At 65.6% G+C, this 56,745-nt stretch carries 54 protein-coding genes, 3 tRNA genes and 1 pseudogene; 34 read left to right on the top strand and 24 right to left on the bottom strand.

Translation table 11 applies throughout. The features are described from left to right. Window positions 1–117 precede the first annotated feature (117 nt). On the top strand, window positions 118–405 hold the full coding sequence (locus tag A9975_RS31015; RefSeq protein WP_183036083.1) for a hypothetical protein: 288 nt from the start codon (window positions 118–120) through the stop codon (window positions 403–405). Window positions 406–528: 123 nt separating this feature from the next. Next, window positions 529–957, top strand: coding sequence for a hypothetical protein (locus A9975_RS31010; protein ID WP_183036082.1), 429 nt, complete (start codon window positions 529–531; stop codon window positions 955–957). A gap of 129 nt (window positions 958–1,086) precedes the next feature. On the opposite strand, the gene A9975_RS31005 is transcribed toward A9975_RS31010, so the two are convergent. From A9975_RS31005 to A9975_RS30985, 5 genes are all read right to left on the bottom strand, one after another. Further along, window positions 1,087–1,162: transfer RNA gene (locus tag A9975_RS31005), tRNA-Met, on the bottom strand. Window positions 1,163–1,249: 87 nt separating this feature from the next. Then, entirely contained in the window at window positions 1,250–1,489 is a 240-nt protein-coding gene (locus A9975_RS31000) for a hypothetical protein (RefSeq protein WP_183036081.1), read from the bottom strand. A 246-nt stretch (window positions 1,490–1,735) separates the two neighbouring features. After that, on the bottom strand, window positions 1,736–2,017 hold the full coding sequence (locus A9975_RS30995) for a hypothetical protein (RefSeq protein ID WP_174427993.1): 282 nt from the start codon (window positions 2,015–2,017) through the stop codon (window positions 1,736–1,738). Between the two features lie 113 nt (window positions 2,018–2,130). Beyond that, window positions 2,131–2,880 (bottom strand): DUF1266 domain-containing protein, encoded by a 750-nt coding sequence (locus A9975_RS30990; RefSeq protein WP_370565866.1) that lies wholly within the window; start codon window positions 2,878–2,880, stop codon window positions 2,131–2,133. Window positions 2,881–3,262: 382 nt separating this feature from the next. Further along, a tRNA-Arg gene (locus tag A9975_RS30985) sits at window positions 3,263–3,339 on the bottom strand. Window positions 3,340–3,462: 123 nt separating this feature from the next. Between A9975_RS30985 and greB the strand changes: the two genes are divergently transcribed. Beyond that, complete coding sequence (greB, locus tag A9975_RS30980; RefSeq protein ID WP_183036079.1) at window positions 3,463–4,059, top strand: transcription elongation factor GreB; 597 nt, start codon at window positions 3,463–3,465, stop codon at window positions 4,057–4,059. Between the two features lie 44 nt (window positions 4,060–4,103). Here greB and A9975_RS30975 read toward each other — a convergent pair whose 3' ends face one another. The 4 genes from A9975_RS30975 to A9975_RS30960 form a co-directional block, all read right to left on the bottom strand. Then, a complete protein-coding gene (locus A9975_RS30975) occupies window positions 4,104–6,521 on the bottom strand; it encodes a bifunctional (p)ppGpp synthetase/guanosine-3',5'-bis(diphosphate) 3'-pyrophosphohydrolase (protein WP_183036132.1) in 2,418 nt (805 codons plus the stop codon). A 257-nt stretch (window positions 6,522–6,778) separates the two neighbouring features. Then, the gene (rpoZ, locus tag A9975_RS30970) at window positions 6,779–6,982 is read right to left on the bottom strand and encodes a DNA-directed RNA polymerase subunit omega (protein ID WP_006162413.1); all 204 of its coding nucleotides are present in this window, start codon (window positions 6,980–6,982) and stop codon (window positions 6,779–6,781) included. An 84-nt stretch (window positions 6,983–7,066) separates the two neighbouring features. Next, a complete protein-coding gene (gmk, locus tag A9975_RS30965; RefSeq protein ID WP_043344606.1) occupies window positions 7,067–7,720 on the bottom strand; it encodes a guanylate kinase in 654 nt (217 codons plus the stop codon). A 5-nt stretch (window positions 7,721–7,725) separates the two neighbouring features. After that, the gene (locus tag A9975_RS30960) at window positions 7,726–8,667 is read right to left on the bottom strand and encodes a YicC/YloC family endoribonuclease (protein WP_150986275.1); all 942 of its coding nucleotides are present in this window, start codon (window positions 8,665–8,667) and stop codon (window positions 7,726–7,728) included. A gap of 179 nt (window positions 8,668–8,846) precedes the next feature. Here A9975_RS30960 and A9975_RS30955 point away from each other — a divergent pair, with 179 nt between their 5' ends. The 5 genes from A9975_RS30955 to hemW all read left to right on the top strand — a co-directional run bounded on the left by A9975_RS30955 (window position 8,847) and on the right by hemW (window position 13,724). Further along, complete coding sequence (locus tag A9975_RS30955) at window positions 8,847–9,899, top strand: serine/threonine-protein kinase (protein ID WP_183036078.1); 1,053 nt, start codon at window positions 8,847–8,849, stop codon at window positions 9,897–9,899. Window positions 9,900–10,071: 172 nt separating this feature from the next. Beyond that, entirely contained in the window at window positions 10,072–10,986 is a 915-nt protein-coding gene (locus A9975_RS30950; protein WP_150986277.1) for a PP2C family serine/threonine-protein phosphatase, read from the top strand. A gap of 140 nt (window positions 10,987–11,126) precedes the next feature. Next, window positions 11,127–11,846 (top strand): ribonuclease PH, encoded by a 720-nt coding sequence (gene rph / locus A9975_RS30945; protein ID WP_150986278.1) that lies wholly within the window; start codon window positions 11,127–11,129, stop codon window positions 11,844–11,846. Window positions 11,847–11,859: 13 nt separating this feature from the next. Further along, window positions 11,860–12,477: an RdgB/HAM1 family non-canonical purine NTP pyrophosphatase gene (gene rdgB / locus A9975_RS30940; RefSeq protein WP_183036077.1), complete on the top strand. Its 618-nt coding sequence runs from the start codon at window positions 11,860–11,862 to the stop codon at window positions 12,475–12,477. After that, a complete protein-coding gene (gene hemW, locus A9975_RS30935) occupies window positions 12,474–13,724 on the top strand; it encodes a radical SAM family heme chaperone HemW (protein WP_183036076.1) in 1,251 nt (416 codons plus the stop codon). Before rdgB ends, hemW begins: the two co-directional genes overlap by 4 nt. 74 nt (window positions 13,725–13,798) lie before the next feature. Here hemW and A9975_RS30930 read toward each other — a convergent pair whose 3' ends face one another. Continuing rightward, window positions 13,799–14,326 carry a glycine zipper 2TM domain-containing protein gene (locus A9975_RS30930; protein WP_183036075.1) on the bottom strand — a complete coding sequence of 176 codons (528 nt, stop codon included), beginning with the start codon at window positions 14,324–14,326 and terminating at the stop codon, window positions 13,799–13,801. Between the two features lie 278 nt (window positions 14,327–14,604). On the opposite strand from A9975_RS30930, the gene A9975_RS30925 reads away from it, so the two are divergent. Both A9975_RS30925 and A9975_RS30920 read left to right on the top strand, forming a co-directional pair. Then, window positions 14,605–14,694 (top strand) — tRNA-Ser (locus A9975_RS30925). 215 nt (window positions 14,695–14,909) lie between these two features. Continuing rightward, window positions 14,910–15,191, top strand: coding sequence for a hypothetical protein (locus tag A9975_RS30920; protein ID WP_241754424.1), 282 nt, complete (start codon window positions 14,910–14,912; stop codon window positions 15,189–15,191). Window positions 15,192–15,199: 8 nt separating this feature from the next. On the opposite strand, the gene A9975_RS30915 is transcribed toward A9975_RS30920, so the two are convergent. The 4 genes from A9975_RS30915 to gudD form a co-directional block, all read right to left on the bottom strand. Beyond that, window positions 15,200–18,127, bottom strand: a complete 2,928-nt coding sequence (locus A9975_RS30915; RefSeq protein WP_183036073.1) for an HD domain-containing phosphohydrolase — start codon at window positions 18,125–18,127, stop codon at window positions 15,200–15,202. Window positions 18,128–18,392: 265 nt separating this feature from the next. After that, window positions 18,393–18,782: a hypothetical protein gene (locus A9975_RS30910; RefSeq protein ID WP_183036072.1), complete on the bottom strand. Its 390-nt coding sequence runs from the start codon at window positions 18,780–18,782 to the stop codon at window positions 18,393–18,395. A gap of 147 nt (window positions 18,783–18,929) precedes the next feature. Next, on the bottom strand, window positions 18,930–19,883 hold the full coding sequence (locus tag A9975_RS30905) for a tripartite tricarboxylate transporter substrate binding protein (protein WP_253930172.1): 954 nt from the start codon (window positions 19,881–19,883) through the stop codon (window positions 18,930–18,932). 154 nt (window positions 19,884–20,037) lie between these two features. Beyond that, entirely contained in the window at window positions 20,038–21,396 is a 1,359-nt protein-coding gene (gene gudD, locus A9975_RS30900) for a glucarate dehydratase (protein ID WP_183036071.1), read from the bottom strand. A gap of 228 nt (window positions 21,397–21,624) precedes the next feature. Between gudD and A9975_RS30895 the strand changes: the two genes are divergently transcribed. Next, window positions 21,625–22,371: a FadR/GntR family transcriptional regulator gene (locus A9975_RS30895; RefSeq protein ID WP_255504125.1), complete on the top strand. Its 747-nt coding sequence runs from the start codon at window positions 21,625–21,627 to the stop codon at window positions 22,369–22,371. 210 nt (window positions 22,372–22,581) lie between these two features. Then, window positions 22,582–24,159 (top strand): aldehyde dehydrogenase (NADP(+)), encoded by a 1,578-nt coding sequence (locus tag A9975_RS30890; RefSeq protein ID WP_183036070.1) that lies wholly within the window; start codon window positions 22,582–22,584, stop codon window positions 24,157–24,159. A gap of 66 nt (window positions 24,160–24,225) precedes the next feature. Here the strand turns inward: A9975_RS30890 and A9975_RS30885 are convergent, their stop codons facing one another. The 4 genes from A9975_RS30885 to A9975_RS30870 are packed head-to-tail and all read right to left on the bottom strand — an operon-like array spanning window position 24,226 to window position 27,760. Beyond that, the gene (locus A9975_RS30885) at window positions 24,226–25,401 is read right to left on the bottom strand and encodes a betaine/proline/choline family ABC transporter ATP-binding protein (protein ID WP_183036069.1); all 1,176 of its coding nucleotides are present in this window, start codon (window positions 25,399–25,401) and stop codon (window positions 24,226–24,228) included. 2 nt (window positions 25,402–25,403) lie between these two features. After that, window positions 25,404–26,051 carry an ABC transporter permease gene (locus A9975_RS30880; RefSeq protein WP_183036068.1) on the bottom strand — a complete coding sequence of 216 codons (648 nt, stop codon included), beginning with the start codon at window positions 26,049–26,051 and terminating at the stop codon, window positions 25,404–25,406. A 10-nt stretch (window positions 26,052–26,061) separates the two neighbouring features. Next, window positions 26,062–27,006: a glycine betaine ABC transporter substrate-binding protein gene (locus A9975_RS30875; RefSeq protein ID WP_183036067.1), complete on the bottom strand. Its 945-nt coding sequence runs from the start codon at window positions 27,004–27,006 to the stop codon at window positions 26,062–26,064. Between the two features lie 37 nt (window positions 27,007–27,043). After that, the gene (locus A9975_RS30870; RefSeq protein ID WP_183036066.1) at window positions 27,044–27,760 is read right to left on the bottom strand and encodes an ABC transporter permease; all 717 of its coding nucleotides are present in this window, start codon (window positions 27,758–27,760) and stop codon (window positions 27,044–27,046) included. A 695-nt stretch (window positions 27,761–28,455) separates the two neighbouring features. Here A9975_RS30870 and A9975_RS30865 point away from each other — a divergent pair. From A9975_RS30865 to A9975_RS30840, 6 genes are all read left to right on the top strand, one after another. Next, a complete protein-coding gene (locus A9975_RS30865) occupies window positions 28,456–29,394 on the top strand; it encodes a pirin family protein (protein WP_183036065.1) in 939 nt (312 codons plus the stop codon). A 425-nt stretch (window positions 29,395–29,819) separates the two neighbouring features. Then, entirely contained in the window at window positions 29,820–31,409 is a 1,590-nt protein-coding gene (locus tag A9975_RS30860; RefSeq protein ID WP_183036064.1) for an ABC transporter ATP-binding protein, read from the top strand. Beyond that, on the top strand, window positions 31,402–32,502 hold the full coding sequence (locus tag A9975_RS30855) for an ABC transporter permease (RefSeq protein WP_183036063.1): 1,101 nt from the start codon (window positions 31,402–31,404) through the stop codon (window positions 32,500–32,502). Before A9975_RS30860 ends, A9975_RS30855 begins: the two co-directional genes overlap by 8 nt. A gap of 16 nt (window positions 32,503–32,518) precedes the next feature. Continuing rightward, window positions 32,519–33,439 (top strand): ABC transporter permease, encoded by a 921-nt coding sequence (locus A9975_RS30850; RefSeq protein ID WP_150986294.1) that lies wholly within the window; start codon window positions 32,519–32,521, stop codon window positions 33,437–33,439. Window positions 33,440–33,611: 172 nt separating this feature from the next. Then, on the top strand, window positions 33,612–34,757 hold the full coding sequence (locus A9975_RS30845) for a BMP family ABC transporter substrate-binding protein (RefSeq protein ID WP_183036062.1): 1,146 nt from the start codon (window positions 33,612–33,614) through the stop codon (window positions 34,755–34,757). A gap of 243 nt (window positions 34,758–35,000) precedes the next feature. After that, window positions 35,001–35,294: a YkvA family protein gene (locus A9975_RS30840; protein WP_043344566.1), complete on the top strand. Its 294-nt coding sequence runs from the start codon at window positions 35,001–35,003 to the stop codon at window positions 35,292–35,294. A gap of 31 nt (window positions 35,295–35,325) precedes the next feature. Here the strand turns inward: A9975_RS30840 and A9975_RS30835 are convergent, their stop codons facing one another. The 4 genes from A9975_RS30835 to A9975_RS30820 form a co-directional block, all read right to left on the bottom strand. Further along, complete coding sequence (locus tag A9975_RS30835; RefSeq protein ID WP_183036061.1) at window positions 35,326–36,300, bottom strand: quinone oxidoreductase; 975 nt, start codon at window positions 36,298–36,300, stop codon at window positions 35,326–35,328. A 74-nt stretch (window positions 36,301–36,374) separates the two neighbouring features. Next, window positions 36,375–36,779 (bottom strand): methylglyoxal synthase, encoded by a 405-nt coding sequence (locus A9975_RS30830; RefSeq protein WP_183036129.1) that lies wholly within the window; start codon window positions 36,777–36,779, stop codon window positions 36,375–36,377. Window positions 36,780–36,848: 69 nt separating this feature from the next. After that, window positions 36,849–37,637: an SDR family oxidoreductase gene (locus A9975_RS30825; RefSeq protein ID WP_043344562.1), complete on the bottom strand. Its 789-nt coding sequence runs from the start codon at window positions 37,635–37,637 to the stop codon at window positions 36,849–36,851. Window position 37,638: 1 nt separating this feature from the next. Further along, window positions 37,639–38,667 (bottom strand): DMT family transporter, encoded by a 1,029-nt coding sequence (locus A9975_RS30820; RefSeq protein WP_255504124.1) that lies wholly within the window; start codon window positions 38,665–38,667, stop codon window positions 37,639–37,641. A 168-nt stretch (window positions 38,668–38,835) separates the two neighbouring features. Here A9975_RS30820 and A9975_RS30815 point away from each other — a divergent pair, with 168 nt between their 5' ends. The 5 genes from A9975_RS30815 to A9975_RS30795 all read left to right on the top strand — a co-directional run bounded on the left by A9975_RS30815 (window position 38,836) and on the right by A9975_RS30795 (window position 43,015). Next, window positions 38,836–39,402, top strand: a complete 567-nt coding sequence (locus A9975_RS30815) for a DUF3455 domain-containing protein (RefSeq protein WP_183036060.1) — start codon at window positions 38,836–38,838, stop codon at window positions 39,400–39,402. Window positions 39,403–39,591: 189 nt separating this feature from the next. Next, a complete protein-coding gene (locus tag A9975_RS30810) occupies window positions 39,592–40,746 on the top strand; it encodes an acyltransferase (protein WP_183036059.1) in 1,155 nt (384 codons plus the stop codon). A 225-nt stretch (window positions 40,747–40,971) separates the two neighbouring features. Continuing rightward, window positions 40,972–41,910 (top strand): tripartite tricarboxylate transporter substrate binding protein, encoded by a 939-nt coding sequence (locus tag A9975_RS30805; protein ID WP_183036128.1) that lies wholly within the window; start codon window positions 40,972–40,974, stop codon window positions 41,908–41,910. Between the two features lie 114 nt (window positions 41,911–42,024). Then, on the top strand, window positions 42,025–42,675 hold the full coding sequence (upp, locus tag A9975_RS30800) for a uracil phosphoribosyltransferase (protein ID WP_043344561.1): 651 nt from the start codon (window positions 42,025–42,027) through the stop codon (window positions 42,673–42,675). 193 nt (window positions 42,676–42,868) lie between these two features. Next, entirely contained in the window at window positions 42,869–43,015 is a 147-nt protein-coding gene (locus tag A9975_RS30795) for a DUF3149 domain-containing protein (RefSeq protein ID WP_006158366.1), read from the top strand. A gap of 128 nt (window positions 43,016–43,143) precedes the next feature. Here the strand turns inward: A9975_RS30795 and A9975_RS30790 are convergent, their stop codons facing one another. After that, complete coding sequence (locus A9975_RS30790; protein WP_183036058.1) at window positions 43,144–44,697, bottom strand: helicase HerA-like C-terminal domain-containing protein; 1,554 nt, start codon at window positions 44,695–44,697, stop codon at window positions 43,144–43,146. A gap of 258 nt (window positions 44,698–44,955) precedes the next feature. On the opposite strand from A9975_RS30790, the gene A9975_RS30785 reads away from it, so the two are divergent. The 11 genes from A9975_RS30785 (at window position 44,956) to A9975_RS30735 (ending at window position 56,434) form a co-directional block, all read left to right on the top strand. Then, window positions 44,956–45,681 (top strand): YebC/PmpR family DNA-binding transcriptional regulator, encoded by a 726-nt coding sequence (locus tag A9975_RS30785; RefSeq protein WP_183036057.1) that lies wholly within the window; start codon window positions 44,956–44,958, stop codon window positions 45,679–45,681. Window positions 45,682–45,786: 105 nt separating this feature from the next. Next, the gene (purD, locus tag A9975_RS30780; RefSeq protein WP_150986303.1) at window positions 45,787–47,055 is read left to right on the top strand and encodes a phosphoribosylamine--glycine ligase; all 1,269 of its coding nucleotides are present in this window, start codon (window positions 45,787–45,789) and stop codon (window positions 47,053–47,055) included. A gap of 241 nt (window positions 47,056–47,296) precedes the next feature. Next, window positions 47,297–48,208 (top strand): oxygen-dependent coproporphyrinogen oxidase, encoded by a 912-nt coding sequence (gene hemF / locus A9975_RS30775; protein WP_183036056.1) that lies wholly within the window; start codon window positions 47,297–47,299, stop codon window positions 48,206–48,208. A gap of 10 nt (window positions 48,209–48,218) precedes the next feature. Further along, the gene (locus tag A9975_RS30770; RefSeq protein WP_220810951.1) at window positions 48,219–48,989 is read left to right on the top strand and encodes a nicotinate-nucleotide adenylyltransferase; all 771 of its coding nucleotides are present in this window, start codon (window positions 48,219–48,221) and stop codon (window positions 48,987–48,989) included. A gap of 16 nt (window positions 48,990–49,005) precedes the next feature. After that, the gene (gene rsfS, locus A9975_RS30765; protein ID WP_183036055.1) at window positions 49,006–49,764 is read left to right on the top strand and encodes a ribosome silencing factor; all 759 of its coding nucleotides are present in this window, start codon (window positions 49,006–49,008) and stop codon (window positions 49,762–49,764) included. Window positions 49,765–49,787: 23 nt separating this feature from the next. Further along, a complete protein-coding gene (gene rlmH / locus A9975_RS30760; protein WP_043344552.1) occupies window positions 49,788–50,258 on the top strand; it encodes a 23S rRNA (pseudouridine(1915)-N(3))-methyltransferase RlmH in 471 nt (156 codons plus the stop codon). Between the two features lie 109 nt (window positions 50,259–50,367). Next, window positions 50,368–50,973: a Maf-like protein gene (locus A9975_RS30755; protein WP_183036126.1), complete on the top strand. Its 606-nt coding sequence runs from the start codon at window positions 50,368–50,370 to the stop codon at window positions 50,971–50,973. 132 nt (window positions 50,974–51,105) lie between these two features. Next, a complete protein-coding gene (gene rng, locus A9975_RS30750) occupies window positions 51,106–52,572 on the top strand; it encodes a ribonuclease G (RefSeq protein WP_043344550.1) in 1,467 nt (488 codons plus the stop codon). Between the two features lie 209 nt (window positions 52,573–52,781). Further along, window positions 52,782–53,966, top strand: a complete 1,185-nt coding sequence (locus tag A9975_RS30745; RefSeq protein WP_183036054.1) for a site-specific integrase — start codon at window positions 52,782–52,784, stop codon at window positions 53,964–53,966. Window positions 53,967–55,156: 1,190 nt separating this feature from the next. Further along, a complete protein-coding gene (locus tag A9975_RS30740; RefSeq protein WP_183036053.1) occupies window positions 55,157–55,909 on the top strand; it encodes a phage antirepressor KilAC domain-containing protein in 753 nt (250 codons plus the stop codon). Window positions 55,910–56,209: 300 nt separating this feature from the next. Beyond that, window positions 56,210–56,434, top strand: a complete 225-nt coding sequence (locus A9975_RS30735; protein WP_220810949.1) for a hypothetical protein — start codon at window positions 56,210–56,212, stop codon at window positions 56,432–56,434. A 94-nt stretch (window positions 56,435–56,528) separates the two neighbouring features. Here the strand turns inward: A9975_RS30735 and A9975_RS30730 are convergent. Next, window positions 56,529–56,745 (bottom strand): annotated as a pseudogene (locus A9975_RS30730) (IS256 family transposase); the annotation flags it as partial.

The raw sequence follows: 56,745 nt of genomic DNA, 5'->3' as shown, positions 1-56,745 counted from the left end.
TGACCTGACGCAAGGCCTGCACGGGAGAGGCGCCCTGTAGGCCTTGTGCCGACATGCGTCGGGCATGCGGCCTACTACAATGGATTGCACCCAGTCCATATTGCCAAGGAGACGGAGATGCCCGAACCGGTACACGACGAAGCGTTGGTCAACCTCTACCTCGAGCAGATTTCCGCCCTGTCGATCAGCGCCTTCGATGGCGCGGATGTCAACGAGGAACTCGGACAGGTAGTGCGAGAGGCCGTCGATCAGTGCGGCGCGAGCAAGACCGCCCCGCAGGGCAATAACCTGAGCGTGCTGATCGAGCGCTTGACGGCCCGGTCCGAGGCAGCGGCGCGTGAAGGCCAGCCGCAAGTGCGAGACACGTTTTCGCGGGCGGCCGAACTAGCCCGGGCGCCCGCCTGAATCCCTGGCAGGCGCTGTGCGGGCGCAAACCAGCGCGACACTGAACCTCTCGGCGGATCAGAGCCTCTAATTGTTATCGCCCGGCGCCCGCCGGGCGCGATCCGTTGGCGAACCCGAAACCCCATGCACCGCGCCTTGCTCCGCTTGTTGTTGGCAGTGACAGTGCTGTGCGTGGGTGCATGCGCCGGCTACCCTTACTACGACCCGTATGACAGCTACAACCCCTACAACCCCTACGATCCCTACGGGTTCTACGAAGGCGGCGTAGCCTATCCCCCTGGCACTTACGCCTACGGATATGGGTACGACTACGCGCTGCCCTACTATGGCGGGTTCTACGGGCCGGCCTTCTACTACGGTTACGGCGGCTATCACGGCTATCGCGCCTATGGCTACTATCGCGGCCCCGGCTACCACGCGGGCGGGCCGCGATACTACGGCGGCTATCACTATCACTCCGGCATGGCGCACGGCTACTACCGTGGCGGCGGCTGGGGCGGTACGGGAGGCGCGCGAGGCGGCCGCAGCGCAGGCGGCCGCGGGCGGCACTGATCGGCGCGAACCCATGGCGCACGCAATGCAAACCGGTCGCGCGCAACGCTCGGGTTTCGTATCTTTGGGAATTTGCAAAACTTGGCCAGGACGGCCCGGAGACTAGCTTCGGAGACCAGAAAAGGTCTTTGGTTGCGGGGGCAGGACTTGAACCTGCGACCTTCGGGTTATGAGCCCGACGAGCTGCCAACTGCTCCACCCCGCGTCCGAGAGGCCGGATTATGGTGGATCCCGCCGCGCATTGCAATCGCTTTGTGACGTCATCGTGAAAAACCTGCCATCGGGCGCGCCATCAAGCGCGCCGCGCCGCGCGGGCCTCGCCATCGTTCTGCTCCAGCATGTCTTTCAGGTAACGGTTCACCTGGTCCAGCGCTTCGAGCTTGGTATCGAAGGACTGGTGCGGAAACGGGTTGTGGCGTTTGGCGATCAGCGCACCATCCCGTGTGCGCATGATCTCGATGACGATTGCCCATTTGCCCTTGGGCAGGGACTGGACCTCATAGAGGATCTTGTAGCCGTTGAACTCCAACATGATGCATCTCCTTGCTGCGCGCGCACCAGACAGGCTATGCGCTTCAGTTTCAGAGTAGATCCGCAGGATATTCGACGCCGTGATCACGATCAAAGATGGACGAAGAAGACATATCACAGCGTGATATGCGACGTTTCGCATTTCGCAACAACCTCCAAAGCGGCGCCTTCGCCGGCACGCCGCAGCACGCACAACAGCGCACTCCCGCACTCCCGCATCTCCCGCACGGCAACGACGATATGCCCGCTAGTCCGTCACCGGGCCCACGAGCTTATCCACAAGCTGGTAGGCCGCGGCGAACGCAGCGACCTCGGCAGCGTGCCGGGTAGCAAACTGCGCGCCGTCACCCGACAAGCGCTCGATGTCGCCGGCATCGGAGGGATCCGCACCCTCCTGGCAGACGCGCACCTCATATCCCCACTGGGCAACCTTGCCCAAAGCCGGGACGCCGCCGTCACCCGGCTTCGATACGAGGACATAGACGTCCATGCCCCGATACGCCTCCACCCGCCAGTCCGCATTGCTCATTGGATCCCCCATGGCTCTTGCCGCAAGCAATAAGGATAGCGCTTGGCGCCCGCCCCAACACGCTCCTGAACCAGCCTATGCCGCCAGCGCCGGCCCCGCAAGACGGCGCGCGCCTATACACCATGGCGCGCAGCGTGATAGCGCACCCCGCGCATGGGACTATTCGAATCGTCGAGGCAGTGCCGGACAAATGCCAGCTGCCGCTGCAAACCGGCGCCAGGCCCGGCCCACATTGCGCGGCCCAGCAGGTAGCTCACCGCAACCTCCTGCCAGGACGCCATCTGCGCGAAGACCTGCGACGCAGCCTGCTCGATCACGGCCCAGGCCTGCGCCTCGGTTTGCATGCCACAGTCGTAGGCGGCCCGTGCGACATGTATCGCCCGGCTCATGTCCCAGGCCAGCACGCCACGCGCAAGATCGACCCGCGAGCCGAGCAGGCGACTCGCGCGCAGGTCCGGCATGGCGCGTTCGAGATTGTCAATGCAATGGGCAAGGCGCACCGGATCGAAGCGATCATTGAGCAGCACGATCTCACGCTCGCGCGCCGAGCGCGGCACCGAGAACAAGATCCGGCAGACCTGCGGATACAGCGCGCGGTGCCCCTCCTCCAGCAGCCACGCCAGCGTGCCCCGCGCCTCGCCGGCCGTACGGATATGCCAGTCGGCAGCCAGCACGCCCGCCTGCGTGTGCGGATCCACACCGGTGGCAAGAGTGCTGACGTTCAGGGTCGGCCGCGCATCGTGCAAGAACCCCACCAGCAAACTGCACGTGCGCTCGCCGATGGCCGTCGCAGCCTTGCCCTCGATCGCCTGGCTACAGACGCGGTCTTGCAAGCCCGGCCCGTACTCAGCCGCTGGCGGCACGTCCGGTTTACGCCAACGGCATGCGGCACTGGCCACAACGGCGAGCACGGCGGCACTGATGAACCACGGCAACGATCGCATCGCAAGACGCTCCAGAGGAAAGCGCGATCGCTCGGCCCGGCAGAGCGGGAAGCAGCAGCAAGAGAGCGATCCGGTTATGAACGCGCGAGGATGCGCACCGGAATAGAGATTAGCGAGAGGAAGCTCGGCGCACGATGAGACAAGTCTCAATCGCGGTAATCGCGGCGATTACCGCGATTACCGCGATTACCGTCTACCCACGGCGGAACGCCGTAGAATGGCCAGGGCAGGAACCGAGAGCGATGGCAGAAGCCAAAATGAAAAAAGAGCTTCCATTTCTGGAAGCTCTTTTTGCAATGAGTGGTGCGGCTGGCAGGATTCGAACCCACGACCCCTTGGTTCGTAGCCAAGTACTCTATCCAACTGAGCTACAGCCGCACTCGAGAAAGAAATTATAACGTACTTTTGAAATTTGGGAACCCCCTCGCCCCACTTTTTTTGCTTTCCCCTCCGGCAGGCCGCCGCTTCCTATAATGACAGCCCCGCAGATGTGATCGGATCATGAACAAGGCATTTGTCAAAGAGTCACCTGGCGACGAGGATGACGACCTTCCTGAAGGCGCTACCCCGCTGCCCCCCGGCACCAAGAACTACATCTCGGCGCAAGGCTACCAGCGCTTGCGCGATGAACTGATGCACCTGATCGACACGGCTCGCCCGGAGGTGGTCCAGATCGTTTCGTGGGCCGCATCCAACGGCGATCGTTCCGAGAACGGCGATTATCACTACGGCAAGAAGCGCCTGCGCGAGATCGACCGCCGCATCCGCTTCCTGACCAAGCGCCTGGAGAAGGCCGAGGTGGTGGACCCGTCCCTGCAGGGCGACAACGACCAGATCTTTTTCGGCGCCACCGTCACCTATGCCGACCAGGCTGGCGAGGAGACCACGGTGACGATTGTCGGCACCGACGAAGTGGACCTCGACAGCAACCACGTGAGCTGGATCTCGCCGATCGCGCGCGCACTGCTCAAGGCGCGCGAAGGCGATACGGTCCCGCTGCGCACGCCGGCCGGGGTGGAGCAGATCGATATCCTGAAAGTCAGCTATCCCGGCAGGCAGGCGGAACCGATCGCCGCCGCGCAGCCGGAAAAGCACTGAGCCCGGCTCGGCCGGGCTCAGTGCTTGCGTGCGGGAAGACCGCGTCAGCCGTCGTTGCGGTCGCGGAAGATGCGGATGACGTCGGGGTTGCGCCGCAGCGCCCGCATCACGTTGGCAAGATGCAGGCGGTTCTGCACCTGGATGATGAACTGCATGTAGGTGGCTTCCTGATGGCCGCCCTCCTGCTGCTCCATCGCCACGTGCGCGACGTTGGCGTCGGCCGAAGTCAGGTCGGCCGCCACGCGGGCGACGATGCCCTTGACGTTGCGCACCATCACCTTGATCGACACATCGAAGGAACGCGTGGTCTTCTTCGCCCACATCACGTCGATCCAGTGCTCCGGATCCTTGCTGTGCAGGCGCTTGGCAATCTTGCAATCCTGGACGTGAATCTGCAAACCCTCGCCCTTGCCCAGGTAGCCGACGATGGAATCGCCGGGAATCGGCCGGCAGCATGACGAGAAGATCATCGACATGCCTTCATCGCCGGTGATCGGCACAGCGGGGGCTTCTTCGCCAGCGAAAGTCTGCACGGCCGCCAGCAGCGCGCTGTCGACATCGCCGGAAAGCTCCTGCAGCAGGATCTCCATACGCTTGGCCACCACGGCCGGCACGCGCCGCCCCAGCGCCAGGTCGGCGAAGATGTCTTCCTTGTGCTTGTTGCCGGTCCACTGCACCATGCGGTCCCACACCGACTGCGGCAGCGCCTTGAGCTCGATGCCGAGCTGGCGCGCCGACTGCTCCAGCAGGCGTTCGCCAAGCTGGATGGCTTCGTCGAGCCGGGTGGTCTTGAGATAGTGGCGGATGGCCGCGCGCGCCTTGCCGGTACGAACGAACGCCAGCCATGCCGGATTGGGCTTGGAGTACGGCGCCGTCACCACCTCGACGATATCGCCGCTCTTGAGCTCCGTGCGCAGCGGCAGCAGCTCGTTGTTGATCTTGACCGCCACGCACTGGTTGCCGAGGTCGCTGTGCACGGCATAGGCAAAATCGAGCGCGGTGGCGCCGCGCGGCAGCGCGCGGATATGCCCTTTGGGCGTGAACACATAGACCGCATCCGGGAACAGGTCGATCTTGACGTGCTCCAGGAATTCCTGCGAATCACCAGTCTGGCTCTGGATATCGAGCAGCGACTGCAGCCACTGGTGCGCCTGCTGCTGGATATCGTTAGCCTGGTCGGCCTGATGCTTGTACATCCAGTGCGCGGCCACGCCGGCTTCCGCGATCTGGTGCATGTCGCGGGTGCGGATCTGGAACTCCACCGGCGTGCCGAACGGGCCCACCAGCGTGGTATGCAAAGACTGGTAGCCGTTGATCTTGGGAATGGCGATGTAGTCCTTGAACTTGCCCGGCATGGGCTTGTACAGCCCGTGCAGCGCGCCCATCGCCATATAGGTGTGCATCTGGGTTTCCACGACCACGCGGAAACCATACACATCGAGCACCTGCGAGAACGACAACTGCTTGTCGTGCATCTTGCGGTAGATGCTGTAGAGCGTCTTTTCACGCCCCGACAGCTCCGCCACGATGCCGGCGTCGCCCAGCGCCTTCTGCGCCGTTTCGAGGATGCGCTTGACCACCTCGCGCCGGTTGCCGCGCGCGGCCTTGACCGCTTTTTCCAGCGTGGCGTAGCGGAACGGCGAACCAACCTTGAAGGACAGTTCCTGCAGTTCGCGGTACGTGGTGTTGAGACCGAGCCGATGCGCGATCGGCGCGTAGATCTCCATGGTCTCGAGCGCGATCCGGCGCCGCTTTTCCGGCGGCACGAAATCGAGCGTGCGCATGTTGTGGGTGCGGTCGGCCAGCTTGACCAGGATCACCCGCACATCGCGCGCCATCGCCAGCAGCATCTTGCGAAAGCTCTCTGCCTGCGCCTGCTCGCGGCTCTGGAATTCGAGCTTGTCCAGCTTGGTCAGGCCATCGACCAGCTCGGACACCTTGGGGCCGAATTTCTCCGCCAGCTCGCTCTTGGTGATGCCCTGGTCTTCCATCACATCGTGCAGCAACGCCGCCATGATGGATTGGACATCCAGCTTCCAGTCGGCGCACAGTTCCGCCACCGCTACCGGATGCGTGATGTAGGGCTCGCCGCTCTGGCGATACTGGCCAAGGTGAGCCTCGTCCGAGAACTGGAAGGCTTCGCGCACGTGCGCCTGGTCCGCCGGCTTGAGATAGGCGAGCTTCTCCATCAGCCGGGTGATCGAGATCACCTGCTGGCGCGGGGGCACTGCGGGTTGCGAGGTCGGCCCGAAGAAGTGACGATAGGACTGCGCCAGCACCGCGTCGATGAAGAGCGCATCGCCCGGCGCGGCGCCCTGCTGCGCCTCGCTCAGCTCACTTTCGGCGGCGGCCTGGGCGGCTCGTGCCTTGCCCGCACCCATTGCTGGGGCAGCGGCACGCTCGCCAACAACGTCGTTGCCAAGCGGATCGGGAAGATTGGGAGCGCCGGTACGCGCCGTCACGGTCGACTGACCAGGCACGGCGCGCTTGCGCTGAACGGGTGGCACTGCATCGCCACTCGCGTCACCAGTGGCTTCTCCGCGCGATCGCGCCGGCGTGGCCGTTGGGCTGGCCGTCGCGACAGGGGAGGAAGGCTGGGAGGAAGACATGTGGGCGGCTTCTGTAATCTGGCTGGTTAAGCAAGTACGCGAACAGGTACGTTAGCAGAGTCTCAATGCAAAGGTACGCGTTGCTAGGACTGGCCACCGCCGCCCGAAAATCAGGTCGGTACCTTCTTGAGCATCTCGATGCCGATCTGGCCCGAGGCGATCTCGCGCAGCGCCACGACCGTGGGCTTGTCCTTGGCCTCGACCTTGGGAGTGTGACCCTGCACCAGCTGACGGGCCCGGTACGTTGCCGCGAGCGCGAGCTCGAAGCGATTCGGGATGTGTTTCAGACAATCTTCGACGGTAATACGCGCCATATGTAATCCACCTCGGGACAAAACCTTATGCGATGCCGGCTATTTTACAGCACGCGGCAAGAAACGTTCCCGCCGCGCTCCGGATCAATGAATACCGAGCTCGATGAAGAGGTCGGCGTGACGCGCCTTTTGCGACGAAAACCGCAGACGGGTAGCGCGGATGACGCTGCGAAGCTGTTCGAGCGCCTGCTCGAAAACCTCGTTGATGATGACATAGTCCGACTCGGACGCGTGGGCCATCTCGCTGCCGGCTGCCAGCAGGCGGCGCACGATCACGTTCGGCTCGTCCTGGCCGCGCTTGTTCAGGCGCTCTTCAAGCGCTTGCAGCGACGGCGGCAGGATGAAGATCTCCATGGCGTTGGAAAAACGCTGGTGCACCTGCTGCGCGCCCTGCCAGTCGATTTCCAGCAGCACATCGTTGCCCTGGGCCATCTGTTGCTCGATCCACACCCGCGAGGTGGCGTAGTAGTTGCCGTGCACTTCCGCCCACTCGAGGAATTCGCCGCGATCGCGCGCCGCGCGGAACGCGTCCACGGTGGTGAAGTGGTATTCGCGGCCATCCTGCTCGCCGGGACGCGGCGCGCGGGTGGTGTGCGAGATGGACAGGCGAATGGCCTGGTCCTGCGCCAGCAGCGCGTTGACCAGGGTGGACTTGCCGGCGCCGGAAGGCGCCACCACCATGAACAGGTTGCCGGGGTAGGCGGTGTCGATGGCGACGTGGGACGAGGTTTCACTCATGATGATTACTCTAGGTTCTGAATCTGTTCTCGCATCTGCTCGATCAGCAGTTTGAGTTCCATGGCGGCATCGGCCAGTTCCTTGGCCGCTGATTTGGAGCCCAGCGTGTTCGCTTCGCGGTTGAGCTCCTGCATCATGAAATCGAGCCGCTTGCCAACCTGCCCACCCTTCTTGAGGATATGTCGGGTTTCGTTCAGGTGGGCCTGCAGGCGCGACAGCTCTTCGGCGATATCGATGCGAATGCCGTAGACCGTGGCTTCCTGGCGGATGCGCTCGCCGATTTCGTCCCGGCTCATCGAGGGCATGCCGCCGGGCGCCACCAGGTTGAAGGCCTCCTGCAGGCGCTCGGTCAGCTTGTCCTGGTGATGGGCGATCAGTTGCGGGATGGTGGGCGTGAGGCGCTCGACGATGGCCAGCATGGCTTCGATGCGCTCGTCCAGCGTGGCCTTGAGCGCGTCGCCCTCGCGGCGGCGCGCTTCGAGCAACTGGCCCAGCGCTTCCTTGGCCGCGCCCGTCACGGCCTCGCGCAGGGCGTCCTGCGACAACTCGGGTTCCACCAGCACGCCGGGCCAGCGCAGGATCTCGCCCATGCGCAGCGAGCCGGCTTGCGTGAAGGTGGCTGCTACCGTGGCCTCGATCGAGCGGATCTGCGCCAGCAAGGCATCGTTGAGCGCCAGCGTGGTGCCGCCAGCGCCGGCATCGGCGCGCTGCAGGTTGATGCGGCATTCCAGCTTGCCGCGCGACAGCTTCGCCATGAGCATTTCCCGCAGCGCAGGCTCGAAGGCGCGGCATTCTTCGGGAGCCCGGAAAAACAGGTCGAGGAATCGCGAATTGACTGTGCGGAACTCCACCGATACGGATGCGGTCCTGCCGGTGGGCGCGCCTTGCGCGTCCGTCAGCGGCGCCTGGCGCGTCGCCAGGCCGTAGCCTGTCATGCTGTGGATCATTGAATAGTCTCGCGAAATGGCCAACTGGCCGCATGGGTTCAAACAGCCCCGGGGAGCCGGCAGCCCCGCAACCGCGCTGGTTGAACGCCGAAAAGAGAGGCCAAAATGGCCGCTATTGTGTTCTTTACAAGTCTTCGATTAGTCAGGACAATCCGGAGGCATTCAAGGTCCCGAATCCTATGACAGAGCCAAAGGGCGCATCACCTCCGAAGAGCGCACCGCTGCCCATCGGCACGCTGCTGTCCAACTATCGTATTGTAAAGAAGTTGGCCAGCGGGGGGTTCAGTTTCGTCTACCTGGCCACCGACGAGACCGGCTCGCCTGTCGCGATCAAGGAGTACCTGCCGTCGTCGCTGGCACGCCGCCAACCGGGCGAGCTGATCCCCGTGGTGCCCGAGGAAAGCGCGGCGTCGTTCCGGCTGGGGCTCAAGTACTTCTTCGAGGAAGGCCGCTCGCTGGCGAAGATTTCGCATCCCAGCGTGGTGCGCGTGGTGAATTTCTTCCGCGAGAATTCCACCGTCTACATGGTGATGAACTACGAGCTGGGCAAAACGCTGCAGGAACACATCCTGCAAGCGCGCCAGCAAGGCCGCGCCAAGGTGCTGCGCGAACACTTCATCCGCAAGGTCTTCCATGACCTGATGAGCGGCCTGCGCGAAGTGCATATCCATAAGCTGCTGCACCTGGACATCAAGCCCGGCAACATCTACCTGCGCGAAGACGAATCGCCCATCCTGCTCGATTTTGGTGCCGCCCGCCAGATCCTGACCATGGAAGCGGCGCGCTTTCAGCCCATGTACACGCCGGGCTTTGCCGCGCCGGAGCTGTACGGCAAGCATTCCGAGCTGGGCCCGTGGACCGACATCTACAGCCTTGGCGCCACGCTCTACGCCTGCATGGCCGGCATGCCGCCCCAGGAGGCCAACCAGCGCGAGAAGGACGACCGCATGGCGGACTCCATCACGCGGCTGCGCGCCAGCTATACCGACGGCCTGGTGGACCTGGTCGAATGGTGCCTGCGCCTGCCTCCTTCCGAGCGGCCGCAGAGCGTGTTCCGGCTGCAGAAGGAGTTGCGCGAACAAACCAATGCACTAGGCGAGCAGGCGGCCGCGCCCGCAGCCGCGGCCGCCACCGAGCGCCCCCTGGCAAGCCGGTTCCTGACGCTGCTGCGCAAACGCGAGGAGCCGGCCGCGGCAACCCAGGCCAAGGAGGCCGGCGCGAGCGGCGAATAACGCACTAAATGGCGCCGTCCCCGCGCCGTGCGCAGCCCCCTCTCCCTCCGCCCCCTCTGCTATCGATAACAACTATGATGAGAACCGTCGCCTCGCGGCCCGCCCGCACGCTGTGCCGGTGCAGCGCGCAGATGACGCCGCCGTCTCTCAAGAACTGACTCTTACAGCCACCATGCGATTCTCCGTCTACCAGGAAAGCAGAAAAGGCGGCCGCCGCATCAACCAGGACCGCATGGGCTATTGCTTCACGCGCGATGCCCTGCTGATGGTGCTGGCCGATGGCCTGGGCGGCCACGCGCTGGGCGAAGTCGCCGCGCAGCAAGCCCTGCAGACCCTGGCACGCCAGTTCCAGGCCCAGGCCCGGCCCTCGATCCGCAATCCTGCCGATTTCCTGCAGGACACGATCATGCTGGCCCACCGGGAAATTCATCGCTACGCTGAAGCCAACCAGCTGGCCGACGTCCCGCGTACCACCGTGGTCTGCTGCCTGGTCCAGAACGGCCAGATCCACTGGGCCCACGCCGGCGACTCGCGCCTCTACCTGGTACGCAAAGGCAACCTGCTGACCCGCACGCGCGACCACTCCAAGATCGAGAACCTGCTGCAGCAGGAGCGCGTGCTGCCGATTGACGTGGCCAACCACCCCGAGCGCAACAAGCTCTACAACTGCCTGGGCTCGCCCAACCTGCCGCTGATCGATATCGGCGGCCCGCTGCGGCTGGAGCCGGGCGACGTGGCGCTGCTGTGCTCCGACGGGCTGTGGGGCAGCATCGAGGAGCAACTGCTGGTCGAGAAGGTCACCAACTTGTCCGTGGTGCATGCCATCCCGGACCTGATCGAGCAGGCGCTGCACAACGCCGGCGACGGCGCCGACAACACCACAGCCATCGCCATGATGTGGGAACTCGACGCCCACCTGTCCAACGAGGACTCGGTCGCCACCGAAACCCTGCCGCTCAACACGTTCACCACCTCGATCCTCGAGAACAACGGCGGCGATACCGACCTGCTCTCCGAAGAGGAGATCGAGCGCTCCATCGCCGAGATCCGCGCGGCGATCGACAAGACCAGCAATTTCATGCGCTGAGCCCAGGCTAAAGTACCGCCCGCGCCGCAATGGCGCGGGAATTCGCATTCCCCCACAGGGGGAGTTGGCGCAGGACGCGCACGCGCAGCCCGGCGGCGTTAAAATCCGGGTCCTGAATCGATTTCCGAGAAAACTCCCACATGCGACCCAGCGGACGCGCAGCCGATGCGCTGCGCCCTATTGCTCTGACCCGCCACTACACCCGCCACGCCGAAGGTGCTGTCCTGAGTGCCTTTGGCGACACCAAGGTACTGTGCACCGCCAGCGTGCTGGCCAAGGTGCCTCCCCACAAGAAGGGCAGTGGCGAAGGCTGGGTCACCGCCGAGTACGGCATGCTGCCGCGCGCCACCCACACGCGCTCGGACCGTGAAGCCGCCCGCGGCAAGCAGACCGGGCGCACCCAGGAAATCCAGCGCCTGATCGGCCGCGCGATGCGCTCGGTGTTCGATCTGTCGGCGCTGGGCGAATTCACCATCCACCTGGACTGCGACGTGCTGCAGGCCGATGGCGGCACCCGCACCGCGGCCATCACCGGCGCCTTCGTGGCCGCCCATGACGCAGTTTCCGCCATGCTGCGCGACGGCCAGATCAAGGCCAGCCCGATCCGCGACTTCGTTGCCGCCGTGTCGGTTGGCATGGTGGATGGCGTGGCCGTGCTCGACCTGGATTATGCCGAGGACAGCAACTGCGACACCGACATGAACGTGGTGATGACCGGCAGCGGCGGCTTTGTCGAAGTGCAAGGCACCGCCGAGGGCGTGCCGTTCAGCCGTGCCGATCTCGATGCGATGACGCGCATCGCCGAGCAAGGCATCGCCGAACTGGTGGCGCACCAGCGCCGCGCGCTGGGCCTGGCCTGATACGGTGAACGCCATGCAACGCCTGGTCCTAGCCTCCAACAACCCCGGCAAGCTCGGCGAGTTTGGCGCGCTGCTGGCGCCGCTCGGCTTCGAGGTGATCCCGCAGGGGCAGCTCGGCATTGCCGAGGCCGAGGAGCCCTACGCCACCTTTGTCGAGAACGCCCTCACCAAGGCGCGCCACGCCAGCCGCCTGGCCGGCCTGCCCGCGCTGGCGGATGACTCCGGCATCTGCGTCGACGCGCTGGATGGTGCGCCGGGCGTCTACTCGGCGCGCTATGCGCAACTCGTGGGCAAGCCCAAGTCCGATGCCGCCAACAACGCGCACCTCATCTCGCAGCTGGCCGGCAAGCTCAACCGCCACGCCTACTACTACTGCGTGCTGGTGCTGGTGCGCCATGCCGAGGATCCACGGCCGGTGATCGCCGAGGGCGTGTGGGCCGGTGAGGTGGTCGACACGCCGCGCGGCAACGCCGGCTTTGGCTACGATCCGCACTTCCTGCTGCCGCACCTGGGCAAGACCGCGGCCGAACTGAGCGCCGAGGAAAAAAACGCCGTCAGCCACCGCGCGCTTGCGCTCAAGGCGCTGACCGAGCGCCTGCAGGCCGGCGGCCCCAAAACGGGCTGCCCATGATCCCGATCATTCCCCTGGCGTCCACGGGCGCCAGCGCCGGGGCACCCGCCGACACCAAGTCATTGTGGCTGCAGCCGGGCCAGCTCGCGCTGCCAGGCTCCCCGCCGCTGTCGCTCTACGTGCATATCCCGTGGTGCGTGCGCAAGTGCCCGTACTGCGATTTCAACTCGCATGCCGTGCCCGGCGCGGCAGACAGCCACGACATCCCGGAAGACGCCTACCTGGACGCGCTGCGCGCCGACCTGGAGCAATCGCTGCCGCTGGTATGGGGCCGCCAGGTGCACACGGTCTTCATTGGCGGCGGCACGCCCAGCCTGCTGTCGGCCGCCGGCATGGACCGGCTGTTGTCGGATATCCGCGCGCTGTTGCCGCTGGACGCCGACGCCGAGATCACGATGGAGGCCAACCCCGGCACGTTCGAGGCGGAGCGCTTCGCCAGCTATCGCGCCAGCGGCATCAACCGCTTGTCCATCGGCATCCAGAGTTTCAACGACCGCCATCTGGCCGCGCTTGGCCGCATCCACGGCGGCGCCGAAGCCCGCGCGGCGATCGGCATCGCGCTGGACAACTTCGACAACGTCAACCTCGACCTGATGTACGCGCTGCCTGGCCAGACGATGGCGGAATGCGCCGAGGACCTGGAGACGGCGCTCTCGTTCAACACCACGCACCTGTCGCTCTATCACCTGACGCTGGAGCCCAACACGCTGTTCGCCAAGTTCCCGCCGGCGCTGCCAGATGACGACAGCGCGTATGAAATGCAGGACCTGATCGAAGCGCGCACCGCGCAGGCAGGCTACGTCCACTACGAAACCTCGGCCTACGCCCGGCCGCACCGGCAAGCGCGCCACAACCTGAACTACTGGCGCTTTGGCGACTATCTGGGCATCGGGGCCGGCGCGCACGGCAAGCTGTCGTTCCCGCACCGGGTGCTGCGCCAGATGCGCCACAAGCATCCCGCCACGTATATGGCGCAGGCCATGGCCGGCAACGCGGTGCAGGAGCAACACGATGTCGGCGCCGCCGACCTGCCCTTCGAGTTCATGCTCAACGCGCTACGCCTCACTGACGGCGTGCCGGCCAGCACGTTCTTCGACCACACCGGGCTGCCGCTGCACACCATCAGCCGCGACCTGGCCGCCGCCGAAAAGAAGGGCCTGCTGGAAGCGGATCTCGCTACCATCAAGCCAACAGAACTGGGACGGCGCTTCCTGAACGACCTGCAGGAGATGTTCCTGAAAGGTTGATCGCAACGCCACGCCGCGATCAGTGAAACGGCCACCCGAGGGTGGCCGTTTCACTGATCATCCAGCAATGCCGGTCAGTACGGTGTCGCCATGTCGTTGGCCACCTGGGCGCGGGAACCGATGCGCAGATTGCTGACGTTGCGCTGCGTCACGGTAGCCATACGGCCATCGTCCAGCCGCACGTTGACGCGATACACGGTATCGGTGCTGCTGCCCGCGCGCTTCTCGATCTGGTTGCCCGCCACGCCACCCGCCACCGCGCCGCCGATGGTGGCGATGGTATTGCCGGTGCCTCCGCCGATCTGGTGGCCCAGCAAGCCGCCGGCCACGCCGCCGATCACCGTGCCGAGCAAGCCCGAGCTGCTTTGCTGCGTCGTCACCGGCTCGATCGATTCTACCCGGCCATAGAACACCGAATTCGCGGGTGCCTGGTAGGTATTGGTGCCCGGGGGCGGGGGCGGTGCCTGGTACGCCGGTTGCTGCGGTGCCCCGTAGCCACCGCCATAGCCGCCGCCATAACCACCACCGGGCGCCGCGCAACCCGCCAAGCCAACCACCGCGGCGGCCGCCGCCGCCACGCTCAACAGAGTCTTGCCGTTCATCAGTTGTTCTCCTCAAGTGATTGCAAATGCGTGGAACGAGGGAGGCGCGGCGCATCGGCATGCGCCCCCTCAAGCATATTAGGATCAGTCGGACGAAACGAAGGTTCCGTCGTGTCCGACGAACACCGACAGAACAACTTTGCACGCCGCATGCTGCCGCGCGTCCCCCGCACTTGCTATAATGCGCGGCGCTGGCCGTCGTGCCGGCGTCCAAGGCAGCATGCCGCTCGGGCCGGGGCCTCCCCGCTTCGCGCTACAATGCCTGCCATTCCTTTGCCGGAAGCGTGGCCGAGTGGTTTAAGGCAGCAGTCTTGAAAACTGCCGATGGGGTGACCCATCCGTGAGTTCGAATCTCACCGCTTCCGCCAGATTTCCTCGCCGCATGAAGATCTGCGGGTTACGTGCTTGCGCTGCCCGGCCCCCACCCCCACCGTACACGAGCGCAAGATGCACCCGCGTCCCTCGAAGGAATCATTGGAGATCGCAATTGAAATCCACGAAGGCGTTGGCGGCAATAGCCTGCCTCGCAGCGGCAGCATGCACCACGCCAGCGCCGGCGCCGGCGCCCTATGCTGGCCTGCAAATGTCCACGTATGACACGGACACCGAGTACACCACCACCTACACCGCGGACGGCTTCACGCTCTTGGTCAACTATCGCTACGAGCAGTTCACCGTGCGCTCCAGCACGGCCGCGGCGCAGTGCAAGGCGGCGCTTGCCAGCGTGGCCAACAGCCTGGCCGAGCGCCGGCAGCGGCAGATCGAACCCGTGACCGAGCAAAGCATCCATCTCACTACCAGCAAGACCTGGTACGGCAAGGTGACAGCCTGCTCGATCACCGCGCCGATCACCTGGAAACGCTGATACCGGGTTCAGCACGTCAATTCGGATTGCACATAGCGCCCGACATCCACGCTATCGATCTGCTCCTTGTTCATGAACTGCGCGGCATAGTCACGATAGACACCGGATACCAGAAACAATTCGAACAGATCCGGATCGATGTGCTGGTCCCGCTTCATGCATGACATGATGTGGATGGACTCGGACAGCGTCTTGGCTTTCTTGTAGGGACGATCCGGCGCGGTCAGCGCCTCGAAGATGTCCGCAATCGCCATCATCCTTGCCAGGGGACTCATCTCCTCGCCCTTCAAGCGCTTCGGGTAACCCGTCCCATCCATTTTCTCGTGGTGCCCGCCCGCGATCTCGGGCACCTGGCGCAAATGCTTGGGAAACGGTAACTGCGACAGCATGACCAGCGTCTGCATGATGTGCTCGTTGATCTTGAACCGCTCCTCCTCGGATAACGTGCCACGTGCAACCGATAGGTTGTGCAGTTCACCCCGGTCGTACAGGCATTCGGGAACGGCCATGCGAAAGCCCCAGGGGTTGCCCGCGGCGAACCTGTCCTGCCCGCTGCGCGCGATGCGGTGCTCCTGCTTGTCCGCAAGCAACGGTTCGACGGCCGGCAGGTCGGCCGCGGGCATGCGGTCCTTGCGCGCGGTCTCGTCCCGTGAAAGGCCCACACGATCGTTCAGCGTGCGCAGCCACGTTCGCGCCGCGATCCGGTGCAGTCGATCGACATGGGCCGGCTCCATGAACTCGCCGCCTTCATTGCAGGCGGCGACAAAGGCGAAATCGTCGTCGAGTTGGCGGCACTCGGCATCGCGACGCGCTTGCGCGCAGGCAGCCTCCTCGCCACGTGCCACGGCCTGGAGGCACGCGATCTCCGCGTCTCGCTTGAGCACTTCGAAGCGCATGCGGATTTCATGGATGCGGTCGTAGATGGTCTCGAGTTTGGTCGCCTTGTCGACGACATACTCGGGCGTCGTGACCTTGCCGCAATCGTGCAGCCAGGCGGCCACATGCAAGGCTTCCCATTCCTGTTCGCCCAGCTGGAATGCCTGGTACGGCCCGCTGGTGGCCTCGCAAGCGGCTTTCGCGAGCATCTTGGTCAGCGCCGGCACACGAGCGCAGTGCCCGCCGGTGTACGGGCTCTTGGTGTCGATGGCGCCCGCGATCAGTTGAATCAGCGCTTCGAACATATCGCGTTGCGCCTTGATCAGCTCCCGCGTTTCCAGCGCACTTGCAGCCACGCCGGCGAGCGCCTTGACAAAGGAGAGCTGAGCGTCTTCCATGGCCGTGGCGCGCAGCAGCAGGAACACCCCCACGAGCTGGCGCTGGCGGTTCAGCAAGGGCACGGCCACGCCATGCTGCCCATGTTCCGGCGAGAGCGCGCTCAGCCCCGCCCGGCGGATGTCCTCTGCCGTGAGCCGGCCAGTGTGGGCCAGGCCATCGCGGATGGCCTCCTGGATCAGTACGAGTGCATTGCCCTGGGGGATCTTCTCAAGCGCAGCGGTTACGTCGGAAAGGCTTTGGTTCCTCGCCGAGGCCGGCTGCAGGACATCCTCGTCGACCAGGTACAGGACGCCCGAATCGGCGTCGGCGGCAGCCAGCGTTTCATTGAGCAACATCGGCAGGAGCCTGTCAAAGCTGGGTTCGGCCGCCAGCGCCTGGATGAGGTCGAGAAACCGCTGGATGGTCCGCTTCATGCTGTCCAGCGCCATGGCAAGTTTCTTGACCTCGCTGATGCGCGATTCGACGTTGAACGGCCGGGCGAATTCGAAACGCCGGACGGCTTGCGCCCCGTTGGCCAGGGACTGCAGGGGCTTCGAGATCAGGCGGGCAGCCAACCAGACGATGGGTAGCGCGATCAGGATAATCAGGATCGTGATCATCACGCCGGTATCGCGCAGCCGGTTGGCTGTGCGCAGGACCTCGTGCTGGGGCGTGGCCGACACGAGGTACAGGGGCTCCTCGTCTCCTGAGCTCAGGCGGTCGATCGAGGTGTACCAGGATTCGCCGTCCACGGTCATGGTGTCGTGCAGGCTCGGTGTCCCGGCCAGCGCCGGGATCATGCCGGACAGGCGGGTGAGTACGGGATTGCCCAGCTCGCGCACCTGCCTGAGCCTGGGCTCCTGGTTTGTGCCCCCCGCGGCGACGTCGCTCGCGGCCACGCTGTCACTTGCGATCAGCTGGCCGCTGGGACTCACCAAGGCGAGTGCCATGCCCTTGGTGCTGCGCAGGCGTGACAGCGTCTGCCCCAGCGCATCAAGCGTGATGTCTCCGCCAATGGCTGCGCGCCCGCCCCTGGCGGCGATCGCCAGCGTCGTGCCGGTTTTCCCGCTGGAGTAAAACGCATAGGGTGCCGTGCTGACCAGGCCGCCATTGGCGAGCGCCCGCTGGTACCAATGCCGCGCACGCGGATCGAAGCTCGCCGCATACTCGGGACGCATGGCTTCCTTGAGGACCTTCAGGGAAGTGTCGACATACAGGTAGCGCCCTTCCGCGCCGGATGGCTTGTGCTCGATGCTCTGGACAATGAATTGCGTCCCCGGGGGCGCGCCGGCCGCCTGCCGCTCCGCTTCATCGGGTAGATGCCGGACATAGAAGAAGTCGCCATTGGCATAACCGACATACAGCGCACTCAATGCCGGAGACGCCTTGATGGCGGCGCGCAGCATGTCGAGCCCGGCGAGCCGGTCCCGCAGCGTGGCGGCGTCCGGCAAGGCACTGCGGCCAATCAGCTTGATGGCCATCTCCGCCGGCTCCATCAGCTTCTGGACTTCGCCCAGTGTTTCACGGCTCATGCGCTGCGTCGTGCTGGAGGATTCGCTCTCCAGCATTTCCTTCGACAGCATATAGCCGACCCCGCTGATCAGTCCCCCGACGACAAGAAGCAGCGTGACGAACAGTGTCGAAATATGAATATGCAGCGGGAAATGCCTGCGCGTTGCCATTGACCCCTCCGAAATCCCACACCTTCACCAGATGATTTTCCAGAGACGTGACTTCAGCAGGCGCACCCAAGGGCAGCGCTGTCCCGGAAAGCAGATCCTCGTCGTTATTCTTTATTCTTATCGGTCTTCTATCTTGCTGGATGACGAGCAGACGCCGCCCAGCGTTTTCCATCCGCATAATATGCGAATTGAACGGCCATGCGTACTGGGCAGAGCACAGTGCATGCCGCTGCCAACCCTTGCTTGCGGCAAAATCGCCGGCGAATCAGGTTTTTTCCGAGATTGCCGGCCCGTCCCGCTCTGTCAGAAGGCGATACGCCTGCTCCTGCGAAATATCGAGCCGATAGTGCCGCGCCAGCATGCGCGCGAAATGATGCGCGGCGCCGGGCTCGCAATGCCTGAGCTGCTCGCGGTAGGCCTCCAGCTCGAAACGCAGGCGCCAGCGCGGGCTCGCCAGGTAGAGCACGCCCATCAGGCCGCCTGAACGCCAGAATTGCCGCACATGCACCTTTTCATGCTCGATCAGCGCCTGGCTCACGCCCGGCCGCACCAGGATCAGCGGCCCCGGCGCGAAGCCGTCGAAGCCGCGCGGAATCAGCCATCGTGACTTTGTTTCTATCAGCAGACAAGGAGGCGATTTGCAGAAGCGGATCATGAAAGGCGTCGGCGGTGCAGCCGCGCAAGGCGCGCGTAGGACTAGCCTATCAGGTCGCGCCGGCCCGCGTCCGTATCCGCTCGCCCCAATAAAAACGCCCCGCGCACAGGCGGGGCAAAGAGCAATGCTTGCGCTGATGCCGCGTACTTAATCGATGCTGATCTTGCCCGCCTCGATCACGCCCTTCCAGCGCTGGAGCTCCTGCTTCTCGAACTGCTCGAACTGCTCCGGCGTATTGGCGACCACCTCGAAGCCGTTCTCGGCCAGCTTCTGGCGCATTTGCGGCTCGTTGAGCGAGCCGACCAGCGCGGCATGCAGTCTCGCCTTGACGTCCTTCGGCAGCCCGCGCGGCGCGGCCACGGCTTGCCACGAATACACGTCCACGTCCTTCACCCCGCCCTCCGCCATGGTGGGCACGTTCGGCAGCACCGCCGAGCGCTTGTCGCCGGTCACCGCCAGCGCCTTGAGCTTGCCGCTGCGGATATGCTGCAGCACCGCGTTGACGTTCTGGAACGAGACATCCACCTGCCCGGCGAGCAGGTCGGAGATGGCCGGCGCCCCACCCTTATAAGGAACGTGGAGGCCGTCGGTGCCGGATTTTTGCCAGAACAGCGCGGCCGTCAAATGGTCCGACGAACCGGCGCCGGAGCTGGCGAACGCCACCTTGCCCGGATTCTTCTTCATGTAGGCGACCAGCTCCTGCAAGTTCTTCGCAGGGAAATCCGGCTTGGTGACCAGCACGTTGGGGGCGCGCACGGCCACCGTCAGCAGATCGAAGTCCTTGGCCGGGTCATAGCCCAGGTTCTTTTGCAGGAACGGGTTCACCGCATAGACGCCGATCGACGCCACCAGCAAGGTGTAGCCATCGGCAGGCGCGCGCTTGACCATGGTCGCGCCGATGGCCCCGGTAGCGCCGGGGCGATTGTCGATCACGAACGGCTGGCCCAGCTTTTCATTGAGCGGCACCGCCAGCATGCGCGCGATGGTATCGGTGGAGCCGCCCGCAGGGAACGGCACCACCACGGATACGGCCTTCTGGGGCCATGCCGGCGAGGCGGCCGCGGCACTGGTCACGGCGCCTGCGGTGGCCAGTGCCGCCATGGCAGCGAGGGTGGCCGCGGCAAGCCGGCCGAACTTGCGCCGCGCGGGTGCGGCGAGCATGCCCGCGGCAGCCGGCCGGCCATCGAATTTGTTCATGGTTGTCTCCTGGTTCTTGGTGGTTTTGTTGTATTCATGCGCAGGGCGCGGATGCGGCTCACCGGACCATGCAGGGAGCCTTGTTGTTGAAGGTCCAGCCCGGGATCAGGAATTGCATGGCCACGGCGTCGTCGCGCGCACCCAGCCCCATGCTCTTGTAGCGCTCGTGCGCCAGCGCGAGTTGCGCCATATCGAGTTCCACGCCCAGGCCCGGCTCCGTCGGCACGGCCACCTTGCCGTTCTCGATCTTCAGTGGCGCCTTGGTCAGGCGCTCGCCGTCCTGCCAGATCCAGTGAGTGTCGATCGCGGTGACGCGGCCCGGCGCGGCGGCGGCCACGTGGGTGAACATCGCCAGCGAAATGTCGAAGTGATTGTTTGAGTGCGAGCCCCAGGTCAGGCCCCATTCGGCGCACATCTGCGCCACCCGCACCGAGCCCTGCATGGTCCAGAAATGCGGATCGGCCAGCGGGATGTCCACCGATTGCAGGCGCACCGCGTGGCCCATCTGGCGCCAGTCGGTCGCGACCATGTTGGTGGCGGTGGGCAGGCCGGTGGCGGTACGGAACTCGGCCATGACCTCGCGGCCCGAGTAGCCCTCCTCCGCGCCGCAAGGATCTTCGGCATAGGCCAGCACGCCATGCTTGTCGCGGCACAGGCGCACGGCTTCGGCCAGCGACCATGCGCCGTTGGGGTCCAGCGTGATGCGCGCCTTGGGGAAGCGCTCGGCGAGCGCCAGGATGGCTTCCATCTCTTCGTCGCCGCGCAGCACGCCGCCCTTGAGCTTGAAATCGTTGAAGCCATAGCGCTCATAGGCAGCCTGCGCCAGGCGTACCACGCCCTCGGCATTCATCGCGGCTTCATTGCGCAGGCGGAACCAGTCGTTGTCCGCTTCGGGTTCGCTGCGATAGGCGAGCGTGGTGCGGTTGCGGTCCCCGATATAGAACAGGTAGCCCAGCATCTCCACGGCATCGCGCTGCTGGCCTTCGCCCAACAGCGCGGCCACCGGCACGCCCAGATGCTTGCCCAGCAGGTCGAGCAGCGCCGCCTCGAGCGCGGTGACCGCATGGATGGCGATGCGCAGGTCGAAGGTCTGCAGACCACGCCCGCCCGCGTCGCGGCTGGCAAAGGCGGTGCGCACGCGATTGAGCAGCGCCTGGTGGTTGCCGATCGACTGGCCGGCGAGGAGTTCGCGCGCATCCTCCAGCGTCTGGCGGATCGCTTCGCCGCCGGGCACCTCGCCTACCCCCGTATTGCCCGCGCTGTCTTTCAGGATGACGATATTGCGGGTGAAGAACGGACCGTGCGCGCCGGACAGGTTCATCAGCATGCTGTCGTGGCCGGCCACCGGCACGACCGTCAGCTCGGTGATCACGGGCGTGCCCGCCATGGGCGAGGCGCAAAGGGATGATTGGGTCATGTTGAACTCCAGCAGGAAGAGCGGCTCGCCGCGTTGGCTGCCGGCCCTTGCGGGTTGTCTCGGGTTGGATGCGCCGGCTGCTGCCGGATCCTTGTGTACGGTGCTTGCCAGGTCCCGACGCGGCTGCTACGGCCAATGCGACGGGAGACACCTGTTATCGGTCGTCATATAACTTACGACGCAGTATAATAAGGCCATTGCGATCCGGTCAAGTGCCAGCCCATCACCATGTCAAACCCGATGTTTGCCTCCACTCCCCCGCTGCGGCGCCGCGGCCGTACGCTTGCCGAAGAGGCGGTGAGCAACCTGAGCGAGCGCATCCAGCAAGGCCAGCTCAAGCCGGGCGACAAGCTTCCAACCGAGTCCGAGATCATGGCCGCGCTCGGCGTCAGCCGCACCGTGGTGCGCGAAGCGCTGTCGCGACTGCAGGCCAGCGGGCTGGTGGAAACCCGCCACGGCATCGGCACCTTCGTGCTGGCGCGCAGCGCCGAGAACGGCTCGCCCTTTCGCATCGACCCCGCCACCATGGGCACTGCCATGGACGTGCTGGCCATGCTGGAATTCCGCGTCAGCCTGGAGGCCGAGGCGGCCAGCCTGGCAGCATCGCGGCGCAGCGATGAACAACTGACGGCAATGCGTGGCGCACTCGACGAGCTCAAGCGCACGGCGGCGGGCGGCGAGGATTCCGTCAGTGCCGATTTCGAGTTCCACCTGTTGATCGCGCGCGCCACCGGCAACCGCTACTTCACGGACATCATGGGCCACCTCGGCACCATGGTGATCCCGCGCAGCCGGCTGCATGTCAGCGCGCCGGAGCGCGAGCAGTACCTCGAGCGCGTCAATATCGAGCACGAGAACATCTTTGACGCCATCGAGCGGCGCGACCCCGAAGGCGCCAAGGCCGCCATGCGCATGCACCTGACCAACAGCCGCGAACGCCTGCGCAAGGCGTCGGCGGCGGTGGAAGCCGGCTAGGCCTGGCGGCCGGCGCATCCCGGCGGGATCCGGGATTTCCTGCTTGCTCGACGAGCGCTGCTTGTTGTAGGATGTCTTACAATAAAGCTCGACGATGCGGCACCCCATTGACGCGTCCCGCGTGTTAGCCCAGGGCCACATCCGCGCCGCCTCAAAGCGCAAGCTACGGCACGCTCCCACTTGATCGCAGTTGAATAGCAGGAAACGCGAATGACCATTACCGGCGAAATGCTGATCGGCGCCAGCGCAGTGCGCGGCACCACCAAGATCCTCCATGCCACCAACCCGGCCACAGGTGAAGTCCTGGCACCGGAATTCCATGGCGGCGGCGCCGCCGAGGCCGAGCGTGCCTGCGCACTGGCCGAGGCCGCGTTCGACACCTTCCGCAACACCTCGCCGGAAACCCGCGCCAGCTTCCTGGAGTCGATCGCCAGCGGCCTGGAAGCCTTGGGCGATACGCTGATCGAACGCGCCCACGCGGAGAGCGCATTGCCTGTTGCGCGTCTGCAGGGCGAGCGTGCCCGCACCGCCGGCCAGCTGCGCCTGTTCGCCAGCGTGCTGCGCGATGGCCGCTGGCAATCCGCCACGCTCGACTCCGCCCTGCCGGAGCGCACGCCGCCGCGCCCCGACCTGCGCTTGCAGAAGATCGCTGTCGGCCCGGTGGCGGTGTTCGGCGCCAGCAATTTCCCGCTCGCGTTTTCGGTAGCGGGCGGCGATACCGCATCCGCCCTGGCGGCCGGCTGCCCGGTCGTCGTCAAGGCGCACTCGGCCCACCTCGGTACCTCCGAGCTGGTCGGGCGCGTGATCCAGAAGGCCGTGGCCGATGCCGGCCTGCCCGAAGGCGTGTTCTCGCTGCTGGTGGGCGCAGGCGTTGCCGTGGGTACGGCCCTGGTCGCGCATCCGTCGATCCAGGCAGTAGGCTTCACCGGCTCGCGCAGCGGCGGCCTGGCGCTGGTGCAAACGGCCAACAGCCGTGCCCAGCCGATCCCCGTCTATGCGGAAATGAGCAGCATCAACCCGGTGTTCCTGCTGCCGGCAGCTCTCGCCGCGCGCGGCGCGGAGATCGCGCGCAACCTGGTGGATTCGCTGGTGATGGGCGTAGGCCAGTTCTGCACCAACCCCGGCCTGCTGCTGGCGGTAGAAAGCCCGGCGCTGGACGTGTTCCGCCAGGGCGCGGTTGCGGCGCTGGCGGAAAAGGCGGCGGCGACCATGCTGACGCCCGGAATCAGCCAGGCTTACGACAACGGCGTGGCCCAGCTCAGCGATATCGAAGGGCTGCGCCGCATCGGCAGTGGCCAGGCCGCCAGCGGCCCCAACCAGGCCCGCCCCGCGCTGTTCGAAACCACGGCCGCGCGCTTCCTTGCGGACCACCGCATGGAAGCTGAGGTATTTGGCCCATCCTCGGTGCTGGTCGTATGCCGCGACCATGAGGAGATGCTGGCGGTGGCGCGCCGCCTGGAAGGCCAGCTGACCGCCACCGTGCAAGCAGATGCGGGAGATCGCGCCGAAGCCGGCAGCCTGCTGACAGTGCTCGAGCGCAAGGCAGGGCGCGTGCTGTTCAACGGCTATCCGACGGGCGTGGAAGTGTCGTACGCCATGGTGCACGGCGGGCCGTTCCCGGCTACGTCCGACACGCGCGCCACCTCGGTGGGCGCATCGGCCATCGAGCGCTTCCTGCGCCCGGTGTGCTACCAGAATGTGCCGGCGGAATTGCTGCCGCCCGCGCTGCAGGATGGCAACCCGCTGAACGTGTGGCGCCTCACCGACGGGCAACTGGCCCGCGACTGACCCCGCGCGCAACCATGGAAAAAGGGCCGGAAATTCCGGCCCTTTTTCTATCGCGCTAGCTGAGCATTACGCAGCAATGCGCTCGATGGCAGCCGGCGCCTGCGGCGGCTGGATCACCGGTGCATTCCCGCGCGAGCGGCCTGAGCTGAGATAGTCGGCGATCGACTCCTGCGTGACTTCGCCCAGGTAGACGCCATCGGCATCGACCACCGGCAGCCAGCTGGTGTTGTGCTGGTACATGCGCGAGAGCACGATGCGCAGGTGCTCGTCGAACGCGGCGGTCGCCATGAACGGCCGCATCGCATCGGCGCACATGCCCTGCCCCGCGCGCGCATCGCGCCGCGTGACGTAGCCCAGCGCGCGCTGGGCATCATCCACCACCGGCAGGTGGCGCACGTCGGCCTCGTCCATGATGGCGAACGCCTGCGCCAGCGGCATGCCGGGGCTGCAGGTCTGCGCCATGGTGGCGGCATCGCCGGCGCGCACCAGCAGCAGGCGCTTGAGCGTGTTGTCGTGACCGATGAACGCTTGCACGAAATCGTCGGCCGGACGCGCCAGCAGTGCGTCCGGATGGTCGAACTGCACCAGCTTGCCGCCGCGGAACACGGCCACGCGGTCGCCCAGCTTGATGGCCTCGTCGATGTCGTGAGACACCATGATCACGGTCTTGCCGAGCTGGCGCTGCATCAGGAAGAACTCGTTCTGGATGCTCTCGCGGTTGATCGGGTCCACCGCGCCGAACGGCTCGTCCATCAGCAGCACGGGCGCATCCGCCGCCAGCGCGCGGATCACGCCGATGCGCTGCTGCTGCCCGCCCGAGAGCTCGCGCGGATAGCGCGTGAGCATCTTGCCGGGGTCGAGCTGCACCATCGACATCAGCTCGCGCGCGCGCTCGCGGCTGCGCTTCTTGTCCCAGCCCAGCAGCCGCGGCACCACCATGATGTTCTCCTCGATGGTCATGTTGGGGAACAGGCCGATCTGCTGGATCACGTAGCCGATCTTGCGGCGCAGCGTGACTTCGTCCACGCGGGAGGTGTCCTCACCGTCGATCAGCACGCGGCCGGAGCTGGGCTGGATCAAGCGGTTGATCATCTTGAGCGTGGTGGTCTTGCCGCAGCCCGAGGGGCCGAGGAAGACACAGATCTCGCCCTTGGGCACGGTAAGCGATACGGCATCGACGGCGCGCACTTCGGCGCCGTCTTTTTGCCTGAAGGTCTTGGTGAGTTGGTCGAGTTCAATCATGTTCAGCGAATTCCTTTCGGTGTCAGCGCCCGCTGCAACCATTGCAGGCAGGCATCGGCCACGATGGCGAGCACGCTGACCAGCACCGCGCCGATCGCCAGCTTGCTCATGTTGCTCTGGCTGATCGCTTGCAGGATCAGCACCCCGAGGCCACCCGCGCCGATGATGGCGGCAATGGTGGCCACGCCGATATTCATCACCACGGCGGTACGCACGCCGCCGAGGATGACGGGCACGGCCAGCGGCAGGTCCACCAGCCGCATGCGCTGCCAGGTGGTCATGCCGATGCCGCGCCCGGCTTCCTGGATGCCGTCGTCGACATTGGTGAGCGCCACGCAGGTATTGCGCATGATCGGCAGCAGCGAATACAGGAACACCGCGGTCACCGCCGGCACGTAGCCCAGCGCGTGGCCGAAACGCGCGAAGATCGGGATCATCAGCCCGAACAGCGCGATCGACGGCAAGGTCAGCACGATGGTGGCCAGCGTCAGCAGCGGCGTGGCGAGAAAGCGGAAGCGCGCGCACAGGATGCCCAGCGGCACGCCGACGACGATCGCCAGGCCCACCGCGGAACCCACCAGCGCCAGGTGCTGGCCAGTGAGCTTGAGCAGCGTCGGCCAGCTGTGTTGGAGATAAGTCAGCAAGTCCATGCGGCCCTCTTCAGATCAGGCCGTGGCCGCGCAGGAATTCCTGCGCCACCTTGTCGACCGGCTGCTGGTCGATATCGACCTTGTAGTTCATCTCGGTCATGGCCGCGTTGTCGAGCCGGGCCGCCAGCGCGTTGAGCAGGCCCGCGAGCTCGGGATGCGCATCCAGCGTTGCCTTGCGCACCACGGGCACCGCGTTGTAGGCGGGGAAGAAGTGCTGGTCGTCTTCCAGCAGCACCAGGTCGAAGCCCTTGACGCGGCCATCGGTGGTGTAGACGAGACCCAGTTCGACCTGGTCGTTCTTCAGCGCGGTATAGACCAGCCCGGGATCGAGCTGGATCACGTCGCGGCGCGAGAACGGCAGCTTGTAGAGTCCCTTGAGCGGTTCCAGCCCGTCGGGACGCGCGGCGAACTCCATGTCGACCGCGAACGGATGGGCGGTGCCCTCGCCGGCGGCGCGCATCTTCTCGGCGAACGCCGACAACGTGGTCACGCCGGCGGCTTCGGCACGCTTTCGCGGCATCGCCAGCGCATAGGTGTTGTTGATGCCGGAGGCATCGAGCCAGATCAGGCCGCGCGCGGCGTCGAGCGTCTTGACGCGCTCGTAGCTCTCGCCGGCGCCGAGCTTCTCCTCGACCTTGTTGAACACGATCAGCGCCGTGCCGGTGTAGTCCCACACCACGTCGAGCTGGCCACTTTCCATGGCCTGGCGCATCAGCGTGCTGCCCAGGCCAGCGGTGAGCTCGGTGGTGAAGCCTTTGGCCTGCAGGTACTGCGTGGTCATCGACGACAGGATCAACTGCTCGGTGAAGTTCTTGCCGCCTACGCGAACGGTATCGGCGTGCGCCGGCAGCGCCATGGCTGCCACTGCGGCAAGCACGGCGACACTCGCCAGCAGGCGTGCCTGGCCGCGGGCCGCGCGGCCCGCGCGGGCCAGCGCGCTTGTGATGAAATGCATCGGGTTCTCCTTCATGTTCGGTGCGCCCCTGCGCGCCTTAGCGCGCCAGCCCGCGGCGGCGCAGGTAGCAATAACCGGCGGCGGCAAACAGGCCATCGAGGGCGAGTGCCAGCAGCGCGGTGGCCGCGGCACCCAGCAGCAGCAGGGGCTGGTTGTTCAGGTAGATGCCGGGGAAAATCAATTCGCCCAGGCTGTTGGCGCCGATCAGGAAGGACAGCGGCACCGTGCCGACATTGATCACCAGGCTGATGCGCACGCCCGCCAGGATCACCGGCAGCGCGTTGGGCAGCTCGACCCGGAACAGGCGCTGCATGGCGGTCATGCCAAGGCCGCGCGCGGCCTCAGTCAGTGCCGGGGAAACGCCGAGCAGGCCCTCGCAGGTATTGCGCACGATCGGCAGCAGCGAAGCCAGCCACAGCGCCAGGATGGCGGGCCGCTCGCCAATGCCGAGCACGGCCAGGGCCAGCGCCAGCACCGCCAGCGACGGCACGGTGTTGCCGATATTGAAGACCTGCATCAGGCGGTCGGCCCAGCGGCGCATGCACGGACGGCTCAGGCCGATGCCAGCCGGGATGCCGGTGACCAGCGCCAGGGCCATCGACCACGCCACCAGGCGCAGGTGGTCGGCAACGTCGTACCACAGGCGGTCCCGATATTGCAGGATGACATCGACGCCGATCCAGGTGACCAGAGCGGCCAGCGCAGCGAGCGTGAGACATCCCCAGGCCAGCGCCTGTACGGATTGCTTGGACATATTCCCCTCTGTCCGCATGCCAGATGTGGGCACGAGAAACCACATCCGGATTGACGGACGAACAAAGTGGGCTCAGGCGGGTGCAAATGGGGGCCCGCCGGCCCTGACTAGATTGCCTTGCCCGCCATGACCGGCAGATGAGCCGGTGGACGGGCGCCGGGTTTCACGCTGGAGAGCGGGAAACCCAATTGAAAGGACACCGTGCCGGTAAGGGCGGGAGTCCCGGGAGCGGCGCAACCCGCTGCAAGGTGCAGGAACGGGAGGCCAGTGGCAGCGCAAATTTGGTGGTTCCGACGCGCCGCCGGATCAATCGGCCGGTGCCACGCTTGGGCAAGCAAGGGGTTGGGGCGGCACTCAAAAACGCCTGCCCGGACCCTGCCAGCCCGACTTGATTACGCAGCATCGGATGACAACGAGAGCGCTATTATACCCAACTACAGCGATCTTGTCATCATTGCGCCATCCCCGCGCTTTCGCACCACTTTCTGGCCGCATTTATCAGGCTTCGCCCGGCATCCCGGCGACACTCGCGTTGTTCCAGAATTGAAGCCTCACGAGGGAGCGGCCGTACCATGGACAGAACAATCTTTTGCCCGGATGGCCTCTACCGGTTCTGGCCCAAACCCTTAAATTAGCAGGGTAGCCTTTGGGGCCGCGCGCCATTGCCGCCATCCCCAGCCAACAGGAGATCGATCATGGAACAACGCACTGCCATCCCTACCGCACCCACCGTCCCGGCCACCGCCACGGAAACCGTGCAGCGCTCGCGCGCGGTCGACCGCGTGGTGCGCGGCATCGCCACCTCGGACGGCGCCGGCGTCAAGCTCACCCGCGTGCTCACGCAGAACCTGCAGCGCCGCCTGGACCCGTTCCTGATGCTGGACGCGTTTGGCACCGATAGCCGCGATGACTATATCGGCGGTTTCCCCGACCACCCGCACCGCGGCTTCGAGACCATCACCTATATGCTGGCCGGCCGCATGCGCCATCGCGACAGCGCCGGCAACGAGGGCCTGCTGGAGAACGGCGGCGCCCAGTGGATGGTGGCTGGCGCCGGCGTGGTGCACTCGGAGATGCCCGAGCAGGAAGACGGCCGCATGGAAGGCTTCCAGCTGTGGCTGAACCTGCCCGCCGCGGACAAGATGACGGCGCCCTGGTACCGCGACCTGCCGGCCGCCGCCGTGCCCACGGTAGCGCTGCCGGGCGGCGCCACGGTGCGTGTGCTGGCGGGCGCCTCGCACGGGGTGGCTGGCGCGGTCACGCGCCCGGTCACGGAGCCGCTCTACCTGGACGTCTCGCTGCCAGCGGGGCAGGCCTTCTCGCAAGCGCTGCCGCAAGGGCATAACGCCTTCCTGTACACCTATCGCGGCGAGATCGCGGTCGGCGCGGGCAGCAACGCCGCCGTGCTGGAAGCGCAGCGCATGGGCGTGCTGGACAACGCCGCCGGCGCTGACGGGGTCAACGTGACGGCCACGGCGGATGCGCGCTTCCTGCTGATCGCGGGCAAGCCGCTGGGCGAGCCGATCGCGCAATATGGGCCGTTCGTGATGAACACCCAGGAGGAGATCTACCAGACCCTGGCCGATTTCCGCGAAGGCCGCTTCAACCAGATCGCGGTCAGCACCGGCGCCTGACACGCCGTGAGCCATCGGGGGCGGCATCGGGCCGCCCCCGTTCCGGCATTGGCCGGCGCGCCCGGCCCCGGTCCCCGCGCTCTCCCTTCCCGACTCCCCCGCTTTTCGCAAACTGCACGCCAGTTTCGCGCCAATCGGCCATGCTGGCCGCCCCCGGCAGCCCGGCCGCCCACGCACCCGCCCAAAATGCCCGGCATGCGACTTGCAACCTGCTTGTATCCGTTGTGGGGCCGAGAAAACTGGCCTGACCAGGTCGTCCGAACCCCACACACTTATATAATCCACGGTTAATAAACGGCATCACCGCCCAGTGATGGTTGCTGCAATGCGTAACGGCGATCCTGCCCCACGCACTGCCGCCGGTGCTGCCCGATACATAACGAACATTGATCCACGTTGCTGCCATAACAACTCGAGCCGCCTCAGTGACCTTAAGCACAACCCCAAGGCTGGCGCTTGCCCATATCAGCAAGCGCTACCCCGGCGTGACCGCCAACGACGACGTGTCCCTCGTTGTCGCCCCCGGCGAAATCCACGCCGTGCTCGGCGAGAACGGCGCCGGCAAGTCCACCCTGATGAAAATCATCTTCGGCGCGGTCAAACCGGACGCCGGCGACATGCACTTCAACGGTGCGCGCGCCGCGATCCACAACCCGCACGATGCACGAAACCTGGGCATCGCGATGGTGTTCCAGCACTTTTCGCTGTTCGATACGCTGACAGTGACCGAGAACATCGCCCTTGGCCTGCCCCGGAGCAGCAAGACAGCCGCCGGCAGCCCGCATGCGGGCACCAATATGAAGCAGCTGGCCGAGCAGATCCGCGAGACCGCCCAGCGCTATGGCCTGCCGCTGGAGCCGAACCGCCATGTGCACACCTTGTCGGTCGGCGAGCGCCAGCGCGTGGAAATCGTGCGGGCGCTGCTGGCCAAGCCGCAGCTGCTGATCCTGGACGAGCCGACTTCCGTGCTGACGCCGCAAGCGGTGCAAACCCTCTTCATCACGCTGCGCCAGCTCGCGGCGGAAGGCACCAGCATCCTCTACATCAGCCACAAGCTCGACGAGATCCGCGAGCTTTGCCATAGCGCCACCGTGATGCGCATGGGTCGTGTCACCGGCGTGTGCGATCCGCGCCAGGAAAGCGCGGCCTCGCTGTCGCGCCTGATGATCGGCGGCGAGCCGCCGCGCGAGGCGCGCGTGCAGACCGAGCCCGGCGCCTGCCGGCTGGCGGTGCGCGAACTCTCGCTGCCGCGCTCGCATGCGTTCGCGACGGAACTTGCCGGCATCTCCCTGGACCTGCGCGCCGGCGAGATCGTTGGCATTGCCGGCGTGTCCGGCAACGGCCAGCAGGAATTGCTGGCGGCGCTGTCGGGCGAGGATGTGCGCGCCGCACGCGATGCCATCACGCTGGACAACAAACCGGTGGGCAAGCTGGACGCGCGCCAGCGGCGCCGTGCCGGGCTGGCCTTCGTGCCCGAGGAACGCCTCGGCCGTGGCGCCGTGCCGGGCATGAGCCTGGCCGCGAATATCCTGCTTTCGCACCAGTCCGCGCCCTATGTGCAGCGCGGCATGATTTCGCCCAAGGCCGCCGCCGGCCTGGCGCAGGCCGTGATCGCGCGCTTCCGCGTGAAGGCCAGCGGGCCCAACGCGCTGGCCAAGAGCCTGTCGGGCGGCAACCTGCAGAAATTCATCGTCGGCCGCGAGATCGAAAGCGGCCCGAAGGTACTGATCGTGGCCCAGCCGACCTGGGGCGTGGATGTGGGCGCCGCGGCGCAGATCCACAACGAGCTGCTGGCGCTCAAGGCCACCGGCTGCGCGTTGCTGGTGGTGTCGGAAGAACTGGACGAACTGTTCGCCATCTGCGATCGCCTGCACGTGATCGCCAAGGGCCGGTTGTCGCCGTCGATTCCGACCCAGGATGCCACGCGAGAGCAGGTGGGCCTGTGGATGAGCGGTCTTTGGGAAGGTGGGCCAGGCGGCCGGCGCGAACAAGAGGAGGCCGTGCACCATGGCTGATTTCCTCTTTCGCTCGCCGCTGTCGCTGGCACCGCGCGGGCTGCCCTCGCGCCGCATGGCCTATGCCTCGCCCTTCATCGCGCTGGCCTTGACGCTGGCCTTCGGCGCGCTGCTGTTCCTGCTGCTCGGCAAGGACCCGGTAGCCGCGCTCAAAGTGTTCCTGGTCGACCCGCTCAAGGACCGCCGCGCCATCGGCGAGGTGCTGCTCAAGACCGTGCCGCTGGTACTGTGCGCGCTCGGGCTTTCGGTGTGCTATCGCGCCAATATCTGGAACATCGGCGCGGATGGCCAGCTCATCGTCGGCGGCATCTTCGCCGGCGCCACCGTGTTGTACTTCGATGTGCCGGGCAATGGCGTGAACGGCACCGTGGTGCTGGTGCTGGCATCGCTGGCCGGCGTGGTCGGCGGCATGTTCTGGGCGTCGCTCACCGCCGCGCTCAAGGACAAGTTCAACGCCAACGAGATCCTGGTGTCGCTGATGCTGACCTATATCGCGCAGCAGTTGATGCTGTACGTGGTCAACGGGCCGCTGAAGGATCCCAACGGCATGAACTTCCCGCAGTCCAAGGTGTTCTCCTCCGAGTTCCTGCTGCCCAACCTGATGTCGGGCTCGCGCCTGCACGTGGGCTTTGTGGTGATGCTGGTGCTGGTGGTGCTGATGACCGTCTTCATCTTCCGCAGCTTCGCGGGCTACCGCCTGCAGGTGGGCGGCACCGCCCCGGCGGCGGCGCGCTATGCGGGCTTCTCGGCGCGCCGTTCGCTGTGGAGCGCGCTGATGATCTCCGGCGGCACCGCCGGCCTGGCGGGCGCGTTCGAAGTCACGGGCCCGATCGGCCAGTTGCTGCCCTCGATCTCGCCCGGCTACGGCTTCACCGCGATCATCGTGGCCTTCGTGGGCCGGCTGCATCCGGTGGGCACCGTGTTCGGCGGCATCGTCATGTCGCTGTTCTATATCGGCGGCGAAATGGCTCAGTCGCGCCTGGGCCTGCCTTCTGCGCTGGGCTCGGTGTTCCAGGGCATGCTGCTGTTCTTCCTGCTGGCCAGCGATACGCTGATCGACAACCGCCTGCGCTGGCGCGCCAAGGCCGCCTGAGCGGAACCCCCAAGACATGGAACAACTCGCCCCTCTTATCGCCACCGCGATCAACGCCGGCACGCCGTTGCTGCTGGCGGCGCTTGGCTTGCTCATCAACGAACGCGCCGGCGTGCTCAACCTGGGCGCCGAAGGCATGATGCTGGTCGCCGCCGCGTTCGGCTTCATGGTCGGCTACCAGACCCAGTCGCCGCTGATCGGCTTTGCCGCCGGCGCGCTGGCCGGCATGCTGATGGCCACGCTGTTCTCATGGCTGGCGCTGGTGCTGGCCACCAACCAGGTGGCCACCGGCCTGGCGCTGTCGATCTTCGGCACCGGGCTGTCGGCATTCATGGGACAGCGCTTTGTAGGCTTTGCCATGCCGTCGCAGGCCAAGTCGATTCCCTGGCTGGCCGATATTCCCTTCTTCGGGCCGGCCTTCTTCCAGCAGCACTGGATGGTGTATTTCAGCCTGTTCCTGTGCTGCGCCATCATGTGGTTCCTGTTTCGCACGCGCGCCGGGCTGACACTGCGCGCGATCGGCGAATCGCCGGAATCCGCGCATGCGCTGGGCTATCCGGTGCGCCTGATCCGCTTTGGCGCGCTGCTGTTCGGCGGCGCCTGCTGCGGGCTGGCCGGCGCCTACCTGTCGCTGGTGTACACGCCGATGTGGGTGGAAAACCTGGTGGCCGGCCGTGGCTGGATCGCGCTGGCGCTGACCACCTTCGCCACCTGGCGCCCGGGCCGCGTCTGGGCCGGAGCCTGGCTGTTCGGCGGCGTCACCATCCTGCAGTTCTACCTGCAGGGCATTGGTGTCTCGGTGCCGTCGCAGATCCTGTCGATGCTGCCCTATGCCGCGACCATCGTCGTGCTGGCGCTGATCTCGCGCAACCCGGCGTGGATCCGCCTGAACATGCCGGCCTCGCTGGGCAAGCCGTTCCGCCCCGGTGCCGCCTGACCGATCCCGCCGCTGCGCCTCTCCCGGCGCTGCGCCGTGTTTTCTGTTTTTGTTTCGCTTTTATAAAGTCCGTCAGAGACTTCAGGCTTAAAGCCCTCGTTGTTCAGAGCCACAGTTGCAACCTTAATCAAAACATTGGTACTCAGTACCCCGGTCATAACAAGGAGAAATCATGATCGTCACGCGCAGGAAAACCCTTGCCGCACTGGCTGCCACCGCCGTGCTGGCTCTCGCGGGCTGCGGCAAGAAAGAAGCCGAAAAGCCGGCGGAAAGCGCGGCTCCGGCCTCCGCTCCCGCCGCCGAGCAAAAGGCCGAGCCGCTCAAGGTCGCTTTCGTCTACATCGGCCCGGTCGGCGATGCAGGCTGGACCTACGCCCATGATGCCGGGCGCAAGGCCGTGGAAGAAAAATACGGCGACAAGGTGAAGACGTCCTTCGTCGAGAACGTGCCCGAATCCGCCGCCGATGCCGAACGCGTGTTCCGCGATCTCGCCGCGCAAGGCAACAAGCTCATCTTCGGCACGACCTTCGGCTACATGGAGTCGATGCTCAAGGTGGCCAAGGAATTCCCGGACGTGAAGTTCGAGCACGCCACCGGCTTCAAGACTGCCGACAACCTGGCGCAGTACGACGTACGCACCTATGAAGGCGCTTACCTGGCTGGTGTCGTCGCCGGCAAGATGAGCAAGACCGGCAAGATGGGCGTGGTGGCATCGGTGCCCATCCCCGAGGTGATCCGCAATATCGACTCGTTCACCCTGGGCGCGCGCAGCGTGAATCCCAAGGCGAGCGTCAAGGTGGTGTGGGTGAACAAGTGGTTCGATCCGGGCAAGGAGCGCGAAGCCGCCACCACGCTGATCGGCCAGGGTGTTGACATGCTGATGCAAAACACCGACTCCGCCGCCGTGGTGCAGACCGCGCAGGAAAAGGGCGTGTACGCATTCGGCTGGGACAGCGACATGAGCAAGTTCGGCGAGAAGGCCCACCTGGCCGCCTCGGTGATCTCGTGGGGCGTGTACTACAACAAGGTGGTCGGCGACGTGCTGGCTAACCAGTGGAAGAACGGCACCACGTGGTGGGGCGTCAAGGAAGGCATGATCGACCTGAAGGGCTTTAACGCCGTGGTGCCGGATGACGTCAAGGCGCTGGTGGAAGAGCGCAAGAAGGGCATCGCCGACGGCTCGGCTCCGATCTGGAAGGGTCCGATCAAGGACAACACCGGCAAGGAACAGCTGGCCAAGGACCAGGTAGCCGACGACGGCTTCCTGCACGGCGTCAAGTTCTACGTCGAAGGCGTGGAAGGCAAGATCCCGGGCTGATCGCCAGCGCCGGTTTAGCGGTTGCCGGCAGCCTGCGCTCGCAGCGCTGCCGGCACGGTGGCGTGGTGCTTCCCGCGCCCCGCCACCAGCCCTGCACGCCCGTCACTGGATGTCCGTCAGGTCAACCCTCCCCCACCTGAACTCCCCGCGGAACTTGAAGCGCCGAAGATTGGCCCAAGCTATCTGCGAGTGGCGCAATCGGCCATGTCGCTTGGCGTTTGTGGAAAGTGAAGGAGCCCTCTCATGTGGAAACGATTTTCGGCACTGTGGACCCTGGTGCGCCGCGACGGCCGCCTGCTGTGGTACGCGCTGCGCCATCCCGACGCCCCGCGCTGGTTGAAGCCGGCCGCGCTAGGCCTGGTGCTGTACGCCATTTCGCCCATTGACCTGATCCCCGACTTCATCCCTGGCCTGGGCCTGATGGACGATGTGGTGCTGATCCCGCTGGCGGTGCACTTCATCCTCAGGCGCCTGCCCGCGCACGTGTTGCGGCAGGCCGAGGCGCGCGCCGGCGCCCAGACGGTGCGAGCCCGCTAGCGGGCCAGGAGGCTCGCACCAGGCTTGCGCTTCAGGGCAGCAGGACTGTCGTGCCGGTGGTCTTGCGGCCTTCCAGGTCGCGATGCGCCTGCGCCACATCTGCCAGCGCGTAGCGTTGGCGGACTTCAATCTTCACCCGCCCGCTGGTCACCATCTCGAATAGCTCGGCCGCCATCGGCTCCAGCAGTTCGCGATGAACCACATAGGTCATCAGCGTTGGCCGCGTGATGCGCAGCGAGCCCTTGTTGCCCAGCACGGACAGATCGAACGGCGGCACCGGGCCGGATGCATTGCCGAACACCACCATGGTGCCGCGCGGCTTCAGGCAATCCAGCGAGCCGTTGAAGGTGTCCTTGCCGACCGAGTCGTAGACCGCAGCGACGCCCTTGCCGCCGGTAATCTCCTTGACCTTGTCGACGAAGGATTCACGCGTGTAGACGATGGTGTGGTCGCACCCATGCGCGCGCGCCAGCGCGGCTTTTTCATCGCTGCCGGCGGTGCCGATCACGGTGGCGCCCAGCGCCTTGAGCCACTGGCTGGCGATCAGGCCAACGCCACCCGCGGCGGCGTGCAGCAGCACGGTGTCGCCTGCCTGCACGCGGTAGCTGTCGCGCAGCAGGTACTGCGTGGTCAGGCCCTGCAGCATCATCGCCGCGCCCTGCTCGAACGAGATGGCGTCCGGCAGGCGCACCACGATATCGGCCGGCATGACCCGCACCTGCGCATAGGCGCCAGTGGGACGGCCGGCATAAGCAACACGGTCGCCCACGCTCAGGTGCCCCACGCCGGCGCCCACCGCCTCCACCACGCCGGCGCCTTCCATGCCGAGGCCACCCGGCAGCGGCTGCTTGTAGAGCCCGGTACGGAAATACACGTCGATGTAGTTAAGGCCGACCGCCTCGTGCCGCACACGCACCTCGCCGGGGCCGGGATCCCCCACCTCGACGTCGACCCACTGCATCACCTCCGGGCCGCCGGTCTCGAAAATGCGGATGGCCTTGCTCATGTCTCGCTCCTTTTCCAGTTGCTGCGTGTTGGTACGTGTTGGTAAGCGCTGTTAAGCGATGATGCCGAAGTACATCAGGCCGACTCGGCTGACTCCGGGTACATCCGCCGCAGCTCCGCGATCAGCAGATCCGCGGTGGCTACGTTGGTGGCACAGGGCACGTTGTGCACATCGCAGGCACGCACCAGGGCATTGATATCGGGTTCGTGCGGTTGCGGCGTCATGGGGTCGCGCAGGAAAATCACCACGCCCACGCGGCCTTCGGCCAGTTGGGCGCCGATCTGCAGGTCGCCGCCCCAGGGGCCGGAGAGCATGCGCGTCACCGTCAGGCCGATTTCGTCGCTCAGGCGGCCACCCGTGGTACCGGTGGCGAGCAGTTCGCAACGTGACAGGAAATCGCGATGGCGGCCAGCAAAAGCCACGATGTCATCTTTCTTGTGGTCGTGCGCAATCAGCGCAATACGAGGGGGAGTCATCAGCATCATCCTGGCCAATCAGGGAAACGCCGGGCTGGCATGGCCCGGCCGGAAAACGCCCGCGGCAGTCGCTTAGAACGTACCGGGGTAGGCGCCGCCGTCGAGGAGCACATTCTGCCCGGTCATGTACGCGGCGTGGCGGCTGCACAGGAAGGCGCAGGTGGCGCCAAACTCGGCCGGCTCGCCAAAGCGGCGGCTCGGGTTCTGCGCGGCGCGGCGCTTGGAGACTTCCTCGATCGACAGGCCGGCCTGCCTGGCGCCGCCCTCCATGGTCTTGTAGAGGCGATCCGTATTGAACGGGCCAGGCAGCAGGTTGTTCACCGTCACGCCGTGCTGCGCCACTTCGCGCGCCAGGCCGGCGACAAAGCCGGTCAGGCCCGAGCGCGCGCCGTTGGACAGGCCGAGCACATCGATCGGCGCCTTCACGGCGCCGCTGGTGATGTTGACGATGCGGCCCCATTTGCGCGCGATCATGCCGTCCACCGTGGCCTTGATCAGCTCGATCGGGGTCAGCATGTTGGCGTCGATCGCTGCCAGCCAGGCGTCGCGGTCCCAGTCGCGGAAATTGCCCGGAGGCGGGCCGCCGGCATTGTTGACCAGGATGTCCAGGTCGCCCAGCTTGGCGACGGCTTCCAGCGCCAGCTTTCGCCCTGCCGGGGTCGTGATGTCGGTGGCGACCGCCATCACGCGCCGGCCGTGGCGCGCGCGCAGGTCCGCCGCGGCTTTTTCCAGCGCCTCGGCGCCGCGCGCCACGATCACCACATCCACGCCTTCGGCAGCCAGCGCATCGGCGCAGGCAAAACCGAGGCCCTTGCTGGCGCCACACACCAGCGCATGCTTGCCGCGCAATCCTAGATCCATCTCATCGACTCCTTGTGTCATCGAGGCGGCCACCCGCCTGCTTGTTATCCCGCATTTCCATTGCCTTGCCGCCGCGACGAGCAGCCTGGGCCTTGCCCACCTCGCCCACCTTGCGCGCCGACAGCAAATATATCCCGCCCATCACCAGTGCGCTGCCGGCGAGTTGCACGCCGGTGATCGGCTCGCCCAGCAGCCAGAAGCCCAGGAACAGGGTGGATACCGGTCCGAGCATACCTGCCTGCGAAGCCATCGGCGCGCCGATGCGCGCCACCGCCACCATCGTCAGCGACACCGGCAGCACCGTGCAAAACACAGAATTGACTAGTGAAAGCCACATCACGGGGGCTGGCTGCAGCAGCTCCGCCAGCGGGCGGCGCAGCACCACGTATTGCACCACGCAGCACGCGGTGGAAACGCACATCGCATAGGCCACCAGCCGCAGCGAACCGATGCGCTGCACCAATTCGCCGGACGCGATCAGGTAGATGCCGTAGGTCAGGGCGCTGCCGAGCACCAGCGCGGCGCCAAGCCACACCTGGCCGCCGCTCACGTCGAGATCATGCGCGAAAACCAGCACGATGCCTATATAGGCCAGCGCCAGGGACAGCCACTGCCGCAAGCTGATGCGCCGCTTGAACAGCACGGCGCTGGCCAGCAGCACGAAGGACGGCGTAAGGAACAGGATCAGCCGCTCGAGCCCGGCCGTGATGTATTGCAGGCCAAGGAAGTCGAGGAAGCTGGACAGGTAGTAGCCGATGATGCCGAGGAACACGATGCGGCCGCGATCGGCCCAGGACAGCGCCGGCAGGCGCCGGGACTGCCACCAGCCGATCGCCATGAACAGCGGCACGGCAAACAGCATGCGCAGGCTGATGACCATGACCGCATCGACCTGGTAGCGGTACATCAGCTTGGCAACGATCGCCTTGCCGGAAAAAAGAATGGCGCCGACGGCAGCCACGGCCAGGCCGGCGCGCTGCGATGCCGGCTCGGCGGCAGGCACGGTGCGGGAAAGTTGGGATGCAGACAAGGGAGAAGCCGGATAGTGGGGCCACGCGCCGCTGAACGCGGGCGGCCCGCCAGGGACGCGAGCCATTGTATTCGAAAAGAGGCAACTGCATCCGATGCTCATTGTGCTGCGTACAGGTGTTGGGCGATGTGCCCCCAACCTTCCCAACCTTCCCTTTGAGGAACCATCATGCAACGCACCCTCCGCTCTCTTGCTGCCCCCCTCGCTGCGATCTCCGCCTTTGTCCTGGCCGCCTGCGCCGGCACCATGCCGGTCATGCAGGCCAGTGTGGACAACACTACGTTGCCCGAACCGGTGCGCGCCCCGGCCGGCCACAAGGTCTCGATGGTCACCACCGGCGCCGGTGAAATCACCTACGAGTGCCGCGAGAAGAAAGACACGGCCGGCCAGTTCGAATGGGCCTTCGTGGGACCGGTGGCCACGCTGGCCGACCGCTCCGGCAAGGTCGTCGGCAAATACTATGGCGGCCCCACCTGGGAAGCCGCCGACGGCTCCAAGGTCGGCGGCAAGCAGGTCGCGGTCGCGCCCAACGGCAGCGGCAACATCCCGCTGCAGCTGGTCAAGGCCGATCCTGCCATGGGTGCCGGCGCCATGAACGGTGTCACGTATATCCAGCGCCTGAAAACCGAGGGCGGCGTCGCCCCGGCCGCGGCCTGCAATGTCGCCAGCCGCGGCAGCAAGCAGCAAGTGCCCTACCGTGCCGACTACGTCTTCTATACCGTGGCATCCATGTAGTCCCGACGGCGGCGGCGACTGCGTGGCGCCGCCTGCTTCCCTTGCACCGGCCTTCCCCGGCCTTCGCTATGTGGGACGGCGCACCTTCACGCCGTAACCGCCCGGCTAAGCTCTGCCAAGGAGAGTCCTGCGCTGCGTGCCGCCTTGTGCCAACCGCAGCCCTGGCGAGCCGGAACCGGGAGACTGGTCGTGGATGGCACGGACCGAAGCAAGCAATACGATGTACTGGACCTGATCCGGGCGCTGGCCGCGGGCCTGGTCTGCCTTGGCCATGTCCGGGCGCTGGTGATCGTCGACTATGCGGCGAGCGGGCCGCATGGCGGCGCGGCCGGCGTGGCGTTGCAGTTGTTCTATGCGCTGTGCAGCGTCGGCCACGAATGCGTGATCGTGTTCTTCCTGCTCTCGGGCTACCTGGTGGGCGGCACCGTGCGCCGCAAGATGACGCGTGGCGACTGGTCCTGGCGCAGTTATCTGGCCGACCGCATGACGCGGCTATGGATCGTGCTGCTGCCCGCGCTGCTGCTCGGGCTGTTCTGGGACAGTGCCGGGATCCACCTGGCATGGGGGCCGTTCTACCAGGGCACCGAGGGCAACGCGGCCCAGCAGATCGATATCTCGCATCACCTCGGCGTCGCGGGATTGGTTTGCAACGCGGCGTTCCTGCAAACCCTTGCCTGCCAGACCTATGGCTCCAACGGGCCGTTGTGGAGCCTGGCCAACGAATTCTGGTACTACCTCTGGTTCCCTGCGCTATACGGCGCCTGGCACCTGCGCCGCACGCCGCAGGTGTTGCTGTGCGTATTGGCGGCGCTGGTCACGATGAGCCTGTTCCACGGCCTTGTCGAGGGCTTCTTGTTCTGGCTGCTGGGCGTGCTGGCGCAAGCCCTGGAAGCGCGGCTGGCGCAGATCGCGCCAATCGCGCGGCGCAAGTGGCTGGTACTCCCGGCGCTGCTGGTGTTCCTGGCCGCCATTGCACTGACCAAGCACAAGCCGTACGCCGATGCCGCTGTCGCGCTGGGCTTCTTCGTGCTGTTGCTGACTGTGCTGTCGACTCGCATCCGCATCGGCCACGCTGGCTTGTCGCGCCTGGCTACGTTGGCGTCCGGGTTTTCGTACTCGCTCTACCTGACGCATTTCCCGCTGGCCCTGTTCATCGCCGCGGCCCTGGTCAAGGTCCGCCTGCCTGTCAGCGCAGCCAGCCTGGGCCTGGCCGCACTGATCCTGCTGGGCTGCTATGCCTATGCCTTTGCCGTCTACTGGGTGTTCGAGCGCAATACCCAGCGCGTGCGCGGCCTGCTCGGGCGCGCGGCGCTGCCGGCGGCCCAGCGCGGGCAGAATATCTAGCCGCCACGCTGTTGCCTGGCTAGCCAGCCTGCCTGGCTGGCAACCCTGGCAGCCAGCCTGAAACTGCCGTAAGCTCGCCGGTCGGCGCGTCAAACGCACGCCGCATAAGAAAAACCAGGAGCATTCATGACGGCAGCACCCCTCACCAATCTTTCCTCGCGCATTCCCGTTCCAGTCAAGAAGCAAACCGCCGCCCGCCCGCTGCTGATCGCTGCGGCGACTGCCATGCTCGCAAGCGCCTGGCTGCCCTCGGCCGCCAGCGCGGCCGACTACCCCGTCAAGCCAATCCGCTTCATCGTGCCTTACGCTGCTGGCGGCACCACCGACCTCGTGGCGCGCACGGTCGGCCAGAAGGTGGCGGAGAAACTCGGCCAGCCCGTGGTCGTGGAGAACCGCCCAGGCGCTGGCGGCAATATTGGCATGGAGGCGGTCGCCAAGGCCGCGCCGGACGGCTACACCATCGGCTTCGGCGCCATCTCGACCAATGCATTGAACCCGCATATCTACAAGCACGTGCCGTTCGACCCGCGCAAGGATTTCACCGCGGTCAGCCTGCTTGGCACCTCGACCATCGTGCTGGAAGTCAGCAACAGCCTGCCGGTGAAGAATGTGGCCGAGCTGGTCAGCTACGCCAAGGCCCATCCCGGCCTGACCTACGCCACCGCGGGCACCGGCACGTCCATGCACCTGGCGGGCGCGATGTTCTCGCAGATGACGCAAACCGGCCTGACCCATGTGCCATACAAAGGCAGCAGCCCAGCCATCAACGACATGCTGGGCGGCCACGTGCAGGTGATGTTCGACAACCTGCCCGCCTCGCTGCCGCACATCCAGGGCGGCAAGCTGCGCGCGCTGGCGGTGGCCGGCAAGAGCCGCTCGCCAGCGCTGCCGAACGTGCCTACGCTGGCCGAGGCTGGCCTGGCAGGCTACGCCGTCGAGCCGTGGTTCGGCGTGTACGGCCCGGCAGGGCTGCCCGCGCCGGTGGTGCAGGCACTCAATGCCGCCTTCAGCGCGGCGCTGGGCAATGCGGACGTGAAGGACAAGCTCGGGCAGGCAGGCTTCAACCCCAAGGGCTCGAGCGCGGCTGACCTGCAGTCGCTGACGCTGTCCGAGTACGAGAAATTCGGCAAGGTCGCCAAGAGCGCCAGCATCACGGTGGATTGAGCGCGGGCGGGGCTGCGCGCTTGCGGCGGGAGGATCGCCGGGGGCGCGCGGCTCCGCATCCATTACAATCCGGCTGCAACGGGCCCCCGCGCCCACTCCCGCCGACTACCCGCCATGAAGCAAGATCCGCGTTTCCCCAAGCTGTACATCCTCGATCACCCGCTGATCCAGCACAAGCTCTCCCATATGCGCGACAAGGACACCTCCACGCGCACGTTCCGCGAGCTGCTGCGGGAGATCACGCTGCTGATGGGCTATGAAATCACGCGCGACCTGCCGCTGACCACGCGCCGCATCGAGACACCCTTGGTGGAGCTGGACGCGCCGGTGATCGCCGGCAAGAAACTCACCATCGTGCCGGTGCTGCGCGCCGGCGTGGGCATGAGCGACGGCCTGGTCGAGCTGATTCCCTCGGCCCGCATCGGCCATATCGGCGTCTACCGCGACGACCAGCACCGCCCGGTGGAATACCTGGTGCGCCTGCCCGACGTGGAAGACCGCAGCTTTATCCTGTGCGACCCGATGGTCGCCACCGGCTACTCCGCCGCGCATGCGGTGGACGTGCTCAAGCGCCGCGGTGTCAAGGACGATGCGATTACGTTCGTGGCGCTGGTGGCAGCGCCGGAAGGCGTCGAAGTATTCCAGAAGGCACATCCCGGCGTGAAACTGTTCGTCGCCTCCCTGGACAGCCACCTGGACGAGCACGCCTACATCATCCCCGGCCTCGGCGACGCGGGCGACCGGCTGTTCGGCACCAAGAACTGAGTTTTCACCGCCTGCCAGGGTCCGGTCCCACGCTCCGGGCCCAATGCGGGACCAACACGGGACCAATACGGGATCAATGCGGACGCTGTCTGCGCCCGGCTTGACCGGCCTCAATCTCCCCGGCCCCAGCCCTCCCTAGACTGTCGGCAGAGGCACACCGGACGGTGTGCCTCACCTGACCTGGGAGACCCACATGGCAGCCTTGAAGATCCTGTTTTCGACCCCCACCGGGCTGATGAGCCTGGCCGTCATCGCCTTCATCATCGGCATGGGCTGGTTCTTCACCCGGCTGTTCCTGCGCAAGATGCGGGAAGACGAGGCAGCGGCGCAACGCCGCTAAGAGGCAAGTCCCGCCCGCGGCGCGTTATCGCAGACGGACCGGCTGGCCGATACCGTGCTGTGGCTATGCGCCGCGCCCGCCCGTCTCGCCGGGCGTGGCACACCGGCGTGGCCCAGGGGCGCCGCCGCCTACTTCTTCTTGCCCGAGCCCAGCAAGCTGCCCAGCACGCCGCGAATCAGCTCGCGCCCGACCTGCGAGCCTACCGTGCGCGCGGCCGACTTGGCCATCGACTCCAGGATGGAGTCGCCGCGCCCGGTCTTGCCCGTGCCCTTGGTCAGCCCGCCGAAGATCTCGCCCGCCTGGTCCAGCCAGCCGCCGCCCTGTGCGGCCGGGGCTTCCGGCTGGCCGGCCGTGGGCACGGGCGCGGGTGCGCCGCTGCCGCCAGCGGTGGGAGCAGACCCAGGCACGGCGGCACGGCCCTTGAGCTTCTCGTAGGCCGACTCGCGATCGATGGTCTGCTCATAGGTGCCAGCCACCAGCGAGTTCGCCAGCAACTGTTTGCGCTCGTCGTCGGTGATCGGGCCGATCCGGCTGCCGGGCGCCAGCACCCAGGCGCGCTCCGTGATGCCGGGGATGCCCTTGGCGTCCAGCAATGAAACCAGCGCCTCGCCCACGCCGAGTTCCCCGATGGCCTTCTCCAGGTCCAGCCCCGGCTTGGCCCGCATGGTGGTGGCCGCCACCTTGACGGCTTTCTGGTCACGCGGCGTGAAGGCGCGCAGCGCGTGCTGCACGCGGTTGCCGAGTTGGCCCAGCACGGTATCGGGGATGTCGACAGGATTCTGCGTAACGAAATACACGCCAACGCCCTTGGAGCGGATCAGCCGCACCACCTGCTCGATCTTGTCGAGCAGGGCCTTGGGCGCGTCGTTGAACAGCAGGTGCGCCTCGTCGAAAAAGAACACCAGCTTGGGCTTGTCAAGATCCCCCGCCTCGGGCAGTTTCTCGAACAGCTCCGACAACAGCCAGAGCAGGAAAGTGGCGTAGAGCTTGGGCGAATTCAGCAGCTTGTCGGCGGCCAGGATATTCACCACGCCCTGCCCGTTCTCGGTCTGGATGAAGTCGTCCAGGTTGAGCATGGGTTCGCCGAAGAACACGTCGGCGCCTTGCGACTCCAGCGCCATCAGCCCGCGCTGGATGGCCCCGATCGAGGCCGCGGAGATATTGCCGTATTCGGTGGTGAACTGCCCGGCGTTGTCGCCCACATACTGCAGCATGGCGCGCAGGTCCTTGGCGTCGAGCAGCAGCAGCCCGTTGGCGTCGGCGATGCGGAAAACCAGGTTGAGCACGCCTTGCTGGGTGTCGTTGAGTTCCAGCATGCGCGACAGCAGCAGCGGCCCCATATGGGAGACCGTGGCGCGCACGGGATGGCCCTTTTGCCCGAACACATCCCACAGGGTGGTGGGGCAGGCGCCCCATACCGGCTCGGGCAGGCCGAGCTCGGCCAGGCGGGCCTTGAGCTTGTCGGAGAGCTTGCCCGGCTGGGAAATGCCGGTCAGGTCACCTTTGACGTCGGCCATGAAAACCGGCACGCCCAGCCGGGAGAAGCCCTGGGCCAGGCTTTGCAGGGTCACGGTCTTGCCGGTGCCAGTGGCGCCGGTGATCAGGCCGTGCCGGTTGCCCATCTCGGGCAGCAGGGCAAGTTCCAGCTCGGCGTTCTTGGCGATGATGATGGGTTCGGCCATGGTCTCTCTGGTTGGCAAGCCGCGCGGCGCTTTCGCCGCGACCGTCCCCGCCCTTCCCGGCGGCTCCCGTGATCGGGAGGCCAGCGGCGGCGGGGCCGCGTGATAAAATGCTGGGCTGATTATGCCAGCCCCCAAGGCCGGCTCACAGACACATAAACCACCCGGCGAGCCGCCAGCGAGCACCCGTTGCCCGCCCGGCACAGCCGGCGCGCAAAGCCAAGGCGCGCGCGTCAAACATTTTCCGCTTCGGAGAGAATCATGGCCGGTCACTCAAAATGGGCCAATATCAAACACAAGAAGGCCGCGGCTGACTCCAAGCGCGGCAAGGTCTGGACCCGCCTGATCAAGGAAATCACCGTCGCCGCGAAGCTCGGCGGCGCTGATCCCGACTCCAACCCGCGCCTGCGCCTGTCCATGGACAAGGCAATGGATGCGAACATGCCCAAGGACAACATCCAGCGCGCCATCCAGCGCGGCGTGGGTGGCCTGGAAGGCGTCAACTACGAAGAGATCCGCTACGAGGGCTACGGCCTTGCCGGTGCAGCGATCATCGTCGACTGCCTGACCGATAACCGTACCCGTACCGTCGCCGAAGTGCGCCATGCCTTCTCCAAGAACGGCGGCAACATGGGCGCGGAAGGCTCGGTGGCGTTCATGTTCACCCATTGCGGCCAGTTCCTGTTTGCCCCCGGCACGCCCGAGGACAAGCTGATGGAAGCCGCGCTGGAAGCCGGCGCCGATGACGTGGTCACCAACGACGACGGCTCGATCGAAGTGCTGTGCCCGCCCAATGATTTCGGCACGGTCAAGACCGCGCTGGAAGCCGCGGGCTTCAAGGCCGAGATGGCCGACGTCACGATGAAGCCGCAGAACGAAGTCAGCTTCACCGGCGACGACGCCATCAAGATGCAAAAGCTGCTCGACGCCCTGGAAAACCTGGACGACGTGCAGGAAGTCTTCACCAACGCGGTGATCGAGGAGTAAGGCGCGGATCGGGTAAGACCTCGCCTCACGGCGGCAGCGCGGTTCGATGAGCCATGGCTGCCGCTTTTCGCATTTCGCATGCGTCATTTTTTCTGGCAGTAGATCATGAAAGTATTGGTTGTCGGCTCGGGTGGTCGTGAACACGCGATGGCCTGGAAATTGGCCCAGTCGCCCAAGGTGCAGGTGGTGTACGTGGCGCCGGGCAATGGCGGCACCGCGCTCGACAAGCGGCTGCAGAACGTTCCCCTGACCGATCCGGAAGTGCTCGCCGCCTTCGCCGAGCGCGAAGGCGTGAGCTTCACGGTGGTCGGCCCCGAGGCGCCGCTGGCGGCCGGCATCGTCGATATCTTCCGTGCCAAGGGCCTGCGCATCTTCGGCCCGACGCAGGCGGCAGCCCAGCTGGAATCCTCCAAGGATTTCGCCAAGGCCTTCATGCAGCGCCACGGCATCCCGACCGCCGCCTACCAGACCTTCAACGACGCCGCCGCCGCGCACGCGTATATCGATGCGCAAGGCGCGCCGATCGTGATCAAGGCCGACGGCCTGGCCGCCGGCAAGGGCGTGGTGGTTGCCGCCACGCTGGAAGAAGCGCACGCCGCGGTCGACATGATGCTGGCCGACAACCGCCTTGGCGACGCCGGCGCACGCGTGGTGATCGAGGAATTCCTCGAGGGCGAGGAGGCCAGCTTCATCGTGCTGGTGGACGGCAAGAACGTCCTGGCTCTCGCCACCAGCCAGGACCACAAGCGCCTGCTAGACCACGACGCCGGCCCCAATACCGGTGGCATGGGCGCATACTCGCCGGCCCCGGTGGTCACGCCCGCGCTGCATGCCCGCGCGCTGCGCGAGATCATCATGCCGACCGTGCGCGGCATGGAAAAGGACGGCATCACCTACACCGGCTTCCTCTACGCCGGCCTGATGATCGACGCCGACGGCAACCTGAAGACGCTGGAATTCAATTGCCGCATGGGAGACCCGGAAACCCAGCCGATCCTGGCGCGCCTGAAGACCGACCTGGTCGATGTGATGGAGCACGCCGTCAACGGCAAGCTCGACGAGATCGAACTGGACTGGGACCGCCGCACCGCGCTGGGCGTGGTGATGGCCGCCTTTGGCTACCCCGATGCACCGCGCAAGGGCGATGCCATTACCGGCATACCTGCCGAGACCGACGACAGCGTGACCTTCCACGCCGGCACCACGCTCACGGACGGCACGCTGCTGACCACGGGCGGACGCGTATTGTGCGTGGTCGGGCTGGCCGATACCGTCAAGGCGGCACAACGCGCGGCTTATGGCGCGGCCGAGAAAATCCACTTCGACGGCATGCAGTACCGTACCGACATCGGCTACCGAGCCATCAAGCGGTAAAGGACCGCGCGACCCATGGCGCGCCCTGTGGCGCTCGCCGTACCTATGTACGGCTGCGCTTCCCGGACCCGCCATGGGCCGCTCGCTCCGGTTTCTTAGCCTTTTACGGCGGTTCGTGCTGAATTGGCCGAATCCGGCCAGGCGTTGCCTCAGCCAGTACAATCATGACATCGCCATGACGGCCGGGCAGGTTGACTGACCTGCCCGGCCGTCACCGCTCCGGCTCACCCGCCCGCATACCATGATCGATTCCCAGGCAGTCCGTGCCTATCTGCTCGGTCTGCAAGACCGTATCACCGACGCTGTCGCCACCATCGACGGCAAGGCGTTTTCGACCGATGCCTGGGAGAAGCCGCCCACCGAGCGCCTGCGCGGCAACGGCCGCACCCGCATCCTGGAAGGCGGCGCCGTGATGGAGCGGGCCGGCGTGGGCTTCTCGCATGTGCGCGGCGATGCGCTGCCGCCATCGGCAACCGCCAACCGGCCGGAGCTCGCCGGGCGGGGATTCGAGGCAATGGGCGTGTCGCTGGTGTTCCACCCGCGCAATCCCTTTGTCCCCACCGTGCATATGAACGTGCGCTGCCTGATGGCGGTAAAGGAAGGCGCCGAGCCGGTGTGGTGGTTCGGCGGCGGCATGGACCTGACGCCGTACTACGGCAACGCTGGCGACTGCGCACACTTCCACGCCACCTGCCGCGACGCCCTCGCCCCCTATGGCGATGACCTCTACCCGCGTTTCAAGCAATGGTGCGACGAGTATTTCTTCCTCAAGCACCGCGGTGAAGCGCGCGGCATTGGCGGCATCTTCTTCGATGACTTCTCCGCGCTCGGCTTCGAGCGCAGCTTTGCCATGATGCAATCGGTAGGCGACGCCTTCCTGGACGCCTACCTGCCGATCCTGCAGGCGCGCAAGGACACGGCTTACGGCGAGCGCGAGCGCGAGTTCCAGGCCTACCGGCGCGGCCGCTATGTCGAGTTCAACCTGGTGTTCGACCGCGGCACGCACTTCGGGCTGCAATCGGGCGGCCGCAGCGAGTCGATCCTGATGTCGATGCCGCCGCTGGCCAGCTGGCGCTACGACTGGCAGCCGGAACCGGGCAGCGCGGAGGCCGCGCTGTACACGGACTTCCTGCCCGTGCGCGAGTGGGCCTGACGGCAACCCCATGGCACACGACATCGCACGATCGCTCACCGCCAACGCGGCAGACGCAGCAGGCTCGACCAAGAGCAACCGCCCCTACCGCCTCGGCATTCTCGGCGGCACCTTCGATCCGCCCCACATTGGCCACGTGGCACTCGCCCGCCTCTGTATCGAGCATCTCGAGCTCGACGAGCTGGTCTGGATCCCGACCGGTCAATCGTGGCAAAAAGGCGACGACGTCACCCCTGCCGCCGACCGCCTCGCCATGACCGAACTGGCCGCGCAGGCATTGTCCGACACCCGCGCGCTGGTCCATGCCAGCCGCATGGAAGTGGACCGCGCCGGCCCCAGCTACACCGTCGATACCGTGCATGAACTGCGCGAGCACTATGGCCCCGATGCCTCGCTGGCGTGGCTCATGGGCGCCGACCAGTTGCTGCGCCTGCACACCTGGCATGGCTGGCAAGAACTGTTCGCGCACGTCCATCTTTGCGTGGCGACGCGGCCCGGTTTCGACCTCGCGGAACTGGACGGTCCGGTGCGCCAGGAGCTCGCGCAACGGCGTGCGTCCACCGACCTGATACAATCCATGCCCTCCGGCCGCATGTGGATCGACCAGACGCTCGCCGTCGACCTCTCCTCCACCGCCCTACGCCAACGCCTGGCTGCCGGACAACCGGCAGATGACCAGCTGCCGTCCGGCGTGGCACACTACATCGCGAGCCGCGGCCTGTATCGGCCGACGCAGTCGGATCTGCCCATCCCGGCCCGCCCCCAAACCGATCTCAGCTGAACTGAAAAAAAGCACCATGGATATTCGCAAACTGCAACGCGCCATCGTCGACGGCCTCGAAGATGTCAAAGCGCAGGACATCAAGGTGTACGACACCACCCACCTGACCGAGCTGTTCGACCGGGTGGTGATCGCCAGCGGGAGCTCGAACCGCCAGACCAAGGCGCTGGCCGCCTCGGTCCGCGATACCGTCAAGGAAGCCGGCGGCCATATCGTTGCGGTGGAAGGACTGGAAACGGGCGAATGGGTGCTGGTCGACTGCGGCGACGCCGTCGTCCACATCATGCAGCCGCAGCTGCGCATGTACTACAACCTGGAAGAACTCTGGGGTGACAAGCCGGTACGCCTGAAGCTGTCCACGGCCAAGAAGGGCCTGGCCAAGGCCAGCGAGCCGATCGACGGCGAAGATGAAGACGACGCGCCGGTCGTACGCACTGCGCGCCGCGCCACCGGCCTGCGCCCGGCGCTGGCCCGTCTGCCGGAAGGCATGAAAGAGCCTTCGCCGCCGCTTGGCCACGAAGATACGGACCCGGACGCCATCGCCACCAACCGCGCCCCGACCGTGCAAAAACGCCTGACCAGCGCGCTGGGCTCGGCACCGGCACGCAAGGCACCGGCCAAGACGGCCGCGCCGCGCAAGACCGCAGCCGGCACCGGCGTGGCACGCAAGACCGCCACCAAGACGGCTGCGACCAAGACTGCCGCCAAGGCGCCGGCCAAGACGGCGGCCGCCAAGGCACCGGTCGCGCGCAAGCGCACCACCCGCTCGGCCTGAGCCGGACCGGTCCGCTTCCCGCCATGCAGTTGCTGATCGTGGCCGTTGGCCACAAGATGCCCGGCTGGATCGAAACCGGCTTCGCGGAGTACGCGAAGCGCATGCCGCCCGAGCTGCGCATCGAGCTGCGCGAGATCAAGCCCGAGACGCGCTCGTCGAGCAATAACGCCACCACCGTGATGCAACGCGAGGCGGCCCGCATCGAGGCAGCGCTGCCCAAGCAATGCCGCATCGTGGCACTGGACGAGCGCGGGCGCGACCTCACCACGGTGCAGCTCGCCGCCCAGCTGGGCGACTGGCAGCGCGAAGGCGGCGATGTTGCCTTCCTGATCGGCGGCGCCGACGGCCTCGACCCCGCCCTGAAGGCCCGCGCGCAAACCCTGCTGCGCCTGTCCAGCCTGACCATGCCGCACGGCATGGTGCGCGTGCTGCTGGCTGAGCAGCTCTACCGCGCCTGGTCGGTCACGCAGAACCACCCCTACCACCGCGCCTGAGACCAGGCGCGCCCGTGTCGCGCGCCGGGCGAGGCCGAGGGTACAATGCGGCCGAAGCGGCGCATGCGCTGCAGCCGCATTTGGCTTGCCCTACCCCCACTGCCCTGCCGTGACCCATACCTTCCTCTATCTCGCCTCCCAGAGCCCGCGCCGGCGCGAACTGCTGACCCAGCTTGGCGTCGCCTACGAACTGCTGCTGGCCGACGACGACGAAGACGCCGAGGCGCTGGAAGTCGTGCTGCCAGGTGAAAGCCCGGACGACTACGTGCAGCGCGTATGCGCGCTCAAGGCCGAAGCCGCGCTGCGCCGGCGCGAGCGGCGCGCCCTGCCCGACGCCCCCATCCTGACCTCGGACACCACCGTCTGCCTGGGCGGCGAAATCCTCGGCAAGCCCGCCGACGATGCCGATGCCGCTCGCATGCTGGCCGCCCTGTCCGGGCGCACCCACCGCGTGCTGACCGCGGTAACCGTGGTTTCCGCGCTCGGTCAGCGCCACGCGCTGTCGGTTTCCGAGGTGAGCTTTCGCACCATGACCGCCGACGAGATTGCCGCCTACGTTGCCAGTGGTGAACCAGCCGGCAAGGCCGGTGCCTATGGCATCCAGGGCCGCGCCGCCGAGTTCGTCGAGCGAATCGACGGCAGCTATTCGGGTATCATGGGTTTGCCCCTGTTCGAGACGGCTTCGCTGCTCAGACAGGCCCATCTGCGGTTCTGAGAACCCAGCCGCCGCCCATCCGTTCGCGCTTCAAGCTGCTGCCACCCTGGCCACGGCAGCGCCCGCGGGAAGCATGGCAGCACACTGCGGACAACCACCTGGCCGGTCAGCCGGCGACGAGTTTCATCCACTATGACTGAAGACATCCTCGTCAACATCACACCGCAGGAAACACGCGTGGCCATCGTGCAGCAGGCCGCCGTGCAGGAACTCCACGTCGAGCGCACGCTGTCGCGCGGGCTCGTCGGCAATATCTACCTTGGCAAGGTCGTGCGCGTGCTGCCCGGCATGCAGTCCGCCTTCATCGATATCGGACTGGAGCGCGCCGCCTTCCTCCACGTCGCCGACATCTGGCACCCGCGCGATCCGGACAAGAACGCCAACGCCGCGCCGCTGGCCATCGAGAAGACACTCTATGAAGGCCAGGCCCTGATGGTCCAGGTCATCAAGGACCCGATCGGCACCAAGGGCGCGCGGCTGTCCACGCAGGTCAGCATTGCCGGGCGCACCCTGGTCTACCTGCCGCAGGACCCCCACATCGGCATCTCCCAGCGCATCGAGGGCGAGGTCGACCGCGAAGCCCTGCGCGCCCGCGTGCAAGGGCTGGTACCGGCGGATGAGCGCGGCGGCTTCATCGTGCGCACCATCGCCGAGGAATCCAGCAACGAAGAACTCGGCAACGACATTGCCTACCTGCGCAAGATCTGGGCTTCGATCCGCCAGAACGCCACCACGCTGCCCGCGCCCAACCTGCTTTACCAGGACCTCAACCTGGCCCAGCGCGTGCTGCGCGACTTCGTCAACGACGCCACCAACGTGATCCAGGTGGACTCGCGCGAGAACTTCCAGAAGCTGGTCGAGTTCGCCCAGGAGTACACCCCCGCGGTGCTGCCACGCCTGTCGCACTACACCGGCGAGCGCCCGGTCTTCGACCTCTTCAATATCGACGCCGAGATCGAGAAGGCGCTGTCGCGCCGGGTCGACCTGAAGTCCGGCGGCTACCTGATGATCGACCAGACGGAGGCCATGACCACCATCGACGTCAATACCGGTGGCTACGTCGGCGCGCGCAACTTCGACGACACGATCTTCAAGACCAACCTGGAAGCGGCGCATACGATTGCGCGCCAGCTGCGGCTGCGCAACCTGGGCGGCATCATCATCATCGATTTCATCGATATGGAAAACACCGAGCACCGCGACCAGGTGCTTTCGGAACTCAAGCGCGCGCTGTCGCGCGACCGCACCCGCATCACCGTCAACAGCTTCTCGCAGCTCGGGCTGGTGGAGATGACCCGCAAGCGCACGCGCGAGTCCCTCGCGCACGTGCTGTGCGAGCAGTGCCCGGTGTGCACGGGCAAGGGCCAGGTCAAGACGCCGCGCACGGTCTGCTACGACATCCTGCGCGAGATCATGCGCGAATCGCGCCAGTTCAACCCGCGCGAGTTCCGCATCCTTGGCTCGCAGCATGTGATCGATTTGTTCCTGGAAGAGGAAAGCCAGCATCTGGCCATGCTCGGCGACTTCATCGGCAAGCCAATCTCGCTGCAGGTCGAATCGACCTTCCACCAGGAACAGTACGACATTATTCTGATGTGACGTATCAGGCAATCTCACGCCATTTCAGTCATTGCCTCAAAACCCAATCCAGACAACGAAATCCGGCAGTTTTCCGTCTCTTGCCGTATCATCCGAGATCGGTGCACCGCACTTTCAATTGGTAGCTGGATTGGTAGCTAGAGATCGGAGCAATGCGACATGGGAAAACGGCAAACGCACACCCCTCAGACGTTGAGCTAAAGCAGCACATGCGCGCTGGGAAGCCCGTCGCAAAGTCTGATGGCGCTGGCCTAACCTTCACGCTGTCCGAAGCCGGTGCAGCGGCCTGGATACTTCGGTTTAGCCTTGGCGGGCGGCGGCACGAGCTAACCCTTGGCAGATACCCGGACCTGACGCTAGGGGCCGCCCGCAAGCTGGCAGCGGCGCGGCGGGTTGAGGTCCAGCAAGGCATCAATCCTGCTGCCGTCATGCGCAAGGAGAAGGCACGGAAGGATTGGACCGTTCGCCAGTTGATCGCCGACTACGACAGCAAGGTCATGCCGAGCCTAGCCGTGAGCACACAGCACAGCTACTCCCGCAACCTGAAGCGCATACAGTCCGGCATCGGAGCACTAAGTGTGCGCGACGTGACCGCCGGGGACATTGTTGGGCAGATTGAGCGAGTCAAAGCCGGTTGGGTGGAGTTGTTCACTCTATGGTGCGTCCTCAAAGCCATATTCAAGCATGCGACCGGGAAGAAGGTCATTGACTCGAATCCCTGCGCGGGCGTGGTGCTGGAGTCGATAATCGGCAAGAGGCCGGAGGTGCGCAAGCGCCTCATGCTGTCCGACGACGAGATACACGTTCTGATGAGCGCCAAGATGAGCGACGAGAACCGTCTTTCGGTTTGCATTCTGCTGGCTACCGGCGTCCGCATATCAGAACTGATGAATGCACGGCGCGAGCACCTATTTCTGGACGAGGCTAGATGGCATATTCCATCGAGCAAGACCGGGCCGGCCATAGATATTCCCCTTGCGCCTGTCGTGGTGGAGTGGTTCAGAGCACTGGACGGGTTAGCGGGCGACTCTGCTTACATCCTGCCTGCGCGCAAACAGCGCCGCTTTGACAATGCAGGCGGGGATGCGAACGTGTCCAAGGACGCCTTGCGCGAGGCTATCGACTACTGGATCGACGTGCACAAGCCAAATGTGCGGCGCTACACGCCCCACGACCTGCGCAGCACCATGAAATCGCACATGCGAGCATTGGGCGTGCCCCGCGACATCTCGGAAATGTGCCTGAACCACAAACTACCTGGTGTAGAAGGCATATATGACGTGCACACCTACTACCCGGAACGGCGAGCCGCGCTCGAACTTTGGGCATCGTTCCTGGTGAACTGCCAGAGCAGCAAACCATGGAATGTGACGCCGCTTAAGAGAACCGCCTGACACGTTACAAGCCGCGCCTAGATCGACGGATCGAAAACCGGGAACCCTATCCGGCTGGCGTGGCTTCCAAATTCGTAGGGCGCGCAAAGGGAATGCGACATGACGGACGTGGATGCCAGTGGCATTAAATGCCATGGAGACTGGAAGGACCTCATTCGTGACGAGCTTCAACTCGATACGTGGGACACTCAAGACGCTCTGCTTCTTTTGGCCGATATATGGCCGCGCGAAGTCCAGATAAGCAACCAATTAACGACGCACTCCAGGTACGGCGCTATAGAGCCCCCCGTGTTAGTCCGCGCTGGGTTGCTTAACATAGAATGTAACGGACATTTACTGGATAACTATGACCGCCTTCTGATCCTCGCAGGTCGGCGATTGGGGCGAATCCGCAGGCTGTGGGAAAGCGGTGACCATACCGAAACTAGGTACTCACCCGAGTATTTCGTGAAGTGGGCAGAGTCAAAGGAGATTTGCCCTTGCTGGTTGGACTTGTGGTCGTCGCGTCTTCCAGAACGGAAGGCGCTTCGATTGTCGTGGGGCGGCGGTCACAACACTGCGCTATTGACGAAACTCGAGGAGGCTGCCTGTCGATTCTGGGAGTTATACGATCCGACAGATCCTAGCACTGCACCGACAAATGCGCAGGTAATGGATTGGCTGATTGGTCAAGGTGTAGCAAAGAGAGTTGCCGAAGTGATGGCGCAAATTCTGCGCGCCGATGGCTTGCCTCCGGGCCCGCGTGGATAGTTGCCCGCACCCTCACAAGCCCAGAAAACACAAGGGTTTGCGGGCGATTGGGACAGTTGTCTGCGCCCAGTTCCCGCGACCATCGCGCCTATTTTCTCCACATTCTCAGGTATCTAATACGTATCGCCCTGTGCTTTCTCATGTCAGCGCAGCGCGATACGTATCAGGGTTCCTTGTGTCGCGCTGCCCCTTTCGGAGCATTACGCGATGCCGATGCGAACCAACCCGCCGAGCGCCCTTAGCTCGTTCGATCAACTCCCCGATTCCGCCCAAGTAGACGCCAAGACTGTAGCTGGCCTATTTGGCGTGGGCATCGCCACTGTCTGGCGTCGCGCCAAGGCGGGCACGTTGCCAAAGCCGCGTAAGTTCGGTGTATCCACCCGTTGGAGCGTGGGTGATATTCGCAGTGTTCTGGCTGGCACCACCACCGGTGACGCGGCATGAGCGCCGCCCTTAGCACCATCGGCTCCCCCCGCGCCACCGCCATCGACAATACCCAAGCGGCTGCAGGCACGGTCACCATGTCGTCGCGCGAAATCGCGGAGCTTGTGGAAAAGCGCCACGATAACGTGAAGCGCACCATCGAAACGCTGGCCGCGCGGAATCTGGTCCGTCCTCAAATTGAGGACGAACAAGGCATTGATGCGATGGGACGCCACCGCGATACTCAGGTGTACCGCGTAGGCAAGCGCGACAGCTACGTGATCGTCGCACAGCTCTCCCCCGACTTCACCGCGCGCCTGGTGGATCGCTGGCAGGAACTGGAGCAACAGGCCGCACCGGCCATCCCCCAATCGCTTCCGGAAGCTCTGCGCCTTGCAGCTGACGAGGCTGAAAAGCGGATTGCGGTAGAGGCAAAACTCTCCATCGCCGCACCGAAGGCGGATGGTTTCGACCGCATCGCTGCTGCCGACGGGATCATGAACCTCACGGGAGCGGCCAAAACCCTGCAACTTCAGCCGGTCAAGTTCTGCCAAAAGCTGCGCGAGATTCGCTGGATATACCGTCGTGCTGGCGGCAAGAGCAACGTTGCGTATCAGGACAAGATTCTCGCCGGCTACCTCGTGCACAAGACCGTAACGACGCCGGGCAGCGATGGCTCCGAGGTAATTCGCGAACAGGTTATGGTCACGCCGAAGGGTTTGGCGAAGCTGGCTCTGCTCCTGGGGCAGTCACTGGACGGTGCGGCGTAATGATTCTGCGTCGTCACATGGAGTCCGCAGGGGTCGCTTGTAAACCGCCGGCATTGCGCTATACTAACCAGATTGCTGAAACAACAGCGAGCGGGCTTGGCAGCCTGAAATCACATGGCGCAAATGCCGCGCCCAGCGGCTATTTTTTTGCGCATCGCCTTGTCACGCCTCTCAATGGGCGGGCCGGGTGGGAGGGCTTCGGCCCTGGTGGGTCCATGTGCCCACTCTGCCAACCCATCCGGTTCCGCCCACCCTCTTGGCAGGGGGTAGCGGGAATAACCGCTACACATGGAGGGCACAATGCCTAATCTTTCCCCCATTCAACCCATCGAACAGTCCCTTCGCCAGCTTGACCGCCAAGACCATCTTGACGCCAAGGCGGCGCAGCTCCACTCGCTTCTCGTCGCCTTCAAGGGCGAGGGCTTCCAAGCCTTCCACGCGCTTGGGGCTGAGCACCAGAATAACCTGATTTGGCTTGCCTCCGACCTGGCTGGAGAAATCTCACACCGCGTAGCGGGGCAGTAATGAACATTGCCCCTCACGTTCGCCCCAGCGGCCTCGGCGGCTTCGTCGCGAGATAAAGTCAATTGTGGTGTACGGGGGTGATCGTGGCCGGTCGTCAGGCGGCGAGTTTCTGCTGAACCGGCGGATTGTCATGCGCCGGAGTTCCGTCCTTGAAGGGAACGCCCTTCAAGAGCAGTTCAATGTGTTCGGCGCCATTGATGCGGCGCCATGTTTTCTCGGCTTCCTCGATCAGCTTGAAGGCTAGGCCAAGGAAGGTTGCTCGTGACACACAATTGCGCGTGCGCGTCGTGCGGTGACGCACGGTCGCGCGT

This window comes from Cupriavidus sp. UME77 (genome assembly GCF_014170355.1).
GTDB classification, from domain to species: domain Bacteria; phylum Pseudomonadota; class Gammaproteobacteria; order Burkholderiales; family Burkholderiaceae; genus Cupriavidus; species Cupriavidus basilensis.
The sequence above is the reverse complement of the archived record's forward strand: the minus strand, read 5'-3'. Positions and strand labels throughout refer to the sequence as shown.

Coding starts and splice junctions, on each gene's coding strand:
- A9975_RS30995 (WP_174427993.1), bottom strand. CDS start 2,017: ATGAGCAATGCGGACTGGCGGGTGGAGGCGTATCGGGGCATGGACGTC.
- A9975_RS30895 (WP_255504125.1), top strand. CDS start 21,625: ATGTCAAACCCGATGTTTGCCTCCACTCCCCCGCTGCGGCGCCGCGGC.
- A9975_RS30740 (WP_183036053.1), top strand. CDS start 55,157: ATGAGCGCCGCCCTTAGCACCATCGGCTCCCCCCGCGCCACCGCCATC.
- A9975_RS30795 (WP_006158366.1), top strand. CDS start 42,869: ATGGCAGCCTTGAAGATCCTGTTTTCGACCCCCACCGGGCTGATGAGC.
- A9975_RS30735 (WP_220810949.1), top strand. CDS start 56,210: ATGCCTAATCTTTCCCCCATTCAACCCATCGAACAGTCCCTTCGCCAG.
- A9975_RS30960 (WP_150986275.1), bottom strand. CDS start 8,667: ATGATCCACAGCATGACAGGCTACGGCCTGGCGACGCGCCAGGCGCCG.
- A9975_RS31010 (WP_183036082.1), top strand. CDS start 529: ATGCACCGCGCCTTGCTCCGCTTGTTGTTGGCAGTGACAGTGCTGTGC.
- upp (WP_043344561.1), top strand. CDS start 42,025: ATGAAGCAAGATCCGCGTTTCCCCAAGCTGTACATCCTCGATCACCCG.
- greB (WP_183036079.1), top strand. CDS start 3,463: ATGAACAAGGCATTTGTCAAAGAGTCACCTGGCGACGAGGATGACGAC.
- purD (WP_150986303.1), top strand. CDS start 45,787: ATGAAAGTATTGGTTGTCGGCTCGGGTGGTCGTGAACACGCGATGGCC.
- A9975_RS30785 (WP_183036057.1), top strand. CDS start 44,956: ATGGCCGGTCACTCAAAATGGGCCAATATCAAACACAAGAAGGCCGCG.
- A9975_RS30880 (WP_183036068.1), bottom strand. CDS start 26,051: ATGGACTTGCTGACTTATCTCCAACACAGCTGGCCGACGCTGCTCAAG.
- A9975_RS30915 (WP_183036073.1), bottom strand. CDS start 18,127: ATGGCAACGCGCAGGCATTTCCCGCTGCATATTCATATTTCGACACTG.
- A9975_RS30770 (WP_220810951.1), top strand. CDS start 48,219: ATGGCACACGACATCGCACGATCGCTCACCGCCAACGCGGCAGACGCA.
- A9975_RS30825 (WP_043344562.1), bottom strand. CDS start 37,637: ATGGATCTAGGATTGCGCGGCAAGCATGCGCTGGTGTGTGGCGCCAGC.
- A9975_RS30805 (WP_183036128.1), top strand. CDS start 40,972: ATGCTCGCAAGCGCCTGGCTGCCCTCGGCCGCCAGCGCGGCCGACTAC.
- A9975_RS31015 (WP_183036083.1), top strand. CDS start 118: ATGCCCGAACCGGTACACGACGAAGCGTTGGTCAACCTCTACCTCGAG.
- A9975_RS30950 (WP_150986277.1), top strand. CDS start 10,072: ATGCGATTCTCCGTCTACCAGGAAAGCAGAAAAGGCGGCCGCCGCATC.
- rdgB (WP_183036077.1), top strand. CDS start 11,860: ATGCAACGCCTGGTCCTAGCCTCCAACAACCCCGGCAAGCTCGGCGAG.
- A9975_RS30905 (WP_253930172.1), bottom strand. CDS start 19,883: ATGGCGGCACTGGCCACCGCAGGCGCCGTGACCAGTGCCGCGGCCGCC.
- A9975_RS30840 (WP_043344566.1), top strand. CDS start 35,001: ATGTGGAAACGATTTTCGGCACTGTGGACCCTGGTGCGCCGCGACGGC.
- A9975_RS30815 (WP_183036060.1), top strand. CDS start 38,836: ATGCAACGCACCCTCCGCTCTCTTGCTGCCCCCCTCGCTGCGATCTCC.
- rpoZ (WP_006162413.1), bottom strand. CDS start 6,982: ATGGCGCGTATTACCGTCGAAGATTGTCTGAAACACATCCCGAATCGC.
- A9975_RS31000 (WP_183036081.1), bottom strand. CDS start 1,489: ATGTTGGAGTTCAACGGCTACAAGATCCTCTATGAGGTCCAGTCCCTG.
- A9975_RS30875 (WP_183036067.1), bottom strand. CDS start 27,006: ATGCATTTCATCACAAGCGCGCTGGCCCGCGCGGGCCGCGCGGCCCGC.
- A9975_RS30835 (WP_183036061.1), bottom strand. CDS start 36,300: ATGAGCAAGGCCATCCGCATTTTCGAGACCGGCGGCCCGGAGGTGATG.
- rsfS (WP_183036055.1), top strand. CDS start 49,006: ATGGATATTCGCAAACTGCAACGCGCCATCGTCGACGGCCTCGAAGAT.
- hemF (WP_183036056.1), top strand. CDS start 47,297: ATGATCGATTCCCAGGCAGTCCGTGCCTATCTGCTCGGTCTGCAAGAC.
- rph (WP_150986278.1), top strand. CDS start 11,127: ATGCGACCCAGCGGACGCGCAGCCGATGCGCTGCGCCCTATTGCTCTG.
- A9975_RS30930 (WP_183036075.1), bottom strand. CDS start 14,326: ATGAACGGCAAGACTCTGTTGAGCGTGGCGGCGGCGGCCGCCGCGGTG.
- A9975_RS30865 (WP_183036065.1), top strand. CDS start 28,456: ATGGAACAACGCACTGCCATCCCTACCGCACCCACCGTCCCGGCCACC.
- A9975_RS30850 (WP_150986294.1), top strand. CDS start 32,519: ATGGAACAACTCGCCCCTCTTATCGCCACCGCGATCAACGCCGGCACG.
- hemW (WP_183036076.1), top strand. CDS start 12,474: ATGATCCCGATCATTCCCCTGGCGTCCACGGGCGCCAGCGCCGGGGCA.
- A9975_RS30910 (WP_183036072.1), bottom strand. CDS start 18,782: ATGATCCGCTTCTGCAAATCGCCTCCTTGTCTGCTGATAGAAACAAAG.
- A9975_RS30885 (WP_183036069.1), bottom strand. CDS start 25,401: ATGATTGAACTCGACCAACTCACCAAGACCTTCAGGCAAAAAGACGGC.
- A9975_RS30790 (WP_183036058.1), bottom strand. CDS start 44,697: ATGGCCGAACCCATCATCATCGCCAAGAACGCCGAGCTGGAACTTGCC.
- gmk (WP_043344606.1), bottom strand. CDS start 7,720: ATGAGTGAAACCTCGTCCCACGTCGCCATCGACACCGCCTACCCCGGC.
- rlmH (WP_043344552.1), top strand. CDS start 49,788: ATGCAGTTGCTGATCGTGGCCGTTGGCCACAAGATGCCCGGCTGGATC.
- A9975_RS30955 (WP_183036078.1), top strand. CDS start 8,847: ATGACAGAGCCAAAGGGCGCATCACCTCCGAAGAGCGCACCGCTGCCC.
- A9975_RS30870 (WP_183036066.1), bottom strand. CDS start 27,760: ATGTCCAAGCAATCCGTACAGGCGCTGGCCTGGGGATGTCTCACGCTC.
- A9975_RS30890 (WP_183036070.1), top strand. CDS start 22,582: ATGACCATTACCGGCGAAATGCTGATCGGCGCCAGCGCAGTGCGCGGC.
- rng (WP_043344550.1), top strand. CDS start 51,106: ATGACTGAAGACATCCTCGTCAACATCACACCGCAGGAAACACGCGTG.
- A9975_RS30745 (WP_183036054.1), top strand. CDS start 52,782: ATGCGCGCTGGGAAGCCCGTCGCAAAGTCTGATGGCGCTGGCCTAACC.
- gudD (WP_183036071.1), bottom strand. CDS start 21,396: ATGACCCAATCATCCCTTTGCGCCTCGCCCATGGCGGGCACGCCCGTG.
- A9975_RS30845 (WP_183036062.1), top strand. CDS start 33,612: ATGATCGTCACGCGCAGGAAAACCCTTGCCGCACTGGCTGCCACCGCC.
- A9975_RS30855 (WP_183036063.1), top strand. CDS start 31,402: ATGGCTGATTTCCTCTTTCGCTCGCCGCTGTCGCTGGCACCGCGCGGG.
- A9975_RS30920 (WP_241754424.1), top strand. CDS start 14,910: ATGTCCACGTATGACACGGACACCGAGTACACCACCACCTACACCGCG.